A 43,351-nucleotide genomic window follows, 5' to 3' on the forward strand; every position below is an offset into this window, starting at 1 on the left:
CCAACGCCGCGGCCATCCTGATATCCATCGCTGCCACTCTCCCCGTCATGAACACACAGTCCACAACAATTCAGGTGTCAGCGATGTCCCGAGACATCAACTGTCAGCGATGTCCCGAAACAGGACAACGTGTGCGGTAGCGAGGCGTGCATCTGATCGACCGCGTGTCCATCGCATTCGCCGTGCGCGTAGGTGTCGGCGTACATGGTGGCGATCACTATCCTTGGCGTTGGCTGCAACAAGCTTCCTTGTGGCACATTGCCGTGTGCAGCGAGCCTCCTTGTTGTTGCCCTGGTGACAGTAAGCGTCCTTGTGTCCGGGGTGGATGCCGCAGTGAGCCTCCTTGTTGTGGGCCCGGACACTCACCACACTTCCCTCCCACAGCGAGGACGGTGCTGCCCTGTCTCGGACTTCGCTACCGCCAGATGGGGTTAAGGGCCGGATTCGGGCTTGAACGCCATGTGGCGGTAGCGCAGTGCGCGATGAAGGCGCACATAGGAGATCAGGTGCACAAGCGGAGATCAGGTGCACAAACGGAGATCAGGTGCACGGCGGGACGTCAGCCGGGGGATCCCGAACGACCTCGCCGCCAATATCCAAAAGCGTGTAGGTCGGGACGGTCCACGCCGCGCTCGGCAGCGGCGAATCGGCGCACCGCCCGGACCTCGGACGTCTCGCCCGCAACCCACACCTCGACCCGTCCGGACGGCCACGGCAGATCTCGGACGGCTGTCTCCAGCGCGCCCGTCGTTCCCGCCGGTACACCGTCGCGGTGCAGCCAGCGCAGCGACAGCTCTGCCGTGGTGGACAGAGGCTGTTCTTCGGCAGCGTCGGCTATCTCGATGAAGGCATGGACCGGAAACCCGGCCGGTGCCGTCTCCAGGAGCGCGGCGACCGCAGGAAGGCCGGTCTCGTCGCTCACCATCACCAGTGCATCACTGGCGAACGACGGAACGGCGTGTGGCCGAGGCCCAGTAAAGGTGATGGTGTCGCCCGGCTCGGCCTCGGAGGCCCAGCGGACGAACGGGCCGTCGCCGTGTAGCACCACGTCGATGTCCAGCACACCGGTGGATTCGTCGTAACGGCGGACGGTATAGGTGCGACTCGGTGGGCGGGCGCCGCTCGTCGCACCGAGTTCTACGTCGGCGGGTGGTGAGAGCCGGAGTACCTGGTTGGGGCAGCCGGGGTCGAACGGCAGGTGCGGGGTGTCGACCGCCGCGGTGAGTCGAAGCATGGCCGGAGTGACGCTGTTCCTGCCGATGACCCGCAGCAGACCGGCCGTGGGGTGCGGATCCGCCGTGCTTCCCGGCGCTTGGCTGGTCACCGTAGGGGTGCCTCGACGGACACGGTGGCACGTTTCGCGGCGGCGGCGGTTAGTTCGTCGATCGGGTACGACGTGGTGGCGCTGCCGCCGCGCACCGAGACCACGGCGGCTCCGTCGAACTCGAACGTCAGCGCCTCGCCGTACGAGCCATACCCCACACCACCGGAAATCTTCAGCGTCCGGTCGTCGACGACGGTCAGCGGTGTGAGCCCCTGCGTGGGGTCGTCGGACGTGGGCACCATCAGGTACAGCCGGCCACCCAACAGGGCGACGTCGGAAACCCGCCACAGGTTCGCGTAGCGGCCGGTGAACCGGCGCAGATCCACGCCGTTGGCTGGCGGCGGAGAACCACCGTCGGCCAGCGGCGCCCCCTCGACGGCCAAGTTGACCAGCCGGATCAGGGCGTTGGCGAGGGTGTCGGCCGGCCCGTCGATGGCATTGGTGAGCACGGAGACGGCCAGCCGGTCGGCCGGGTCGAAGTATGTCCGAGTGATGTGTCCGGGGTAGCCGCCGCCGTGGCCATAGACCCGACGGCCGCCGAACTCGAAGCGCGCCAACCCGAAGCCGTATTCGGACTGCCCTCCTTCCACCGTCCACTCGGCACGGCGCATCAGACGTTTGGACTCGTCGGTGAGTAGACGCTCGTCGCCATCGAAATGAGCGGCGGCGTAGCGGACGACGTCTTCCGCCGTGCTGTAGAACCCGGTGGCCGCGGCCAACGCCCGAGTGTCGACCTGGTCGATCGGCACCCGATGGTCGGCGTAGGCGAGTGAGCTGTAGCCGCGGGCGAAGTCGCCCGCGCGGGCGGGTTCGTATTCGGGGCCGGTGTCGGCCAGCCCGAGACGTGCGACGACGTGCTCGGTCACGTAGCTGTTGTAGCTTTGCCCGGAGGCCGCCGCCACGACGAGTCCCAGCAGCCCGTAGCCAATGTTGGAGTACTTGAAGCGTTCGTTGGCCGCGATGATGTCAGCGCGGTCCGTGGCGATCCTCTTGAGCTGTTCCTCATCCGGGAACGAGTGGTAGAGCTGCCAGAAGTCGCCGTCATGCCCGTCGCGCACCAGGCCACTGCCGTGGGCGAGCAGCTCACGCAGTGTCAGGCGGCCGGCGGCGCTGTCGTGGAGGAACGGCACCCACCGTTCGACCGCGTCGTCGAGGCGCAGCGCCCCTTGCTCGAGCAGTTGCAGCACTGCGGTGGCGGTGAACGTTTTTGAATGGGACGCGATACGGAACAGGTGGCCCCGGGTCAGTTCGGTGCCGGCTTCGATGTCAGCGTAACCGTAGGCGCTGGACAGCATGATCTCGTCGTCGTATAGGACGGCGGCTTGTACCCCCGGGATCCGGGCGTACCCCTGACGGAACCTCAGCCAGTAGTCGAAGTAGGAGACGGCGTCGGCGACGGCGGCACGGGTCAGCTCACTCACGGCGTTCCAGCTTAGGAGGTCGGCCGCCAGCGACGTCGCCGGGCTCGCCAGCGTGGCGTGATCAGTTCAGCGGGAAGGCAGCCGCGGGGTCGGCGACGACGGCCAGCGCGGCACCGACGTGCTCGACCTCGACGACCCGGATGCCGGGCGGCACCGGCCCGGGATCGGGAGGAACCAGCGCGGTGGTGAAGCCCATCCGCTCGGCTTCGGCCAGCCGGCGCTGCAGACCGGTGACCCCCCTGATCTCGCCGGCCAGGCCCACCTCGCCCAGTGTGACCATCCCCATGGGGGTCGGCTCTTGTGCCGCTGCGCTGGCGACCGCCATGAGCACGGCGAGGTCGGCGGCTGGTTCGACCAACCGCGCGCCTCCCACCGTCGACGTGTAGACGTCTCTGGTGCTGAGCACCACCCGTCCACGCCGTTCCAGCACGGCCAACACCATGGACACGCGGTTGGAGTCCAGCCCGCTGTTGGCCCGACGGGGCGTGTTGAGGGCCGACGGCGCCACCAGAGCCTGCACCTCACCCAGAAGTGGCCGCCGTCCCTCAACCGTCACGGTGATACATGTTCCAGGAACCGGCGCGGCATGGCGGGAAAGGAACAGGCCCGTAGGGTCGGGGAGGGACGTGATACCGGTGTCGGTGAGGTCGAAGCAGCCGACCTCGTCGGCTGGGCCGTAGCGGTTCTTGACCGTACGCACCGTGCGTAGCCGTGAATTCCGGTCGCCCTCGAAGTGCAGGACGACGTCCACCAGATGTTCGAGGACACGAGGCCCGGCGATGGAGCCGTCCTTGGTGACATGGCCGACCAGCACGGTAGCAACACCGCGTTCTTTGGCCACCCGGATCAGGGTGCTGGCGACCTCGCGCACCTGGGTGACCCCGCCCACCGGGCTATCCAGTGCCGGACTGGCTACCGTCTGCACCGAGTCCAATACGATCAGCGTCGGCTTGACCTCGTCGATGTGGGTCAGCACCGCGGACAGATCCGTCTCCGCCGTGAGGAAGAGCTGATCGGCCATCGCGCCGGTACGCTCGGCGCGCAGCCGCACCTGTGCCGTGGATTCCTCGCCCGTGACGTACAGCGCGCGGCCAGCGTCTTCGGCCCACCGGGCGGTGACGTCCAGTAGCAGCGTGGACTTACCAACCCCCGGCTCCCCGGCGAGCAGGATGACGGCACCCTGGACCAGGCCGCCACCGAGTGCGCGGTCGAACTCCTCGACCCCGGTGGGACGCGACCTGGCAACCTCGAGGCCAACGGCGACGATGGGCTGGGCCGTCCGGTTGACCGGACCGGCCTGGGTAGTACCAGCTCGAGGGGACGCGGCTTCGTCGACCGTGCCCCAGGCCTGGCACTCGCCGCAGCGGCCGACCCACTTCGAGGTGGTCCAGCCGCACTCGACACACCGGAAGGTCTGCGCTGCTTTCGCCATGAACAGAACCGTAGACCCTGGTACCGACAACACCGAGGACGGTCAGAACGTGCGCCAGAACAGGTTCACCGCGTAATCGACCGTTGTGCCGGGGTGTTCGGCGAGGATCACGTCGGCGGCATCGGGGGCGAACTCGATACGGACCACGGCCTCGAACGATGCCCGGTCCGGCTGCACCCAGGCGATGTCCAGCTGCCGGCGATGCCAGCCGTTTCGGGCCCAGAAGCGCTCCACCGCGGCAGCGTCGTACGACGGGAGCGCCCGGCGGAACCAGCCTCCGAACGTCGACCGGGTCGCGTCATTGTCGACGACGAATGCGGTTCCGCCGCGGCGCATCACCCTGGACAACTCGGTGAGGCCGGGTTCACATCCGGGCCCGAAGAAATACGCCCACCGCGCGTGCGCCACGTCGACCGACGACGACGGCAGCGGCAGCGACTGCGCGGTGCCGCGCAGCACGGTGACCGTCGGCCCGAGTTCAGCGGCCCGGCGCTGGGCGCGGCGCAGAAGCGGCGGGTGCGGCTCGACGCCGATCACCCGGGCGGCGGCCTCGGCGAAGCGCGACAGGTGAAACCCCGAACCGCAGCCGATGTCGAGGACGACCTGCTCGGACCAGTCGTGCACGCCGCGCATGGTCTGTTCGATCAGGCCGCCCGGGTCGACCCCGAGGTTCTCTATTTCATAGACATCGGGGTACTTCCAGATGTTCGGGCTGGGGATGACGTCGCGGCGCACCCAGCCACGATATAGCCCGCTCTGGCGCTCACCACCAGGGCCGACGACTACCGAGGTGGGGCAGTGGCGGCAGCTGTGGCGGGGTGGACCGTGAGGGGGAGTTGCGCGGCGAGAAACGCCTGGCAATGCTGGGCAAGTTCGTCATAGGCGGGGTCGCCGACGAGTTCGCGGAGTTCGGCCTCGTTGGAGACGTAGACCGGCTGCCCGCCGACATGGGCCCGCGGTGAATCAGTGCAGTACCAGTCCATGTCGTGGCCGCCAGGCCCCCAATCGCGGGCCTGGTACTCGCCGACGGTGATCTCCAGGTAGGTGCTGCCGTCGGCGCGGGTGACGTCGCGGTAGGTGCGGCGGATCGGCAGCTGCCAGCACACGTCCGGTTTGGCCCGCAATGGATGTATGCCCGCGCGTAAGGCGTACGTGTGCAGGGCACAACCTGCCCCACCGGCGAATCCGGGCCGGTTCATGAACACACATGCGCCGTCGACGGTGCGGGTCTTGTGTTCGCCGTCTTCGTCGGTCTCCACAACACCGCGGCGGAGCCCGTCGTCACGTAGCTGCCACACGTCGGCGCCGAGGCGGGTAGAGACCTCGCGGACCCGCCGTTCGTCGTCCTCGTCGGAGAAATGCGCGCCATGAGTGCAGCAGCCGTCGTCGGGCCGGGAAGCGTAGATTCCAGGGCATCCACGACCGAAGATGCAGGTCCATCGCGACGTCAGCCAGGTGAGGTCACAGCGCAGGATGTGGTCCGGATCGCTGGGGTCGGTGAACTCGACCCAGGTACGTGTATCGGCCGGTAGCCGTTCGGGTGTCGGGTCGGATGGCATCCGCTGGCCATGGTGCCGTGGTGTGTCCGGCGTCGGCCCGGCCAGATCTCGCTGCTCTGCACTCCCCACGGGACGAGCGTAGGCGCCAGCTCGGATAGCTCGCTATGCGGCTCCCGGAACCGGCCCGTCCGCAAGCTTTCGTGCGTGTGGAACCCGGGGCCCGGGCGGTCAGCAGGCAGGGCCCTACTCGTTGAATCGATCATCGACGCAGGGTGCTTCGTGGACGGCGCGCGACGAATCGAGCTTGGAGCCCGGTAACCTCGGATGATGCGCATCGGAGTTCTGGACGTGGGGTCCAACACCGTGCACCTCCTCCTCGTCGACGCTCATCCCGGGGCGAAGCCCCTACCGGCGTACAAGGAGAAGACGGAGCTTCGCCTCATCGAGTTGCTCGACGGCAACGGTGAGTTGAACGGGCACGGCGCCGAGCAACTGGTCGAGTGTTGTGTCAACGCGGTGGAGATCGCCGAAGACAAAGGCGCGACGTCGATGCTCGCGTTCGCTACCTCCGCACTACGCGACTCGCCGAACGGTGCGGCCCTCATCGACCGGGTCAACCGAGAGGCCGGCATCGACCTCAAGGTGCTCTCCGGCGAGGACGAGTCGAGGCTGACGTTTCTCGCGGTGCGGCGCTGGTACGGATGGTCGGCGGGGAGGCTGCTGTGCTTCGACATCGGCGGCGGCTCGCTTGAGCTTGCGGCCGGCATCGACGAGGATCCCGATGTCGCGGTTTCGTTGCCACTCGGAGCGGCCCGGTTAACCCGAGACTGGTTCACCACGGATCCACCATCCGAGGACGAGCTGCGTGCGCTCCGCCGTCACGTGCGCGCCGAGATCGCCGAGGTGGTGGGGAAAGTGAACCGGTTCGGCGCACCCGATCAGACGGTGGCGTCAAGCAAAACGTTCCGTTCTCTGGCCCGCGTCACCGGTGCGGCGCCGTCCGGAGAAGGGCCGTACGTACGCCGGACGCTGAACCGGGCAGAGCTGGCCGAATTGGTCGACCAACTTGGCCAGATGCCCGCGGCCGAGCGGGCGAAACTTCCCGGCGTCGCCAAGGGCCGGGCCGAACAGCTGCTGGCCGGGGCCGTCGTCGCGGACGCCGCCATGGACCTGTTCGACGTGGAGTCGATGGACATCTGCCCGTGGGCGCTCCGCGAGGGTTTGATCCTGCGCCGGCTCGATCAGCTCGAAGGTGTGGGCTCGGACTCGGCGGAACCGTCCAGCGGTTCATGAGCCGGCCCTCCACCGTTTGTGCTGACCTCCTACGCTTGGGGATGTGTCTCAGCTGCGGCAGAGTGTGTCGGGAGTGTTGAGCGTGCCCGACGCACCGGTGGGCCTATCCACCGCGTCCGTCTACCCTCAGGGCACCGAGGCGGCGTTCCAGATGGCGGCATCACTCGGCTATGACGGCGTCGAGCTGATGGTGTGGACCGATCCAGTCAGCCAGGACGTCGACGAGGTGGCCCGCCTCTCGCAGCGATACCACCTGCCCGTCCTCTCCATACATGCGCCGTGTCTACTCATCACCCAACGGGTGTGGTCACCAGACCCATGGGTCCGGTTGACCAGGTCGATCGAGGCGGCGCAGCAGTTGGGCTCGCCCACCGTCGTGATCCACCCGCCATTCCGTTGGCAACGCGACTATGCGCGTGGGTTCGATGAACGAGTTGCGGAGCTGGAGGACGAGAGCGGGGTGACGATCGCGGTGGAGAACATGTATCCGTGGCGGGCAGCCGGCCGCGATATCGCCGCGTATGCGCCGCACTGGGATCCGACGTCGGGCCCGTACCGCAATATCACCCTTGATCTCTCCCATGCCGCTGTCGCCGGCGCCGACTCGCTGACGATGGCCGAGGAGATCGGCGACCGGCTGGCCCACGTACACATGACCGACGGCACGTCGTCGTCGCGCGATGAACACCTGGTGCCGGGTCGTGGGAACCAGCCGTGCGCCGCGTTGTTGGAGTGGCTGGCCTGGAAGGAATGGTCGGGTGCGGTCATCCTCGAGGTGACCACCAGGCGCGCACGCAGCGTGGCTGAGCGTGAGGCGGATCTTGACGAAGCGCTCGCTTTCACCAGGTTGCACCTGGCCACTGCGGTGGAGACCGCCTTCGCCGTCGCCGCCGACGGCACCGCGGAGCAAGTGGCGCGCCGGAGGAAGCCGTGAAGGAACACCCGCGCCGCCGAGGCCGTCCACCGGGTGGCCAGAGCTCGCGTGGGGGCATTCTCGCCGCCGCCCGAGCGGAGTTCGAGGAGCAGGGGTACAACAACGCCACGGTCCGGGCGATCGCTCGCCGGGCCAACGTCGACCCGGCGATGATCCACCACTACTTCGGTACCAAGGAGAACCTGTTTCTGGCGGCCATGGACATCTCAGTCAGCCCGGATGAGCTGGTCGAGTCCCTGGCCGGTGGACCTCGTGAGGAGCTCGGTGAGCGTGCGGTGCGCACCTTCCTGCGCTTCTGGGGCGATCCCAGGACGCGTGGACCGCTCTTAGGGTTGCTCCGTTCGGCGATGACGAACGAGATGGCGGCGTTGCTGCTGCGTCAGTTCCTTGCCAGGGTGGTGTTGAGCCGTGTCCTGGTCGTGTTCGAGGACGTGCCGGATGGGCGGCTTCGGGCCGAAGCGCTGGCGGCACAGCTGGTGGGTATCGGCATTCTGCGTTTCGTCGTCAAGCTGGAACCCATCGCGTCGGCGTCCGACGAGGAGCTGATCGCACTAGTCGGGCCCGTGGTTCAGGGGTACCTACCCGAGCCGTGACTGAAGATCGGGCTACTTCTGCAGGCCGACCTTCTCCCGGGGGTCGGGCTGCAGTACGACGGTTCCGGCGGCACCTGGGCGTTCGTCGTCGGAACCGTCAGCGGTGGACGTCGCTGGCTGATCAGCCGACTCAGGTGGGGTTTCGGGCGGCCGGCGGGACTCCTTCAGCCGTTCCAGGCCGACGGCGATGGCGAGCCCGGCGAGAACCACGGCGCCACCGACGATCCCGTCGAGGATGTAGTGGTTGCCGGTGAGCACGATGGCGATGAACATCAGCACGGGCATGAGGACGCCGGAGATCTTGGCGAGCGTGGTGCGTCCGACGGTGACCCAGGCGATGGCTAGCAGCAGGATCCAGCCGAAGTGCAGGCTCGGCATGGCCGCGTACTCGTTGACCAGGGGTGAGGCGTTGAAGTCTCGGTAGGCCTCGGAGTTTTCCGCGACGGTGTCGGTGAAGCCGTGCTGGGGAAGGAACCTGGGCGGCGCCAGGGGGAACATCGCGAAGATCACCAAGGTGATGGAGCCGGAGGCCAGCAGCGCGTTGCGGAACAACGGATACCGGTCGGGGTGCCGGATCAACAGCCACAACAGGGTGCCGACCAACACGGGCCAGTAGCCGCCGATGTAGATGGCATTTATCACGTTGATGAGTGCGTCGTTGCCGACGATCCAGTCCTGCAGGTCGGGCTCGATGAAGAAGCCTAGAGACTTCTGGAACGAGATGACCCGTTCGGCGTTGTCATAAGCAAGATCGACACGGTCGTCCGTCATGCCTCTGACCAGGGAATACAGTAGGGCAGCGCTGAGGATCAGCACGACTTCGCGGACGCCTAACCGAACTCGCTGGCTCCGAGCCGCCCGGCTTACACGTTCGAGTACCCGGGCTCCCATGACATCCGGACCTCCCCTTGGTTTCGCTTACTTGCCAGCCGGCAAGTAAGGTAGATACTAGTACTTGTCGGCCGGGTGTATCTGCTTCGGCGACGAGAATTGTTGCGTGATTCGGGCCACAAGGCCGTAAAAGAGGCCGTAAAAGAGGCCGCAAAAGAGGGCGCAAAAGAGGGCGTGAAATGAGGATGCAGATGGGAGAGACCGCAAGAGACGTGCCGCCTAATACGGCGGAACGGATTCGCCAGGTCGCCCTCGACCTCTTCTCGCGCAACGGCTATGAGAAGACCTCGCTGAGAGAGATCGCCGAGGAACTCGGCATCACCAAGGCGGCGGTCTACTATCACTACCGCAGCAAGGTCGACATCCTCGACGACCTCCTCCGACCGGTGGCCGAAGCCGAAGAGCAGATCCTCGACGAGGCGGCGCAATTCGCTCTGGACACCATGGAGGGCCGGATGCGCCTCGTGGAGCGCTACCTCGACCTGGTCCTCGAACACCGCCAGCTGACCAGGTATGTCGTCAGCGACATCGTCGGCGCGAGCAACTCCGGGATGGTGCCCCGGCTGCAGCGCAACGACCGCCAGCTCAACTCGTTGTTGTCGCGGGCCGGCTTGTCGCTGGCCGACCAGGTTCGTACTCTGTCGGCCCTGGGTGCCGTGATGGCCGTCCTTAGCCTGGCCGAAGTGCCCGCCGACCAGTTGCGGCCGTTGGTCCGCCAGGCAGCGTGGGGGGCACTCGGACTCGACCGCCCACCGGCCGAAGAGCCGGTGCCGGAATCGCCCGCACGGCTCTGAGCCGACGGCGCCGATCACACCACCGTCAGCGGGCGCCGCTGCGCCACCGTGCCGTAGCCTGTCCTCGTCCCCGGTGAGGGGTATGGACGAAGGGAAGGTGCGGCTGCGTTGCCAGGATCGTTGTCCAGGTCGCTGCTGTTGCGAGCGGCCCGAAGCGTGCGTCTGCGGAGCACGGTGGAACGCGTGCCGGTCACGCGCAAGTTGGTGGCGAGGTATGTCGCGGGGACCGAGGAGCAGGACGCCACTCGAGTATCCGGTGAACTCGTCTCGGAAGGTATGACGGTCACCGTGGACTTCCTCGGCGAAGACACCCTCGACCGACAGCAGGCGGCCAGCGTGGCCGACTCGTACGTTTCCCTGCTCGACGCGCTGCATCAGTCCGGCCTCTCGTCGGCCGTCGAGGTATCCCTGAAGCTGTCGGCCCTCGGCCAAGCGCTCCCAGCGGACGGAGAGGCGATCGCGTTGGAGCACGCACGCAAGGTGTGTGACGCCGCGCGCCGCGCCGGCACCACGGTCACGTTGGACATGGAAGACCACACCACCACCGATTCCACGCTGGGTATCCTCCAGCAACTCCGCTTAGATTTCCCTGAGACCGGCGCCGTGTTGCAGGCCTACCTCCGGCGCACCGAAGCAGACTGTCGTGATCTCGCCTACGAGGGCTCGCGGGTGCGGCTGTGCAAGGGTGCCTACAACGAGCCGCCGGGTGTGGCCTACACCGATCCGCGCGAGGTGGATCGCGCCTACGTCCGGTGCGCCAAGATCCTGCTCGCCGGCCCGGGGTATCCCATGCTCGCCACTCACGACCCACGGCTGGTCGAGATCACCGGGTCCCTCGCCGCCAAGTACCGGCGCGAGCAGGGCAGCTACGAATACCAAATGCTCTATGGCGTGCGGCCGGAGGAACAGCGCCGACTCGTCCGCGCCGGCGAGCGCATGCGGGTGTATGTGCCTTACGGTGAAGATTGGTACGGCTATCTGGTCCGGCGGCTGGCTGAGCGCCCGGCCAACATGTTGCTATTCGTTCGATCGGTGGCGAGCAAACGATGACTGTTGCGATTCTCGGAGCCGGGGTCATGGGTGAAGCCCTGCTGTCCGGCCTGGTCCGAGCCGGCAAGCGGGTCGACGAGCTGTTGGTGACCGAGCGCCGGCCGGAACGGGTCAAGGAGCTGACCGAGCGCTACGGCGTAGAGGCGGTCGACAACCCGACGGCGGTCAAACGCGCGGACACGGTCATCGTCGTCGTCAAGCCGCAGGACATGGGTGCGTTGCTGGACGAGGTCGCCGCCTCGGTGCGGCCCGGCCACCTGATCGTGAGCCTCGCGGCCGGCATCACGACGGCGTTCATCGAGTCCCGGCTACCCGAGGGTACCGCCGTCGTACGCGTCATGCCGAACACTCCGGCGCTGGTAGACGAGGGGATGGCGGCAATCTCACCGGGCTCGCATTGCGACGATGCTCATCTTCGCGAGGTCGAGACTCTGTTGCGATCCACGGGGCGGGTGATGCGCGTTCCGGAGCGGCAGTTGGACGTCGTCACGGCCATCTCCGGTTCCGGCCCGGCCTACGTCTTCTACGTGTGCGAGGCCATGATCGAGGCCGGTGTTCACATGGGCCTTCCGCGGAGCACCGCCACGGAGCTCGTTGTGCAGACCTTGGTCGGGTCGGCCAAACTCTTGCGGGAGACGGGTGAACACCCGACGGTTCTGCGTGAGGGGGTCACCTCGCCGGGTGGCACCACGGCCGCGGCGTTGCGTCTGCTGGAGGAGGGGCGGGTGCGAGCCGATTTCCTGGGAGCCATCGAGGCTGCTCGCGACCGCTCCCGCGCTCTGTCGTCGGGCAACGTCTGAGACCAGCTGCGAGGAAGCAACCGCTGAACCGGTCCGGGGCGACCTCCCAGCGGGCGAGGGACGTGCTCTAGGGTCGACCTCTATGGCGGGGCGAACGAACCAGGGCGGCACCACCCTGCACGTGGCGTGGGATGATGCCCTGATCGGGTATGACTTCGGACGAGACCACCCGATGAACCCTCTGCGCCTAGCCCTCACCATCCGGCTGGCACGTGAGATGGGGGTGTTGGACGGTGCGGGTGTCCAGGTGGTCGCGCCACCGTTGGCCAGCGACGAGCTTCTGGCCACCGTGCATACGGCCGACTTCATCGAGGCGGTGCGCGCGGCAAGTGTCGATCCCACCCAGACCGATCTAGGCCACGGACTCGGCACCGACGATGTCCCGTGTTTCGCGGGCATGCACGATGTCAGCGCCCGGATCGTCGGTGGCACGGTGGCGGCGGCCCGGGCGGTGTGGGCTGGTGCCGTCACTCACGGGGTCAACGTCGCCGGCGGCCTGCATCATGCGATGCCCGCGGCAGCGTCCGGCTTCTGCGTGTACAACGACGTCGCGGTCGGCATCCAGGCGATGCTCGACGCCGGGGCCGAGCGGGTGGCGTATGTGGACGTCGATGTCCACCACGGCGACGGCGTGCAAGCGGTCTTCTATGACGACCCACGCGTGCTCACCATCAGCCTGCATGAGTCGCCCCGCACACTTTTCCCTGGTACCGGATTTCCGGACGAGACCGGCGGGCCAGCCGCCGAGGGGGGCGCGGTCAACGTCGCGCTGCCACCGGGCACCGGTGACGCCGGCTGGTTGCGCGCCTTCCACGCCGTGGTTCCGCAGGTCCTGCGCAGTTGGCAGCCGCAGGTGCTGGTCTCGCAGCACGGCTGCGACAGCCACGCCGACGATCCGTTGGCGCACCTGGCACTGACCGTCGATGGGCAGCGAGCCTCGTACGTCGCCCTGCACGCCTTGGCCGCCGAGTTGTGTGACCATCGCTGGCTGGCCACCGGTGGTGGAGGATACGCGCTTGTCGACGTCGTGCCGCGAGCGTGGACACATCTGCTGGCCATCGCCGCGGGAGCACCGATCCCCCCGGAGACCCCGGTGCCCGCCGGGTGGCGCGAGTTCGTCCGGACCCGGCTGCTGACGGTCGGTCCAGCCCGGATGACCGACGGGGCCGACGGTGAGTACGTACCGTGGGAGAACGGGTACGACCCCGCGGACGCACTGGACCGCGCCATCATGGCCACCAGGTCGGCTGTCTTCCCCTGGCACGGCCTCGATCCGCACTATTAACAACCCGCGCGGGTTGTTAAGGGCTCCGATCGAGTGCCGCGATGCTGAGTGCGACGGGGGCTGGAGTCATCACGAAAAGGATCAGTTTGGCTACTCCCCTTTCCCATCCGTCACATCAGCCACTACCATCGTTAACACGCTGCCGAAGTCGATGCGCGAGAGCCGCGCCGCCGGCACCGTGGTGGAGGAGCGATGACGACGAGCGGACCGGAAACACCCGATGGGCGGCCGCTGGGCGAGGTGCGGTTCCTGACGGTCGCCGAAGTCGCGACCGCCATGCGTGTGTCGAAGATGACGGTCTACCGTCTGGTCCATGCCGGCACGCTGCCGGCCGTCCAGGTGGGTCGGTCGTTCCGAATACCCGAGAGTGCTGTCCATGAATACCTGGACAAGTCCTATGTGCAGGGTATGGAGGCTGGCTGAGCGGCTTCGGGTACGGCTACCGAGGCCACCGCGCGGGCAAGCTTCGCGGCGCCGGGTATGATCGAGAGTGCGGCGCTTGGACCCGCGCGTGCACGTGCATGCTCGGGGTCCGGGTACCCTATCTAGGCATCGCGTTCACCGATGAACCTTAGGTCGGCACGCGACACCCATCGTCAGTCCAAGTCAGTCCAAATCGAGTGAGGTTGCCCTGTGGGCTCTGTGGTCAAGAAGCGACGCAAGCGGATGGCGAAGAAGAAGCACCGCAAGCTCCTGCGCCGTACCCGCGTGCAGCGGCGTCGCCAGGGCAAGTAGGGCGATGACGCCGGCTCCGGTCCGGCCGGCGCCGTGACAATACCCTGACAGCAGCAGGGGGAGGTAGGGCACACGGTGGCCAGGATCGTGATGGTGGTCGGCGTGGCACGTTATCTCGGAGCGCGCCTAGCCCGATTGCTGTCGGAGGACCCGACTGTCGGTCGGGTCATCGGCGTCGACGTCGTTCCACCCACCGAAGACATCGGCGCGGCTGAGTTCGCCGAAGCCGATATCACTACATCGGCGGTCAACCGGGTCATCGCTCGGTACGGGCCGGACACCGTCGTGCACATGAACATCCTGGCGACCCGCTCCGACGCGGGTGGGCGGGCGCCGCAAAAAGAGATCAACGTCATCGGGACGATGCAACTCCTGGCCGCCTGCCAGCGTTCCGACACGGTCAGCAAACTGATCGTCAAGTCGTCCACAGCGGTGTATGGCGCACATCCGGCCGCACCTGCACTGTTCGCCGAAGACATGGTGCAAGGGGCGTTGACCCGGCGGGGCTACGAGAAAGACGCCGGTGAGGTCGAGGCCTACGTGCGGGGGTTCTCGCGCCGGCGGCCCGATGTCGCGGTGACCATTCTTCGCCTGGCCAACGTCATCGGTCCCACCATCCGGACCGCGCTGTCGGAGTACTTCGCGCTCCCGATCGTTCCGGTCGTACTGGGCCGAGACCCCCGGTTTCAACTCGTCCACGAGGACGACTGCCTAGACGTGCTGCGGCTGGCCACGGTCGAAGACCATCCGGGCATCTTCAACGTGGCGGGCGACGGTTTCATGGTGGTCAGCCAGGCGGTACGGCGGGCCGGTCGGATACCGATGCCCGTGCCCAGCCTGGGGGCTCCGTTCGTCGGTGGGTTGCTGCGCCGGACGGGGATCGCGGATCTCGACTCGGTCCAGGTCCGGTTCCTGACGTACGGCCGCGGTGTCGACACCACCCGGATGAGCCACGAACTCGGCTTCACCCCCCGATACGGAACCGTCGACGCGTTCGACGCCTTCGCGCAGGCGAGGGCGCAGGGTGGTCTCCTCGACCGCGAGCGGGTGACCGCCGTCGAAGGTATGTTGCAGTCGCTGATCAGCCGGAACGGAACCAGGTAACGAGCATGTCCTACCCAGGTATCGCCGGAGCCGTGGAGCGATTGCAGCAAGCCCTCGCCTTCACGCGGCGCCGGCTGACCGGAGATTTCACCGTCGACGCCTTCGGGTTCGACGAAGAACTCACCGAGCAGGTGTTGTTGCCGCTGCTACGGCCGCTCTACAGCACCTGGTTCCGCACCGAGGTGCGCGGCATCGAGAACATCCCGGACTCCGGTGCCGCGCTCGTCGTCGCCAACCATTCCGGGACCATCCCGGTCGACTCGTTGATGACCCAGCTGGCCATCCACGACGAACACCCGGCACATCGGCACCTACGTACTCTCGCGGCGACCCTCGTGTTCCAACTTCCGGTCATCTCCGACCTGGCCCGGCGTAGTGGTTCGACCCTCGCATGCACCGACGACGTCGCCACCCTGCTGAGCCGGGGTGAGTTGGTGGGGGTCTGGCCGGAGGGATTCAAAGGGGTCGGCAAGCCGTTCTCCGAGCGATACAAGCTGCAGCGTTTCGGTAGAGGCGGCTTCGTGGCCGCTGCCCTGCGCGCGGGTGTTCCGATCATCCCGTGTTCCATCGTCGGGGCCGAGGAGATCTATCCGCTAGTCGCCAACGCCGACTTCCTGGCCCGGCTGCTCCGCCTGCCGTATGTGCCGATCACGCCCACCTTTCCATGGCTCGGCCCGCTTGGATTGGTCCCGTTGCCGTCGAAGTGGATGATCGAGTTCGGCGAGCCGATCGCCACCGACGGCTACGGCGACGGCGCGGCGGACGATCCCATGGTCATCTTCGACCTCACCGACCATGTTCGCGATGTGGTGCAGGGAACGTTGAACACCCTGCGGGACACGCGCGGTCACCCCTTCCTCTGACCCAGAACACCCGGGGATCAGCGGCGGTTGCGAGCCGCGACGACACCGGCGACGGTGCCCGCGGTAGCCCCGGCCGCGGCGGCTACACCCAGGGTGGTGTTGCGCCGACGCCCCCGGTAGTCACGGATCCGCCAGCCGTGCTGTTTCGCGTGCCTTCGCAGCCGTCGATCGGGATTCACCGCACACGGGTGACCCACCAGCGACAGCATAGGAATGTCGTTGGCCGAGTCGCTGTAGGCCGAGCAGCGGCCAAGCTCCAGACTCTCTCGTTCGGCCAACGCCTCCACCGCGGCCGCCTTGGCCTCGCCGTGCAGAAGATCACCAACCAGGCGGCCGGTGTAGTAGCCGGCTACGTGTTCGGCGACGGTACCGAGCGCGCCGGTGAGGCCCAGACGTTTCGCGATGATGGTCGCGATTTCGGCGGGCGCCGCGGTGACCAGCCATACCCGCTGGCCCTGGTCCACGTGTAGGTGGGCGATCGCCTGAGTGCCAGGCCAGATCTTGCTGGCCATACGTTCCTCGAAGATCTCTTCACCGATGGTGGCCAGCTCGGAGACCGAGCGGCCGGCGATGAACGACAGCGCGGTGCTGCGTGCCTCCTGCATATGGCCGGAATGTTCGGCGCCGGAGGCAAACCGCACCTGTTGGTAGGCGAAGCGCACTAGATCGCTGGTGCGGAAGAAATCTCGCGCGTAGAGGCCACGAGCCAGGTAGAACAGCGACGCGCCGCGCAGCATGGTGTTGTCCAGGTCGAAGAACGCCGCCGCGCGGGAATCGGGTGGCAGGTCGACGCCCGCTGTCTCCTCGGCCGTCTGGGCGGCCGCCTGACCCACATATTTGTACCGGGCCCGGCGCACGGTCATCATCTGGCGCACGGTCATCAAGAGTAGTGTGAAAGCCGCCTTGCGAGGAGGGTGATGTGCGGTTCATCAAACGCTGGCGTGGCCGCGGACAACCGGCCGGCGACGACACCATCGGCGCCGTTGGCTTCGGTGAATCCCCGCAGTGGCCGGATCACCTACCGGATGTCGGGGCCGCAACGAGGGTTCTCATGCTGGGGCGGCCCGGCTGCCACCTGTGTGACGATGCTCGCATCGTCATCGACCGGGTGTGTGCGGAGTTCGGTGTCGGATGGGAGGAACACAGCATCGACGGTGAACCGGAGTTGCGGCGTCGGTATGGTGACCAAGTGCCGGTGACGTTCGTCGACGGTGCCCAGCACGACTACTGGCGCGTGGACGAAGACCGCCTGCGCATGGCCCTGCGGCGGGATCGTCGAGCCGCGAGTGGTGGTGGCGAGGGCCCGTAGGTGCTGGCGGCTCGGGGTGGTGTGAGACCGTTCGGTGCTGGCTCGGGGCCCGTGGCGCCCCGGGAGAGCTGCTGTTGTAGCGGCGTCTCATAATCCACAACTGCCAAGATCGCAACTTTGTGCGTCGCTTCACAAGTGGCCTAGGGTTGGGTCATAGTACGTTCCACCGGTTTCGGGGACGACACCCACCCCGGCATGTCGTGTCCGGTTCCGGCCGACCGGGGGAGACCCGTGACCCGTCCACGTCGCACGTTGCCGCAGCCAGCCCGGCCGCCGGTGCCCCGAGGGGTACCCGAGGCCACGGTGGCGCGGCTCCCGCTTTACTTGCGGGCGCTCACCAGTTTGGCCGAGCGCGACGTCACCACGGTGTCGTCGGAAGAACTCGCGGAGACCGCCGGCGTCAACTCCGCCAAGCTACGCAAAGACCTGTCCTACCTGGGGTCGTACGGCACGCGGGGCGTCGGTTACGAGGTCGAGTTCCTTCGCCATCAGATCTCCCGCGAAATCGGGCTCACCCAGGATTGGGCCGTTGTCATCGTCGGCATCGGTAACCTCGGCCACGCGCTGGCCAACTACGGGGGTTTCGCGTCCCGCGGATTCCGCATCGCCGCGCTCATCGACGCCGACCCCCAGCGCACCGGTGAAGAGGTGGCCGGGCTCAAGGTCCGGCACGGGGACGAGCTGGAGAAGGTCGTCACCGAACTCAACATCGCCATCGGGGTGATCGCTACCCCCGCTCGAGCCGCCCAGTCGGTCTGCGACCGGCTAGTCGCCGCGGGCATCACCAGCATCCTCAACTTCGCACCCGCGGTTGTGCAGGTGCCCGAGGGGGTCGACTTGCGCAAGGTAGATCTGTCGACGGAACTACAGATCCTGGCGTATCACGAACAGCGGAAGAACGGGTCCGCGCTGGCCCTCACGGCTGAGCAAGCCGTGGAACTGGCCAAGGCGGTGCGTGGATGAGCCTTCTGGTCGTAGGCCTCTCGCATCGAAGCGCGCCGGTCGAGGTGCTCGAAGATGTCGCGCTGGACCGGGACTCCGTCGCCAAGGTTCTGGACGAGGTGCATACCGCCGAGCACCTGTCCGAGGCCGTCGTCATCGCCACGTGTAACCGTCTGGAGCTGTATGCCGACGTCGCCACCTTCCACGGAGGTGTGGAGGAGGCGGGTCGGTTCCTGGCGGCACACTCCGGGGTGCCGCTGGAGCTGCTGACCCCTTACCTCTACGTGCACTATGCCGACCGCGCGGTGTCGCACCTGTTCCATGTGGCCAGCGGGTTGGACTCCATGGTGGTCGGTGAGGCCCAGATCCTTGGACAGGTGCGCGAAGCATTCCGATTCGCGCAGACCTCGGGTATCACCGGGCGGGTTTTGACGGAGCTGTTCCAGGCGGCCCTGCGAGTGGGCAAGCGGGCCCACGCCGAAACCAACATCGATGCGGCCGGACGGTCACTCGTCACGGTCGGGCTGGCCACGTTGGCCCCGGCGATTGCCTCGGAAGGATGGGCGATCAACCAGGTGGGCGGGGCGTCGTGGCGAGACCTCGTCGCTGGTTTCCGCGCCGTTGTGGTGGGCGCGGGTTCGATGTCAGCGCTGGCCGCGACCACCCTTGCGCAGGCCGGAGTGGACGTGATCGTCGCGAACCGCACGTTGGATCACGCCCGCAGACTGGCCGACTCGGTGGGCGGTTCGGCGGTGCCCATGAGCGAAGTTCCGAGCATTCTGAATGACGTCGACCTCCTGGTGTCCTGCACCGGTGCGGCTGGTGTCGTGGTGCCCTACGACATGGTCGAGGCCGCCGTGGACGCCCGCTCTGGGCGGCCGCTGGGCATCCTCGATCTCGCGCTCCCGCACGATGTCGACACGATGGTCGCGCACCTGCCGGGTGTTGTCTTGGCCGACCTCTCCGCGCTGGCCGAGGCGCAGGACGCCGATGGCGGAGCGGTCACCCACGACGTCGAGGCCGTCCGGTCCATCGTCATCGAAGAAGTCGAAGCGTATTCGGCGGCCCGACGGGTAGACCGGGTGGCGCCCACGGTAGTGGCGTTGCGCTCGATGGCCGCAGAAGTGGTCGAAGCCGAATTGTTGCGGCTGGACGGCAGACTGCCCGACCTCGACGACCGCTCCCGCCTCGAGGTGACCGCCACGGTGCGCCGCGTCGTCGACAAACTCCTACATGCACCCACGGTTCGGGTCAAAGAACTGGCAGCGCAGCCGGACGGTGCGTCGTATGAGGACGCGTTGCGGGAGCTGTTCTCCCTCGACTTGAGATCCATCGACGCCGTCGCCAAACCAGACGCGGCGCAGCGTCAGAGCCGGGGTGAGCAGTCATGAGCACAACGCTGCGGCTCGGTACCAGAGGTAGCCGGCTGGCCATGGCTCAGTCGAGAAGGGTGGCGGATGCGATCACCGCTGCCACCGGACAGCCAGTCAGCCTCGTGGAGATCACCACCTACGGCGATGTCTCCGATGAACCCCTGGCCACGATCGGTGGTACGGGCGTTTTCGTCAGCGCGTTGCGGGAGTCGCTGCTCGCCGGCGACGTCGACCTAGCTGTGCACTCGCTGAAAGACTTGCCTACCAGCCCGGCCGACGGCCTTACACTTGCCGCCGTGCCACTACGCGCTGACCCGCGCGACGTGCTCTGCGCAAGAGACGGCTTGACACTGGGCGAGCTGCCGCCGGGGTCCAAGGTGGGTACGGGTTCGCCGCGGCGGGCCGCTCAGCTGCGGGCGCTCGGCTTGGACCTCGACGTCGTCCCGGTGCGGGGCAACGTCGACACTCGGCTGTCCAAGGTGTCAGATGGCTTGCTCGACGGTGTGGTCTTGGCGCATGCCGGCTTGGACCGGCTGAGCCGGCTGGACGCCGTCACCGAGATCCTCGACCCGATCCAGGTCTTGCCCGCACCCGGGCAGGGCGCACTGGCGGTGGAGTGCCGACGGGACGACGCCGCGCTGATCAAGCAGCTGGCCCAACTGGACGATCCCATGACGAGGGCCGCGGTCTCCGCCGAGCGAGTAGTGCTGGCCGAGCTGGAAGCCGGGTGCAGCGCGCCGGTTGCGGCGTACGCTGTGGTCGCAGAGGCTGACATGCAAGGTGAGGAGCACATGGACCCGCCCCCTGCCGGGGTGGCGGGCGAGCCGGTGGGTGGCACCGGCCCCATGGAGCTGTATATGGAGCTGTATATAAGGGGCGCCGTGGTCAGTGACGATGGCGCCGTGACTATCCGCAAGTCCGTCACCGGTCCGGTCGGGCAGGCCGAGCAGCTTGGGCGTGCTCTCGCCCACGAGATGCTCGACGATGGGGCCGGGACAGTCATCGGTGCCGAGATGCCGGCATCGAAGAAGGAGAACGTCTCGTGACCACTCCGCGCAACGCGCGTCAGCGCATCGAACAAGGTGGCGTCGCCTTCGTCGGCGCCGGTCCCGGTGATCCGGGGCTGCTTACCCTCCGGGCGGTCGAAGCTCTCGGCGAAGCCGATGTCGTCGTCCTCGACGAAACCGTCCATCACCGCATGTTGGAGCACGCCCCCGACCTCGTCGAGGTGGTGGACGTGAGCGTCGATGACACCGGTGTGGCCCTCACCGCCGCGGCCCGAGGCCGCCGGGTCGTGCAGGCCGCGAAGTCCGGCCGGCGAGTCGTCCGCCTACTGGAGGGCGATCCGTTCAGCCATGTCACCGGTGCCGACGAGGCGCTGGCCTGCGTCAAGGCCGGTATCCCGTTCGAGGTGGTAGCCGGCGTGGCTACGGGTACCGCGGTGCCCATGCACGCGGGTGTGCCGCTCGTGGCCGGACGGCGCCGCACCAGCCAGCTTTTCGATGTCAACGGCAAGATCGACGTGCAGTCTTGTACCGCCGACACCCTCGTTTTCACCGGGGTCGACGAGCAACTCGGTGACCTCGTCCAGAGCATCATCGATGCTGACCGGGTGCCGAGCACGCCGGTTGCGGTGGTGACGCGGGGCAGCACGGTCGAGCAGCAGACCATCGTATCGACGCTGGACCAAGTGGTGTCCACGGTGAAGGTGGCGAAGCTGGAAGGCCCCTATGTCGTGATCGTCGGCGACGCGATCGACAACCGCGACGCATTGTCGTGGTTCGAGACGAAGCCGTTGTTCGGATGGCGGGTGCTGGTGCCGCGGACGAAGGAACAGGCGGCTTCGCTGTCCACGGCGCTGCGCCGGTCCGGGGCGGTGCCTGAAGAGGTTCCCACCATCTCGGTCGAACCACCCCGGAACCCACAGCAGATCGACAAGGCCGTCCGCGGCATGGTCGAGGGCCGGTACGAGTGGATCGCGTTCACGTCGTACAACGCTTTGCGTGCGGTGAAGGAGAAGCTGGTCGGTTATGGTCTGGACGCCAGGGCGTTGTCCGGACTGAAGGTCGCCGCGGTGGGTGAGAAAACCGCGCAAGCGCTGCGTGACTGGGGTATCGAACCCGACCTGGTGCCGTCCGGCGAGCAGTCGGCCGTGGGTCTACTGGCCGACTGGCCGCCCTACGACGAGGTCCTCGACCCGATCAACCGGGTGTTCCTGCCGCGGGCCGACATCGCCACCGAGACTCTGGCCGCTGGCCTGATCGACATGGGGTGGGAGGTCGACGACGTCACGGCATACCGCACGGTGCGGGCCGCGCCGCCGCCGGCGAAGACCCGTGAGTCGATCAAAACGGGCAAGTTCGACGCCGTGTTGTTCACGTCGTCGTCCACGGTGCGCAACCTCGTCGGCATCGCAGGCAAGCCGCACGCCAACACCGTCATCGCGTGTATCGGTCCGGCGACGGCGAAGACGGCTGAGGAGCATGGCCTGCGGGTCGACGTGATGGCGCCCGAGCCGTCCGTCGAGTTGCTAGCCGTCGCGTTGGCCGAGTTCGGTGCTGCTCGGCGGCTAGCCCTGCTGGAGGCTGGTGAGCCGCTGTTCAAACCGTCGCAGCGGCGGCGTGCGTCGGCGCGGCGGAAGAACGCCCAGTAGCTCACTGATGTCACCTGATCTCCGATATGTCACCTGATCGTTTCACCGGCGGCGATCAGGTGAGGCAGCGGCGCCGAACGGTCGAGTTGTGTCATCTGGTTTGATCTCAGATAGTGGAAAGATAAGGATCAGGTGACGGTCCGGCAGGCTGACGGGCGACTTCGTCATCTGATCGACACAGGGCGCACCCGGCCCGTCCGGCCATTCCTGAAGGAGAAAGCCGTGCCGTTTCCCGCCGAACGACCCCGGCGGCTACGCCGCACGCCTGCTATGCGGCGCTTGGTCAGCGAGACGACACTCGAGCCACGCCACCTCGTGCTGCCGCTGTTCATCCGCGAGGGAGCCACCGAGCCGAGGCCGGTGCCGTCCATGCCGGGGGTCGTCCAGCACACGTCGGAGACGGTACGCAAGGTTGTCGTCGAGGCGGTGGAAGCCGGCGTCGGTGGGCTGATGTTGTTCGCCATCCCGGAACGCAAGGATGCCTCCGGCAGTGCCGCCTACGATCCGGACGGCGCGCTGAACACGGCGATCCGCGAAGTGGTCGGTGAAGTCGGGGCGGCCACGGTGGTCATGGCCGACCTATGTCTCGATGAGTTCACCGATCACGGCCATTGCGGCGTGCTGGCCGCTGACGGCACGGTCGACAACGACGCCACCCTTGACGCCTACCGGCGTATGGCGGTGGCACAAGCCGAAGCCGGTGTACACGTAGTCGGCCCCAGCGGCATGATGGATGGTCAGGTCGGGGCGGTGCGAGAGGCCCTGGACGGAGCCGGCTTCGCCGACGTTGCCGTCCTCGCTTATGCCGCCAAATACGCGTCGGCGTTCTTTGGACCGTTCCGTGATGCGGTCGAGTCGTCGCTGACTGGTGACCGTCGTACGTATCAGCAGGACCCGGCCAACGCGGTCGAGGCGCTCCGCGAGATCCGGCTCGATGTGGACGAAGGCGCTGACATGATCATGGTCAAGCCGGCGATGTCCTATCTTGACGTGGTGACCCGCGCCAAAGACCTGGTCGACGTTCCGGTGGCGGCTTACCAGGTGTCGGGTGAGTACGCGATGATCGAGGCGGCGGCCGCGAACGGTTGGATCGATCGGGACCGGGCCGTACTCGAATCGCTGACGTCGATCCGGCGCGCGGGCGCGGACATCGTGTTGACGTACTGGGCGGTTGAGGCGGCGCAGCGCCTCAGCCGGGGCTGATCGCGCGGTTGCCGGACCGAGTACTGGGGTCGGGCGCCCGTGTTGTGGACCGAGCTTGCTCTGGTGACGGGGTTTCTCTCATCGAGATAGACAATCGGGATAAATCGCTTAAAGCGGACATTTGGCTCTGGCTCTTTGGGTGTCGTCTGTACCTGGCAGGGGCGGATCTGATAGCGTCCCGGCGGATCTCTAGTATCAAAGCTGTGCCGTTGCACAACTGAAGATGACACCCGGGAGATAGAACAAGTGAGACAAACACACCGCCGATGGCTGACGGCCGCGGTGGCGAGCACAGGCGCCGGAGCACTGGCGTTCGGTGCGGTCACCCTGCCCGCAGGAGCCGACGAGAACGACGTATCTATTCAGCCCGACAAAACCATCGAGGCGACCCTCGCCACTGTCGTGGAGCCTGGGTCGAGTGGCCCCGAAGCTCTCGACCAACTGACCGACGCCGGACTGGCGGCGGTTGCGTCCCGGGCCGGCATGACCGCCCAGGAACTGAAGGATTTGCTGGCCGCTGACTTGGCCATCGTCTCCTCGACCGGTCACGTCGCCATTGTTGACCAGTGGAAGAACGTGCCCGACGTGGTCGACACCGACTTCACGCCGGGTTCGGTGCCGGGGAGCCCGGAAGAGGGTTCCCGCCCAGGGGCGAAGCACACCATCTACATCGACTTCGGCCCCACCACTATCGAGGGCACCCTCTGGAACTCCGAGTTCGGAGTCGATGCGTTCCAGGTCAGCGAGTACCAGGTCAGCGACGCCGTCAAGGCCGAGGTCTGGGAGCGCATCGCCCAGGACTACGCGCCCTTCGACGTCAACGTCACCCTGACCGACCCGGGTGCCGACCTGTGGCGCTCCGGGCCCGACGATGACGAGTACGGTTCCCACCTGCTGATCGTCGGCGACAACAACGACATGGCTGAGCTCGGCCTCCAAGGCGGCGTCGCCTGGCTGAACGGGTTCGGTAGCGAGTTCTTCAGCCCCGCGCTGGTCTCGGCCGAAGGTGTCAACCACAACCCGAAGGCCATCGCGGACGCCGGTAGCCACGAGGTCGGCCACAACCTGGGCCTCAACCACCACGGCCACGTCGACAGCGACCTCACCGATGGCGACACCACCTACTACGTCCCCAGCGAGGGGCTGTGGGGCCCGATCATGGGTGCGCCGTACAACGTGCCGATCGGTACCTGGTCCACCGGTGACTACGCCGGCGCGGACAACGACCAGGACGACATCGCGGTCATGACTGACCAGAGCGCTCCGGTCGAGTGGTTCGCCGGCCTGTTCGACCAGAACGGTGACCCGTGGGAAGGCGGGGTCTGCCGTTACATCGACGGTGACCTGGACAACGACTTCGAAACCACGCCGCCCGGCTCGGGGCAGAACTTCTACGAGCCGACCGAGGCCAATCAGTGTGCCTTCGAGGAGAGCGACCACCCGGGCGCGCCGCTGACGGCGGAGTTCGAGTTCGTGGGTCGCACCGCGCTGATCTCCGACCCGCACGGTGACAGCACCGGTGACGCCACCTCGCTGGACAACGCGGACGGCACGTTCGCCGACGAGGGTGTCATCATCGACCGGGACGACACCGACGTGTTCAGCGTCGTCACCATTGGTGGACCGTTCGTCGCCATCGCGGAGCCGGCCAGCGAGGTCGGGGCCACCCTCGACATCAAGCTGTCGCTGCTGGACTCCGATGGCGAGGTCATCGAAGAGGCTGAAGAAGAGACCACCGACGTCAACGGCGAACTGGCCGCTGGTATGGGTGCCTCTATCACCACCGACCTCGACGCCGGCGTGTACTACCTCGCCGTCGAGGGCCGTGGCGAGGGCGACCCGAGCCAGAGCACGGTTGACGTGAGCGCGGGTTACACCGACTACGGCAGCCTCGGCTACTACACCCTCACCGGTGCGGCCGAGCCGCTGGACGTCGACCCCGTCGTTATCACCGCGCCGGAGGATGGCGCCGAGGTGGACCTCGGTGAGCTGGACGTCACCGGTACCGCTGAGCCCGGTGCCGAGGTGTCGCTGACCCTCAACGACGACGCCGCGGCCGATGCCACCGCCGACGACGAAGGCAACTGGAGCACCAGCGTCGACGTCAACTACGGCGAGTCGACCATCACCGCCACTCAGTCGGTCGAGGGTCTGGACGTGCCGGGATCGGACTCCGTGACCGTGAGTGTCGCGGTGCCCGCACCCGAGATCGCCCAGCCGTCGGATGGCGACACCGCCAGGATCGCCACACCCACCTTCAGTGGTACTGGGATTCCTGGGGCGACCGTCACGCTGATGATCGTCTGCGAGGACGACTTCTCGCTGACCGCCGACGCTGACGACGCCGTGGATGCCGATGGCGAGTGGTCCTTCACCCCGGAGGAGTCGCTGCCGAACGGCGACTGCACCGTGGTGGCGACTCAGACCATCAACAACGTCAGCTCGCCGAGCACCGACGAGGTGAACTTCACCGTCGACGTGCGTGACGACGAGGGCGACGAGGACGGTGACGAAGACGGCACCGAGGATGGTGACGAGGACGGCACCGAAGATGGCGACGAGGACGGCGACGACCTGCCGGACACCGGTGCGGGTAACCTCACCGGCCTGGCGATCGGCGCCCTGCTGCTGGTCGTCGGTGGTGCGCTCTTCGCGCGCACTCGCCGGGCCCAGGCCCTGAGCTAGTCAGGCTTCAGCATTGAAGACCTGACCGGTTCGACGGACCGCTCAGAAGAGGGGCGTGGAGACGCGGATATCGCGTCGCCACGCCCCTCTTTTCCGTTGCTCGGGCACGATAGGGGAACTGATGGGCGGCGCGGACCGTCCCACGAAGGAAGCGGATCGTCTGCGGAGCGCTGCCTGGAAGCCGGTGGGGACCACGAGTTGGACACATCACAACTGGAGGAAGACATGGAGCCGCGAGACAGGCCGGCCACCCTGGGCGAGATCGGCCTGAAAGTCTTGCCGGAGCCGATGAACGGTGTTGAGGCGATCGAGGCGTTGGGCGACAAGCTGGATCTGGTTGCGCGGCGCAACGGTATGACGCCGGAGAAGTTGCGGGCCACCATGGAGCGGGACCGCTCGTTGTGGATCTCCCCGCGGGGGTTCATCGTCTACCGGGACCCTGCGCCGCCAGCGCCGACCGATTCTCCGAGCCCTCCCACCCCATGATCATGAACACTTTGCCGTGTCATGACACGGCAAAGTGTTCATGATCATGGGGATGGTCGGGGAGTGGTCCGGCGGCGGCGCTGTTCGGCTGGGTCGGGCACCGGAGCCGCGGCCAGGAGGCGTTGTGTGTACTCCTGTTGGGGCCGGGTGAGCACGTCGTCTCGCCGCCCCTGCTCGACCAGCACCCCTTGATGCATCACGGCGATCTCGTTGGCCAGCAACTCGACGACGGCGAGGTCGTGGCTGACGAACAGGCACGAGAAGCCGAGGCGGGCCTGGAGGTCGAGGAGGAGGTCCAGCACCCGCGCCTGCACCGATACGTCGAGCGCGCTGGTGGGTTCGTCCGCGACGAGCAGCACCGGGTCAAGCGCGATCGCCCGTGCGATACCGATACGCTGGCGCTGCCCGCCGGAGAGTTCGTGGGGAAACCGGCGGCGCCACGACGCCGGAAGCTCGACGCTCTCCAGCAGCTCACTGACGCGGCGTTCCAGCTGTGCTCGACCGGCTCGGCTGCCCTGCAAGCGGATCGGCTCGGCGATGCTGTCACCGACGGTGAGCCGGGGATTCAGCGACGACGCCGGGTCTTGGAACACCATGCCGATGCGCCGGCGGACGTCGCGCAGCTGTCGGCGGGAGGCGCGGGTGATGTCCGTGCCGTCGACGACGACGCGTCCCGTGGTCGCCCGCAGCAACCCCACCGCGCATCGCCCGAGTGTTGTCTTGCCGGAACCGGACTCGCCGACCAGCCCGGTGATCTGTCCGCGGGGGATCGTTAAGGTGACGTCGTCGACCGCGCGGAACGCACCGCGCCCGAGCCGTCCCGGGTATTCGATCACGACGTTGTGTAGTTCGAGGGCGTTCGATGCCCCGGCCGGTTCCGCGGGGCGAGGGCCCGTGGTGGCGGGGGCGGCGTCTGGCGCGGTCGTGGACTCGAGTAGCCGCCCAGACTGGGGCCGGTGGCCCAGGTGAGGGACGGCGGCGAGGAGCTGCTGGGTGTAAGGGTGCTGGGGGTTGGCGAACAGGGCGTCGACGGGGGCTTGCTCGACGATCTCGCCCCGGCGCATCACCACGACTCGGTCGGCGATGTCGGCGACCACCCCCATGTCGTGGGTGATCAGCACTATGGCCGACGTGAGCCGGTGCCGGAGGTCGCGCAACAGGTCGAGGATCTCGGCCTGGACGGTGACGTCGAGCGCTGTTGTGGGTTCGTCGGCGATCAGTACGGTGGGGTCGCAGGAAATGGCCATCGCGATGACGGCCCGTTGACGCTGACCACCGGAGAGCTGGTGGGGGTAGTAGCTAAACCGTTCGGCCGGGTCGGGTAGGCCGACGACGTCGAGCAGTTCGACGGCACGGGCACGGGCGGCGGACCGGGACAGTGACGTGTGCAGGCGGAGTGCTTCGACGATCTGCGAGCCAATGGTCAGAACCGGGTTGAGCGCCGTCATCGGCTCCTGGAACACCATGGCGACGTCTTTGCCGCGCAGCCGTCGTAGCCGGGCCTTGTCCGGAGTGGTGACGTCGTCGCCGCCGACCTCGATCCGGCCGGTGCGCCGTGCCGTGGCCGGCAGCAGGCCGAGGACGGCGGTGGCGCTGATGCTCTTGCCGGAGCCGGATTCACCGACGACGGCGAGAATCTCGCCGGGCTGAACGCTGAACGTGACCTCATGGGCCGCGTCGACTCTGCCGTCACCGGACGGGAAGCTGACGGTCAGCGCGTGTAGGGCCAGGGCCGGCGTGGTCATGTCGCGGCCTTTCTGTCGCCGTTGTCCAGGTGGGGTGACTCGACGTGGGTGTAGGCGCGTTTGATGGTGGCCAGCTCGAGCCCGATCTCGGTGCGTCGCAGGCCGGGAAGGTTGGCCAGCACCTGCGTGATGAAGCGGTGCAGGTCGGGTTGGTCACGAAGCACGACCTCGCAGGTGAGGTCGCTGTACCCGGCGGTAGCCGCGACGTATCTGACTTCTGGGCGGGCGGCGAGTATGCGGGCGGCTTCGTCGAGGTGCCGCAGGTCCATGCCGAGCCAGCACATGACCTCAACGCCGTAGCCGAGCAGTTCCGGCCGGACGATGGTGGTGAAGCGGACCCTGCCGTCGGCGACAAGGGCGTTGAGCCGTCGTTTTGCCATGGACTCGCTGATGTTGAGCCGGCCGGCGATCGAGGCGAAACTCAGCCTGGCGTCTTCGGCCAGGAGGGCCACGAGTGCTTCGTCGCGCTCGTCCAGGGAGTCCGGCTCGTGCTCGACGATCTCGCCACGATCGTGGGTGAGTGCGGCGGTGGTGTCGTCGTCGAGAGTGCCGTGTGACCACACGTGGGCAACTTTGTAGTGGGCGATGACGCTCTCGGTGACGGTGGAGCTGATCCCCGGCACCTGCTCTACCTCGTTGAAAAGGATGTGGGCGAGCTGCCGCTGGGACGGCACGATGAGTTCGAGGACGACGTCGAACGAACCGGTGACGAGGGACAGGAACCGGACGTCGGGGCGTTTGGCCAGCTCGGCGGCGACCTGGGTGACCAGGCCGGCCTGGCATTTCACCTGGAGCATCACGGGGTGGCCGTAGCCGCAGCGCAGCGGGTCGGTCGAGGCAACCACCCGGACCACACCAGAGGCGAACATGCGCTGAGCGCGTCGGGCGACGGTGGAGTCCGATGTGCCGACGGCGCGAGCGATCTGCTGCCACGTGGCCCGGCCATGGATCTGCATGGCCGCGACGATCTGGCGGTCTAGTGGGTCGAGCGCGGGGGAGTGTTCGGTCATGGCCATCCTGTTCTGCGTCGTCGGAACGAGCTTAGCGGACGTTAGATGCAGGAATCCATCTTGTAATCTCGATCAAGCGTCTATCTCAGTCATATAGCTTGCCAACAATGCAGATTTCTGGCACCGTAGCAAATCCAACAGTAGGTATCCGGTCCGGATACCAGCTTTTTGCCACACCGCGCAGCCGTTCCAGGAGGTCTTCCGTGCTCGAGCCAGCCCCGCGTTATGACGGGTACCGGTCGTACAGCTACCTGCGGGAGGGCGTCGACTACAAGTCGTTCGACCTCGCTCAGGAGATTGGCCGGGTGCCCGAGTACACCGGACTCGGGTTGACCGACACCCAGCGGGAACGCGTATCCCGGCTGCTGTCCGAGAGCCTGGTGATCTCCACTCACGAGCACCCGAGCCGGTTCCCACAGCAGATCGACGAAACGATCGACTACAACCGGCACGGCCGACACCGCACCGGATACGAAGGATTGGCGCGATCCGGGCTCACTGTCGTGTTCGACAACTTCATGGACGGTACCGCCTGTGTCACGAGCCACGCGGGCTGGAAATGGACCGACATCATCGCAGACCTCGGCATGCGGTTCAGTGACCTCGCCCAGCAGGACTTCGTCGTCAAAGCAGAGACGGTGGCCGACATCAGGCACGCCCAAGAGACTGGCCGTATCGCCCTAGTGGCCGGCTTGGAGGCGGCGACCCCGATCGAAAACGAACTCGACCGGATCGACATCCTCTACGGGTTCGGTGTGCGCCAGATGGGCATCGCCTACAGCGAGGCGAACACGCTGGGCAGCGGGCTGAAAGAGCGTCGCGACGGTGGCTTGACGGCATTCGGCCGGCGGGCCGTCGAACGGATGAACGCACTCGGCATCATCATCGACGTCTCTCACTCCGGTGATGTGACGTCGCAAGAGGTGATCGAGCATTCCACGAAGCCGATCATCATCACCCACGCCGGTGCACGCGGGGTATGGGACACCAACCGGATGAAGCCGGACCACGTCATCAAAGCCTGTGCCGAACGCGGCGGCGTCATAGGTCTGGAGGCGGCACCACACACCACCCTCTCGGCGGCGCACCCCAAACACAACCTCGAGTCGGTCATGGACCACTTCGTCTACTGTGTCGACCTGGTGGGCATCGAACACGTCGCGTTCGGACCGGACACGCTGTTCGGTGACCACGTCGGCCTGCACCGCCTGTTCGCTGGCCACTTGTCGATCGGCGAGGCCCACGGCTCGGCAGAGTACGAAGAGGTCGAGTATGTCGACGGCCTGGAGAACCCGGCCGAGTGCTTCTGGAACATCGTCGGCTGGTTGGTCACGCACGACTACTCCGATGACGAAATTCGCGCCGTCATCGGTGGCAACGCGATGCGAGTGATCGAGGAGGCTTGGAACAGATGACACGCAGCAGGATCACCCGGGCGGGCTGGCGGGGCGCGGCGGTAGCCGTGTCCGTGGCAGCCATGATGGCCGCCTGCAGTCCTTCCAACCCGGACGCAAGCGACGACGCGTCGGGTCCGGACGGCGGTGCCGCCGATGCCGATGGCGACGACGATTCCGGCCGGCCCGCGGGGGAGGCCGGCGGGGACATCCGTATCGGTACCACCGCCGACGTCGTCAACTTCAACCCGCTGGTGGGCAACAGCCGGACGGATAGTTGGGTGACCAACCTGATGTACCCGGCGATGATGACCATCAACGCCGACGCCGAGAAGGTGCCCGCGTTGGCCACCGACTGGGGTTACGACGACGACGGCCTCGGGGCCTGGATCGAGATCCGGGACGACATGACGTGGACCGACGGCACGCCACTCACCGCGGCCGACGTCGCCTTCACCATCGAGGCGATCAAAGAAGAGAGCCTCGGCACGGTCGCCGGAATGATCGGCGCGCTCGACGGCGCCGAAGCCGTCTCGGACACGAGGGTGGAGTTCACCCTGAACCGTCCGGACGGCGCGTTCATCAACAGTGTCGGCTTCTGGATGCCGATCGTGCCGGCCCACGTCTTCGGTGAGGTGGACTCGGTCGCGGAGTTCGCCAACGACGAGGAGTGGGTGTCGGCCGGCCCGTTCGTCCTCACCCAGGTTGATCGCGGGCAGCGGTACATCCTCGAAGCCGTGGAGGACTACCCGCTCGCGGAGGGCGGACGGGCCAACCTCGACCGTGTTGTCTTCCGGGTGTACCCGGACGTCAACACCCAGGTCCTCGCGTTGCGCTCCGGTGAGTTGGACTTGATCGCCAACGCGTTGCCGCCGTCGATGGTCAACGAGGTCGCAGGTGACGACTCGTTGCAGACCTACCAGGTGCCGTCGCTCGGCTGGGCACACATGCAATACAACATGCGCCGCGAGCCGCTCGACCAGGTCGAGGTGCGCCGCGCCCTGGCCCATGCGGTCGACTATGAGGCGATCCGCCAGGTGGTGCTCGGTGGTAACGCCGTGTCGGCGAACTCGAGTGTGCTCACCCCGACCTACCCACAGTGGGCGGAGGAAGACGCCGAGGAGTACACCTACGATCCGGACCTCTCCCGTAGCCTGCTGGAGGACGCCGGTTTCACCGACTCCAACGGTAACGGCATGTTCGACGACCTCAGCTTCGAGATGGTCTACGACAGCGGCGATCCGATCATCGCGACCTGGGCGGAGCTGGTCCGGGACCAAAGCGCGGAAGCGGGTATCGAGATCCGGCTCGCCGGTCTCGAACGCAACACATACATGGATCGCACGGTGAACCGCGATTTCGACATCTACGCTGGCTCGTGGGCCATCATCGACGAACCGCAGTCGAACTTCACGTTGCTGTTCCACGAAGACGGCTTCATCAACTACGCCGGTGTCGACGACGCGGAGATCAACCGCCTGATGGAGGAGTCCGCCACGGCGCTCACCGTCGACGAGGCACGGGAACCGCTGCATGAGATCGCCAGGATCGTCCGAGACGAGGTGTACGACAACGTGATGTACGTCGAACAGTTCACCTTCGCCGGCGCGGCCGGCTGGACCGGTCTCGACGCGAAGCCGAGCGAGCTGTTGTCCGTGGTCAACCCGCAGTCTCTGGCGTCGGCCCAGGCGCCCGAGTGACGCTGCTCGACCCGTCCGTCACCACCTCGAAGAGGACCTAGACACACGATGGCGCTCCTGCGGTTCGGCTCGCTGCGGCTGCTACGCGGCGTCTTCACCCTCTGGTTCGCGGTCACCGTCACGTTCTTTCTGGTCCGCCTGCTGCCGGGAGACCCGGCACTGGCGGTGGCCAGCCCGACGATGACCGCGGACCAGCGGGAGAAGATGCTGACCGACTTCGGCCTCGATCAGCCGCTGTTCCTGCAATACCTGAGCTACCTCCAGCAGTTGTTGCAGGGCAATCTCGGGATCTCGTTCCGGCAGAACCAGCCGGTGCTCGACATCCTGATGGAGCGGTTGCCGTGGACGTTGCTGCTCACCGGAACCGCCTTGATCGCGACGCTGATCATCGGGCTGCCGCTCGGAGTGCTGGCCGCCACCCACAAGGGCGGTGCGATCGATCGTGCCGTCCAGGTGGGTGGCGTGGTCGGGCAGTCGTTGTTCGTGCCGACCGTGGGCATCGCGCTGCTCTACATCTTCGGTCTTGGCCTCGGGTGGTTCCCGATCGGTGGGGCGATGGCGTCGGACGTCTATGGTTGGGACGCGTACGTGAGTATCGCTCGCCACCTCGTCCTGCCGTGCCTGAGCCTCGTGTTGTTGCAGATCGGGGCGTACGTGTTGACGCTGCGGACGAATCTCATCGACGCACTCGGCGAGGACTACTGCAACGTCGCCCGGGCCAAGGGCTCCCCGGAGCGGACCGTGGTGTGGAAACACGCTCTGCGTAATGCCTTGCTGCCGACGACGACCCTCGTCGGCCTACAGGTCGGGTTCCTCGTGGGTGGAGCCGTGTTGACCGAGACGATCTTCGCCTACCCCGGGATCGGGCGGGCGATCTACGAGTCGGTCGGCCAGCTCGACTTCCCGGTGATGCAGGGGGCGTTCGTGTTGCTCGCCGCGACCGTCGTGATCGCCAACTTCATCACCGACCTGGCCTACGGATTCCTCGACCCCAGGGTGAGGGTGCAATGACACCGGGAACGAGACAGGACGCGCCGGGCGGAGAGCCGGGAGGCGACGTCGACCGTACGGGAGTGCCCACCGGAGGTGGCGACCCCGGGCTCATCGACCTGCCGGAGGGGGATGCCGGTGTGGCGCCACGGGTCCGAACGTGGCGGGCCTTCCGGCGCAACCCGTTGGGTGTCGTGTCGATTGCCATCTTGGGTGTCCTGATGATCGTCGCGGTCGCAGCTCCGCTGATCGCCGAGTACCCGAGCGGGTACGGCACCGAGGTGCTCGCGCCACCGTCGGGCGAGCACTGGTTCGGCACCGACAATCTCGGCCGAGACATCTTCGCCCAAGTGGTGTGGGGCACCCGGACGAGCATGATCGTCGGGTTGGGTGCGGCGGCCCTCGCGATCATATTGGGCGTGGCCGTGGGGGTCAGCGCGGCGTACTTCAAACGCCTGGACACCCCGCTGGGGATGCTCGTCGATCTCATGCTGTCGCTGCCGGTGCTGCCATTGATGATCCTCGTGGCGGCGCTGGCCGGGCCGAGTGTGTCGACCTTGGTGGTCGTCATCGCCGCGTTCTCGTGGCCGGAGGTTGCCCGGGTGGTGCGGTCGCAGGCGATGCCCGTCGTCACGCTCTCCTTCGTCGACGCCGCGCACGTCGTTGGAGCCCCGAACCGATGGATCATGATCCGGCACGTCCTTCCGGCGGTCTCACCGGTGATCACGGTATCGGTGGTGCTGACCGCGTCGAAGGCGGTACTGAGTGAGGCCGGCCTGTCGTTCCTCGGCCTGGGCGATCCGAGCAGTTGGTCGTGGGGGGCGATCCTCCACAACGCACAACGCACCGGTGCCTTGAGCTCGGCGTGGTGGACGGCCGTCTTCCCATCGGTGGCGATCCTGCTGCTGGTCGTGGCCGCGACGTTATGTGCACTGGCCTACAACGACGCCCGCAACCCCCGGACCCGGCAGGACTCCAGGTGACCACGCCGAACCGGACCGACCCCACCAGCAACCGATCATGACCTCGACGAAGGATGCGATCTGGCCGTGACGTTCTCGCAACGCCTGTTACCCGACTTCTACCGCCGGCTGCACGATCACCTGCGGTCCCGGCTCGACGCAGCCGGGCTGGACGCGATCGTGGTCGACGACTGGCGCGACGTCGCCTACCTGACGGGGTTCTTTCACCATCCCAACGAGCGCCCGGCCGCGGTCTGGCTGGGCCGCGACCGGTGTGTGTTGCTGGTGCCCGAACTCGAACGCGAACACGCCATGGCACAGGGGTCCGTCGTCGACGACCTGGTGGCTTTCGACGAATACCCCGGTCTGGCCAGCCCGTTCGAGACGCTGGCCCGGGCGGTACCAGTCGGCGGGCGGTGGGGACACACTCCGTCGTTGGCCACGGGGCGGCTGCACGAGTTCGGCACGGTGTTCGGTGGAGTCAGCTGGGAGATGACGGGCATCGTCGATGATCTTCGGCTGATCAAAGAGCCCGAGGAGATCGAGCTGCACCGTCGAGCCGCAGAGCTGGGTGATGTGATGCTGCGGGCCGGCGTGGAGCTCGTGACAGACGCCGTGGCCGACGGAGAACTCCCCACCGAGGCGGAGTTGGCCGACGACGTGATCCGGGCGGGTAGCCGGTGGATGTACGCCGAGCACAGCGACGTCGTCGTGGTTCCCATGCTGACCGGGGGCCTCGTCTATGGCGGTGAGAACTCCGCCTACCCGCACGGGCTGCCGTCGTCGTATCGGCTCCGCCCCGGAGACACCTTCATCCTGTCGCTCGGCGGGGCTGTCGGCGGGCGATACGCGGAAAGCGAGCGAACGTTCTTCCTCGGTGAGCCCACCCGTGAGCAGATCGACTATTTCCTCGCCGATCACCACGCCCAGCAGGTCGGCACCCAGGCGATCAAGCCGGGTGCGCGGTGCAACGACGTGAACCGAGCCTGTCTGGACATCATCCGGAAGGCTGGGTATGCCGCCAATATCCGGCATCGGCAAGGACATGGGATCGGCCTGAACTTCCATGAGCCGCCGTGGCTGGAGGACGGCGACACCACGGTGTTGCGGTCCGGGATGGTGGTGTCGAGTGAACCCGGCGTTTATGTGCCGGGCCATGCGGGTTACCGGATCTCCGACACCGTACTTGTCACCGACGACGGCCCAGAGCGGCTGACGACCTATCCGCGGGATCTCGACGACGTCGTCATCGACCTCCCATGATCATGAACACTTTGCCGTGTGATCACACGGCAAAGTGTTCATGATCATGGGGAGTAGGAGGAGAGCAGAATGATCGTGAACATCAACGGAAACCCGCTCGACGTGGAGTTGCTCGGCGACGACCCGGACGCCCCACTATTGATCGCCCACCACGGAGCACCCGGGATTGGGTCGAAGCGGGAGCCGGCGGCCGCGTTCGGACATCTCAGCGATGTCTTCCGGGTCCTGGTGTTCGACGCCCGCGGCAGCGGCAAGAGCGGCGACACACCACCGTTCACCCACGAGCAATGGGTGGCCGACATCGACGCGCTTCGGGAGTGGGCGGGCGCGGAGCGGTTCGTGATGGCCGGCGGCTCCTACGGTGGGTTCCTCTCGATGGAGTACGCGATCACTCATCCGGATCGGCTGCTGGCGATGGTGCTGCGGGACACCGCGGCTGATCAGTCGCACGACGATCTGGCCATGGCCAACGCCCGCGCGTCGGCCCGGGTGGAGATCGATGAGGAGAAACTGGCCCGGATCATGGAAGGCAGGGTCCGCGACGACGACGACTTCCGCGACTGCTGGGCGGCGATCCTGCCGTTGTACGACTACGACTTCGATCCGGCGACGTTGCCCGAGCGGATCGCGTCGGTCGACTACCACTACGCGACGCACAACTACGCCTTCTCGGTGAACCGTCGTACCTACGATGTGAAGCCGGGCCTGCCCAAGGTCAGCTGCCCGACGCTCGTGACCGTGGGGCGCGCCGACTGGATCACGCCGGTGGAGTGCAGCGAGACCATAGCGGAGCTGATCCCGGACGCCGAGTTGGTGATCTTCGAGAAGTCGGGCCACTCGCCGCCGCTGGAGGAGCCGGAGCGGTTCCAGAGCGTCGTGCGCGACTTCCTGACCCGCCACGTGTTATCCCCCGCCCTCCCATGATCATTGGCTTTTGACCACCGAAATCGGTGGTCAAAAGCCAATGATCATGGGAGGTGGGTGGTGAGTTTGGGGGCTGGCGGGTTACGGTGCCTCGGGAAAGGCATCCGACGGTGATCGGAGAAACGCCGTGCCCCACGAGCGCGAACAGTGGGCCACCCGCGCTGGATTCATCCTGGCGGCGATCGGCTCCGCCATCGGTCTGGGCAACATCTGGCGATTCCCCTACGTCGCCTACGAGCACGGTGGCGGCGCATTCCTGCTGCCCTACCTGATCGCGCTGCTCACGGCCGGCATACCGCTGCTGATCTTGGAGTACACCATCGGTCGGCGGTCCCGCCGCTCGCCGCCCTACGCCTACCGGGCCCTGGCGCGCCCGGCCGAGACGATCGGCTGGTGGCAGGTAGCGATCTGCTTCGTCATCGCCACCTACTACGCGGTGATCATCGCATGGGCGGTCCGCTATACCGGGTTCTCCTTCGGCCAGGACTGGCAGCCGGATCCAGAGGCCTTCCTGATCCAGGACTTCCTCCAGCGTGCGGACGAGCCCGGGATGGTCTCCTCCTACGTGGCGGGTGTCGCATGGCCGCTCATCGCGGTGTGGGCGGTAACCCTAGGTGTCCTCGCACTCGGTATCCGGCGCGGGATCGAGCGGGCCAACAAGATCTTCATCCCGCTGCTGGCGCTGCTCTTCGGGATTCTCGTGGTGCAGGCGCTCACTCTGGAAGGTGCGTCCCTTGGCCTGGACGCGTTCTTCACTCCGGACTGGGACGCCATCACCCGCGGCAGCGTATGGGTGGCTGCCTACGGCCAGATCTTCTTCTCGTTGTCGGTCGGCTTCGGGATCATGATCACTTATGCGTCGTATCTGGGCCGACGCGCCGACCTCACCGGCTCGGCCATGGTGGCCGGCTTCGCCAACAGCTCGTTCGAGATCCTCGCCGGCATCGGGGTGTTCGCCGCCCTCGGCTTCATGGCTACGGCGGCCGGCGTTGGTGTCGGAGACGTGCTCGGTGAGGGCGGCATTGGCCTGGCGTTCATCGCGTTCCCGCAGATCATCTCCAGCATGCCGGCGGCCGGCAGCCTGTTCGGAGTGCTGTTCTTCGGTGCACTCGTCATCGCCGGAGTGTCGTCGCTGATCAGCATCGTCCAGGTGGTCATCTCCGCGGTACAGGACCGCACCGGCTGGCCGCGAGTCCCCTCCGTCCTCGTGGTGGGCGGCGCCATCGCCCTGGCGTCGATTCTGTTGTTCCCCACCACGGAGGGGCTGTACATCCTCGACGCGGCTGATCACTTCGTCAACCAGTACGGCATCGCGATGGCGGCCTTGGTCGCGGTCATCGTCATCGCCTGGGTCTTGCGACGGCTGCCAACGTTGCGAGACCACGCGAACGAGACCTCCGCGGTGCGCCTGGACCGGTGGTGGCTGATCACCCTGGGCCTGATCACGCCACTAGTGCTCGGCTGGATGATGGTCGACAGCGTGCGTGAGGAACTTGCCGCCCGGTACGAGGGCTACCCTCTGGGATTCCTGCTCATAGCGGGCTGGGGAGTAGCAGCCGGGGTGTTGGTCGTCGGGGTTGTGCTCGCCGCGTTGCCCTCGCGTCGCGTCGAGCGGTTGACCAGCGTCGTGGAGTCGGAAGGGAGGCGCTGATGTCCGGCGAGGCCATCGTGATGCTCGTGGTGTCCGTACTTGTCGTCTGGGGTGGCTTGATCACCGGCATCGTGGTCTTGCGTCGGCATCCCGACGAGCCCGACGACGGCGTACAGCGCCGCGGCCACCTGGACGAGGACACCGACGTCGCCGACCAATGATCCGGGCCGGCCAGCATGTGTGCTGCGGACGGTGCTCAACGAGAGTCACCCGGCTACGCGTCCGGTGGGTGGGCGACGGTGTCGAGTTCGGCGGGGTAGCGGGTGTCGTTCCAGTACTCGCCGTGCCCGGCGATCTCGCCGTCGAGGGTGGGTGGGTCCAGGAGGCGGACATCGACGTCAGGGCCGCCGGTGGACTCGTCGGCTGGGTCGTGTAGTACCCAGGACCCGATCGGGTCGGTCTCGCGGTAGAGGTTGCGCCAGCGGCCGCCGACGATCGCCGACACCGAGCGGAGTACGGATTCGTCGAGATACGCCGGAAAGTGCCGGGCGTAGAGACGGCGCAGAGGTGACCCGTGGGTGATCAGCCCCACGCGCGCGGCGACGTTCCGCGGTAGCTGCATGATGGTGGCCGCGGCCAGCACCGAACCTTGGGAATGCCCGGAGAGGATCACCCGTGAGTTGGGTTCCGCCGTGAGCGCGGTGACCCGGTCGACGAGTTCGGGTACGGCACGTTCACCGTAGGACGGCGGCGCCAGGGGATGTGCGACCCTGGGCCAGAAGCTCCCGACGTCCCACAGGATGCCGACGACGCGGCGCAACGCCGGATTCCGCGCCGTACTCCACACCAGCCCCACGAGGCCGATGGCGAACGCTCCCATCATCCACGTGCCAAAGGTGGTCAGCGTCGACAGCGGAGGCCGCTCGACGAGTTGCCAGTTGTCTGCCCCGGAGGCATAGACCCCTATCCCGGTCAGTAGCACCAACCCGGCCGCCAGCACCACTCGGCCGATGAAACGTCCCGAACCGTCGGTGAGCGACGCGGCGACGGTGACGATGGCGATCCGCCGGGCGGCGTCCTCGTCGGCGGCCATGCCCGTGGTTGGGCTCGGTGAGGAGGGCTGGCCGGGGTCACCTGCCGCGGTCTGCTGGGTGCGGTACTCGTCAGCCACTTGTGTCGTCGTGGCGCCGATTCGGCGGACCGCGCTGACGGCAATGCCGGCCGCGATCACAACGACCGCAACGACGATCACCGCGCCGGCCGCCCCCGCCCATGCGTACGACGGTGGCAGCACCAGCGGCAGGTCGGTGGACCACGCGCTCTGCTGGACCGCGAAGGGGAGCGCGTCGTCGTCGATGATGCGGTCGAGCGCCGTGCGAACAGTGCTGGCCGTGTCCACGCTGATCACGGGTTGTCCGAGAAGGTCGGTGACCCGGTAGATCAGGCCCGCCGAGAAACCACCGGCCACGAGGAACGCGATGGTAGAAACCGCAGGCGCCCCGAGGCCGCGCATGGTGACCCGGAACCCGTCGCGGCCCTGCCGCCACGGGAGCTGTGCCGCGACGGCGCCGGCGAGCAACAGGATAAGCAGCATGGCGGCCCCGAAGGCGAGTAGCACCGCGGACCGTACCCCGGGGAGATCAGTGGCCGGTTCCCAGGTCCCGTGGTCCCAGACCGAGAACACCACGGCAACCAGGAAGAGTCCGAGAGAGATCCGCCGGGCATTAACGGCGACGGTGGTGTGGTGCGCGGACCGCCCGGCGATTCCTTCGGTGGCGACGAGTACCGCGGCGCCCGCCACCAGCGCCAAGGCGACGGCGCACACGACGAGACCGGCCACTCGCGCCGCTCCCGATGCCGCCAACGTACTGGCCGGCCACGCCACGGCTGCCGCGATCAGCGCCGTGGCGGCGGTGACATGGGCGGTGCGTAGCGCCGACATGCCTGGGTTGCCGCGCCAGAAGCTAGGCCGTGACATCGGATGCTCACCCTCGGCGGCGACGGACACGTCGGGTTCCGGTTCGGTGCGTCGCCGCGTCCGGCGGCCGAGCAGGCCGATCCCGAACACCACCGCGACCGGTACGAGCGCGGTGAGGGCTACTCGTGCGCCTGGCTCAGCGGCCCATCCGTCGGCCAGTACCGTCGTGAGGGGTGACGACGTGGCACACCGCCAGGTTCCGCCGCATTGCCACCCTGCTACATCCATGGCCATCTGCACGGCTGCCAGCACCATCATGAGGGTGAGCGAGAGCCCGAACAGGCGCAGCAGCACCGCCGACGCCCGGCCGGCGGCGGTGCGGACCCTTCCGGCGGCCGCCGGAAGGGCGGGCAGCATCCAGTGGGCGAGATTGGCGAGCATGAACGGCAGCAGCATCAGCCAGGCGGCCCGGGCGAACGATCCGGACGTCAAGTGTCCCCAGCTGTAGGCCTCTAGCCGACGTCCATTGGTGTTGAGGTCGGCTGATAGTCCGCCTGGGTACCAGCGGCGATAGAAACCTGATTTGTCGTCGCCGGCCACCCGTTTGAGGAGAGGATGGCTGAGTACGGCTTCAGGTGGCGTGCCGCTGACGCCGTGGATGCGCAACTCGGTGTGCCCGGCCAGGCCGGTGTCTAGGCTCTTATCGGGCCCCGCGTCCACGCTTGTGTGTGGGGATCCGGTGTTGTGTTCCGCGGCCATGCGGTCCACCCCCTGCGCAGCCTTGGAGATCATGGTAGTTGCCTGTGCCACCCCTGGGTGATCGAAATCAACATTGGGGCGCTATGGCGACCCGATCCCGGCAATGATCACGGCAGGTGGGTGCGCAGAAGTTCGGGTGATTTCGTTGGTTGAGACCGATTTGTTAGTTTGGAGCGACTCGCTAACTTGACTCATTCCAGATAAGACTGCGAGGATCGCACCATGGCCACCGATGCACCAGCGACCCCGGGGGAACTGGCGCCGGAAGACCGGCTACGGGCGGCCGGCCTACGGGTCACCGCGCCACGCCTGGGCGTGCTCACGGCATTGGAGCGCGAGCCGCATGCCGATGCCGACACCGTCGCCCGCCACGTGCGGGCCGCGCTCGGCGCCGTCTCGACACAGGCGGTCTACGACGTGCTTCATGCGCTCACCGAGGCCGGACTGCTGCGTCGGATCGAACCGGCCGGCTCGGCAGCGCGGTACGAGACCCGCGTCGGTGACAACCACCACCACCTCGTCTGCCGGTCCTGCGGCGTCGTCGTCGACGTCGAGTGCTCCGGGGACGCAGTCCCTTGTCTGACCCCAGAACCCGCCCACGGCTTCGTCGTCGACGAGGCCGAGGTGACCTTCTGGGGTCTCTGCCCCACCTGTACCAGCGAATCCAAGGAGAACGCGTGAGCAACAACCCACCCACCACCACCAACTCCGGCGCCCCCGTCGCCAGCGACGCTCACTCCCTCACCGTCGGGCAGAACGGCCCCATCGTCCTGCATGACCATTACCTGGTCGAAAAGTTGGCGCAGTTCAACCGGGAGCGGGTGCCCGAGCGGGTTGTGCACGCCAAAGGCGGGGGCGCCTTCGGCGTACTCGAAGTCACCGAAGACGTCAGCCAGTTCACCAAGGCGGCGCTCTTCCAGCCCGGAGCACGCACCGAAGCGCTGGCGCGGTTCTCCTCCGTCGCCGGCGAACAGGGCAGCCCCGACACCTGGCGTGATCCGCGCGGGTTCGCCTTGAAGTTCTACACCAGTGAGGGCAACTACGACCTCGTCGGCAACAACACGCCGGTCTTCTTCATCCGGGACACCATCAAGTTCCCCGACTTCATCAGGTCGCAGAAGCGGCTGCCGGCCACCAACCTGCGCGATCACGACATGCAGTGGGACTTCTGGACGCTCTCCCCGGAAAGCGCGCACCAGGTCACCTGGCTCATGGGCGACCGCGGCCTGCCACGTAGCTGGCGCAACATGGACGGTTTCGGCTCACACACCTACCAGTGGATCAACGCCGCCGGCGAGCGGTTCTGGGTGAAGTACCACTTCCGGACCGACCAGGGCCACGAATTTCTCACCCAGGCCGACGCCGACCAGATCGCAGGCGAGGACGCCGACTACCACATTCGCGATCTATACACCGCCATCGAGCGCGGCGACGCCCCCACGTGGACCGTACACGTCCAGGTGATGCCGTACGCCGACGCCGCGAACTACCGCTTCAACCCGTTCGACCTCACCAAAGTGTGGCCGAAGGGCGACTACCCGCTGATCAAGGTCGGCACGCTGCGGCTGGACCGCAACCCGGAGAACTACTTCGCCCAGATCGAGCAGGCGGCGTTCGAGCCGAGCAACTTCGTGCCCGGCATCGCAGCCAGCCCGGACAAGATGCTGCTCGGCCGGATCTTCTCCTACGCCGACGCGCACCGCTACCGGATCGGCACCAACTACGCCCAGCTCCCCGTCAACGCGCCGAAGGCCGAAGTCAACTCGTACTCGAAGGACGGCGCCATGCGGTACTCGTGGGCCTCGCCCGACCGCCCCGTCTACGCCCCGAACAGTGTCGGCGGACCGGAGGCCGACCCGTCGCTCGTGGGCGACGCCGGATGGGAATCCGACGGCGAACTCGTACGTGCGGCGGCCAGCCTGCATGCCGATGACGACGACTTCGGCCAGGCCGGCACCCTGGTCCGCGAGGTCCTCGACGACGCCGCCCGGGATCGACTGGTCGGCAACATCGCCGGGCACGTCAGCAAGGTCACCCGCGACGACCTACGGCAGAAGGTGTTCGCCTACTGGCGCAGCGTCGACGAGAACCTGGGCAAGCGCGTGGAAGAGGCGGTCTAAGCAAAATCGGTGTCCGCCGCCCCCCTGTTGTGCACCTGATCTCCGTTTTGACGCCTGATCGTTCTCGTCAGGGCGATCAGGTGTACGAACGGCGGGCGGCGGCGCGGTGTGGTGCATCTGATCGGGTCTCAGAGTGTGGATGCGTGACGATCAGATGCGTCGCAAACGTGTGCGGTAGCTGTGGTGTCTCGGGACATCGCTGACGGGTGTGTCTCGGGACATCGCTGACGGTTTGAGTGTGTCATGTGGGTTGGGGTTCGCGGTGGCCGCGTAGGTCGTAGCGGGGTTGGGCGCTGGGTTGGTAGC

The 43,351-nt window shown here is 66.9% G+C and carries 38 protein-coding genes and 1 pseudogene; 29 read left to right on the forward strand and 10 right to left on the reverse strand.

Annotation, left to right across the window (positions count from 1 at the left end; translation table 11 throughout):
* Positions 1-559 precede the first annotated feature (559 nt).
* The 5 genes from G8760_RS28665 to G8760_RS28685 form a co-directional block, all read right to left on the reverse strand.
* Positions 560-1,324 (reverse strand): siderophore-interacting protein, encoded by a 765-nt coding sequence (locus tag G8760_RS28665; RefSeq protein ID WP_166356235.1) that lies wholly within the window; start codon positions 1,322-1,324, stop codon positions 560-562.
* Positions 1,321-2,745, reverse strand: a complete 1,425-nt coding sequence (locus G8760_RS28670) for a serine hydrolase domain-containing protein (protein WP_166356236.1) — start codon at positions 2,743-2,745, stop codon at positions 1,321-1,323. The genes G8760_RS28665 and G8760_RS28670 overlap by 4 nt, the downstream gene beginning before the upstream one ends.
* A gap of 61 nt (positions 2,746-2,806) precedes the next feature.
* The gene (radA, locus tag G8760_RS28675; protein ID WP_166356237.1) at positions 2,807-4,177 is read right to left on the reverse strand and encodes a DNA repair protein RadA; all 1,371 of its coding nucleotides are present in this window, start codon (positions 4,175-4,177) and stop codon (positions 2,807-2,809) included.
* A gap of 42 nt (positions 4,178-4,219) precedes the next feature.
* Positions 4,220-4,912 carry a class I SAM-dependent methyltransferase gene (locus tag G8760_RS28680; RefSeq protein WP_207782837.1) on the reverse strand — a complete coding sequence of 231 codons (693 nt, stop codon included), beginning with the start codon at positions 4,910-4,912 and terminating at the stop codon, positions 4,220-4,222.
* Positions 4,913-4,959: 47 nt separating this feature from the next.
* Positions 4,960-5,805 carry a DUF3109 family protein gene (locus G8760_RS28685; protein ID WP_246222721.1) on the reverse strand — a complete coding sequence of 282 codons (846 nt, stop codon included), beginning with the start codon at positions 5,803-5,805 and terminating at the stop codon, positions 4,960-4,962.
* 198 nt (positions 5,806-6,003) lie between these two features.
* Here G8760_RS28685 and G8760_RS28690 point away from each other — a divergent pair, with 198 nt between their 5' ends.
* The 3 genes from G8760_RS28690 to G8760_RS28700 all read left to right on the forward strand — a co-directional run bounded on the left by G8760_RS28690 (position 6,004) and on the right by G8760_RS28700 (position 8,496).
* Entirely contained in the window at positions 6,004-6,969 is a 966-nt protein-coding gene (locus tag G8760_RS28690; RefSeq protein ID WP_166356238.1) for a Ppx/GppA family phosphatase, read from the forward strand.
* 73 nt (positions 6,970-7,042) lie between these two features.
* Positions 7,043-7,903: a TIM barrel protein gene (locus tag G8760_RS28695; protein ID WP_166356267.1), complete on the forward strand. Its 861-nt coding sequence runs from the start codon at positions 7,043-7,045 to the stop codon at positions 7,901-7,903.
* Complete coding sequence (locus G8760_RS28700) at positions 7,900-8,496, forward strand: TetR/AcrR family transcriptional regulator (RefSeq protein WP_166356239.1); 597 nt, start codon at positions 7,900-7,902, stop codon at positions 8,494-8,496. Before G8760_RS28695 ends, G8760_RS28700 begins: the two co-directional genes overlap by 4 nt.
* 12 nt (positions 8,497-8,508) lie before the next feature.
* Here G8760_RS28700 and G8760_RS28705 read toward each other — a convergent pair whose 3' ends face one another.
* Entirely contained in the window at positions 8,509-9,267 is a 759-nt protein-coding gene (locus tag G8760_RS28705; RefSeq protein WP_166356240.1) for a phosphatase PAP2 family protein, read from the reverse strand.
* A gap of 311 nt (positions 9,268-9,578) precedes the next feature.
* Between G8760_RS28705 and G8760_RS28710 the strand changes: the two genes are divergently transcribed.
* The 8 genes and pseudogenes from G8760_RS28710 (at position 9,579) to G8760_RS28745 (ending at position 16,018) form a co-directional block, all read left to right on the forward strand.
* A complete protein-coding gene (locus G8760_RS28710; RefSeq protein WP_166356241.1) occupies positions 9,579-10,181 on the forward strand; it encodes a TetR/AcrR family transcriptional regulator in 603 nt (200 codons plus the stop codon).
* Positions 10,182-10,301: 120 nt separating this feature from the next.
* Entirely contained in the window at positions 10,302-11,231 is a 930-nt protein-coding gene (locus G8760_RS28715) for a proline dehydrogenase family protein (RefSeq protein ID WP_166356268.1), read from the forward strand.
* A complete protein-coding gene (proC, locus tag G8760_RS28720; RefSeq protein WP_166356242.1) occupies positions 11,228-12,031 on the forward strand; it encodes a pyrroline-5-carboxylate reductase in 804 nt (267 codons plus the stop codon). The genes G8760_RS28715 and proC overlap by 4 nt, the downstream gene beginning before the upstream one ends.
* A gap of 82 nt (positions 12,032-12,113) precedes the next feature.
* Positions 12,114-13,316 carry an acetoin utilization protein AcuC gene (locus G8760_RS28725; RefSeq protein WP_166356243.1) on the forward strand — a complete coding sequence of 401 codons (1,203 nt, stop codon included), beginning with the start codon at positions 12,114-12,116 and terminating at the stop codon, positions 13,314-13,316.
* Positions 13,317-13,508: 192 nt separating this feature from the next.
* Positions 13,509-13,739 carry a helix-turn-helix domain-containing protein gene (locus G8760_RS28730; RefSeq protein WP_166356244.1) on the forward strand — a complete coding sequence of 77 codons (231 nt, stop codon included), beginning with the start codon at positions 13,509-13,511 and terminating at the stop codon, positions 13,737-13,739.
* 210 nt (positions 13,740-13,949) lie between these two features.
* Complete coding sequence (locus G8760_RS28735) at positions 13,950-14,051, forward strand: 30S ribosomal protein bS22 (RefSeq protein ID WP_013020966.1); 102 nt, start codon at positions 13,950-13,952, stop codon at positions 14,049-14,051.
* Positions 14,052-14,141: 90 nt separating this feature from the next.
* A pseudogene (locus tag G8760_RS31045) lies at positions 14,142-14,759 on the forward strand (NAD-dependent epimerase/dehydratase family protein); the annotation flags it as partial.
* 266 nt (positions 14,760-15,025) lie between these two features.
* Positions 15,026-16,018, forward strand: a complete 993-nt coding sequence (locus G8760_RS28745) for a lysophospholipid acyltransferase family protein (RefSeq protein WP_343074471.1) — start codon at positions 15,026-15,028, stop codon at positions 16,016-16,018.
* 17 nt (positions 16,019-16,035) lie between these two features.
* On the opposite strand, the gene G8760_RS28750 is transcribed toward G8760_RS28745, so the two are convergent.
* Positions 16,036-16,899, reverse strand: a complete 864-nt coding sequence (locus tag G8760_RS28750; protein WP_207782839.1) for an HAD family hydrolase — start codon at positions 16,897-16,899, stop codon at positions 16,036-16,038.
* 38 nt (positions 16,900-16,937) lie between these two features.
* Here G8760_RS28750 and G8760_RS28755 point away from each other — a divergent pair, with 38 nt between their 5' ends.
* The 8 genes from G8760_RS28755 to G8760_RS28790 all read left to right on the forward strand — a co-directional run bounded on the left by G8760_RS28755 (position 16,938) and on the right by G8760_RS28790 (position 26,669).
* Positions 16,938-17,327, forward strand: coding sequence for a glutaredoxin family protein (locus G8760_RS28755; RefSeq protein WP_211199025.1), 390 nt, complete (start codon positions 16,938-16,940; stop codon positions 17,325-17,327).
* A 195-nt stretch (positions 17,328-17,522) separates the two neighbouring features.
* Entirely contained in the window at positions 17,523-18,290 is a 768-nt protein-coding gene (locus G8760_RS28760) for a redox-sensing transcriptional repressor Rex (RefSeq protein WP_166356246.1), read from the forward strand.
* Positions 18,287-19,660 (forward strand): glutamyl-tRNA reductase, encoded by a 1,374-nt coding sequence (locus G8760_RS28765; RefSeq protein ID WP_166356247.1) that lies wholly within the window; start codon positions 18,287-18,289, stop codon positions 19,658-19,660. Before G8760_RS28760 ends, G8760_RS28765 begins: the two co-directional genes overlap by 4 nt.
* Positions 19,657-20,688 (forward strand): hydroxymethylbilane synthase, encoded by a 1,032-nt coding sequence (hemC, locus tag G8760_RS28770; protein WP_166356248.1) that lies wholly within the window; start codon positions 19,657-19,659, stop codon positions 20,686-20,688. Before G8760_RS28765 ends, hemC begins: the two co-directional genes overlap by 4 nt.
* Positions 20,685-22,295 (forward strand): bifunctional uroporphyrinogen-III C-methyltransferase/uroporphyrinogen-III synthase, encoded by a 1,611-nt coding sequence (locus G8760_RS28775; RefSeq protein ID WP_166356249.1) that lies wholly within the window; start codon positions 20,685-20,687, stop codon positions 22,293-22,295. Before hemC ends, G8760_RS28775 begins: the two co-directional genes overlap by 4 nt.
* Positions 22,296-22,517: 222 nt before the next feature.
* Positions 22,518-23,498: a porphobilinogen synthase gene (gene hemB, locus G8760_RS28780; protein WP_166356250.1), complete on the forward strand. Its 981-nt coding sequence runs from the start codon at positions 22,518-22,520 to the stop codon at positions 23,496-23,498.
* Positions 23,499-23,744: 246 nt separating this feature from the next.
* A complete protein-coding gene (locus G8760_RS28785) occupies positions 23,745-26,183 on the forward strand; it encodes an Ig-like domain-containing protein (protein ID WP_207782840.1) in 2,439 nt (812 codons plus the stop codon).
* 225 nt (positions 26,184-26,408) lie between these two features.
* Complete coding sequence (locus G8760_RS28790) at positions 26,409-26,669, forward strand: hypothetical protein (RefSeq protein ID WP_166356252.1); 261 nt, start codon at positions 26,409-26,411, stop codon at positions 26,667-26,669.
* A 44-nt stretch (positions 26,670-26,713) separates the two neighbouring features.
* Here G8760_RS28790 and G8760_RS28795 read toward each other — a convergent pair whose 3' ends face one another.
* Together G8760_RS28795 and G8760_RS28800 are read right to left on the reverse strand one after the other, a co-directional pair.
* Entirely contained in the window at positions 26,714-28,414 is a 1,701-nt protein-coding gene (locus G8760_RS28795) for an ABC transporter ATP-binding protein (protein WP_166356253.1), read from the reverse strand.
* Positions 28,411-29,424 carry an Lrp/AsnC family transcriptional regulator gene (locus tag G8760_RS28800; protein WP_166356254.1) on the reverse strand — a complete coding sequence of 338 codons (1,014 nt, stop codon included), beginning with the start codon at positions 29,422-29,424 and terminating at the stop codon, positions 28,411-28,413. The genes G8760_RS28795 and G8760_RS28800 overlap by 4 nt, the downstream gene beginning before the upstream one ends.
* Positions 29,425-29,627: 203 nt before the next feature.
* Between G8760_RS28800 and G8760_RS28805 the strand changes: the two genes are divergently transcribed.
* From G8760_RS28805 to G8760_RS28840, 8 genes are all read left to right on the forward strand, one after another.
* The gene (locus tag G8760_RS28805; protein WP_166356255.1) at positions 29,628-30,839 is read left to right on the forward strand and encodes a dipeptidase; all 1,212 of its coding nucleotides are present in this window, start codon (positions 29,628-29,630) and stop codon (positions 30,837-30,839) included.
* Positions 30,836-32,518 (forward strand): ABC transporter substrate-binding protein, encoded by a 1,683-nt coding sequence (locus G8760_RS28810; protein ID WP_166356256.1) that lies wholly within the window; start codon positions 30,836-30,838, stop codon positions 32,516-32,518. Before G8760_RS28805 ends, G8760_RS28810 begins: the two co-directional genes overlap by 4 nt.
* Positions 32,519-32,566: 48 nt before the next feature.
* Positions 32,567-33,529, forward strand: a complete 963-nt coding sequence (locus tag G8760_RS28815) for an ABC transporter permease (protein WP_166356257.1) — start codon at positions 32,567-32,569, stop codon at positions 33,527-33,529.
* Positions 33,526-34,491, forward strand: a complete 966-nt coding sequence (locus G8760_RS28820; protein ID WP_166356258.1) for an ABC transporter permease — start codon at positions 33,526-33,528, stop codon at positions 34,489-34,491. Before G8760_RS28815 ends, G8760_RS28820 begins: the two co-directional genes overlap by 4 nt.
* A gap of 66 nt (positions 34,492-34,557) precedes the next feature.
* Entirely contained in the window at positions 34,558-35,733 is a 1,176-nt protein-coding gene (locus G8760_RS28825; RefSeq protein WP_207782841.1) for a M24 family metallopeptidase, read from the forward strand.
* Positions 35,734-35,802: 69 nt separating this feature from the next.
* On the forward strand, positions 35,803-36,657 hold the full coding sequence (locus tag G8760_RS28830; RefSeq protein ID WP_166356259.1) for an alpha/beta fold hydrolase: 855 nt from the start codon (positions 35,803-35,805) through the stop codon (positions 36,655-36,657).
* A 127-nt stretch (positions 36,658-36,784) separates the two neighbouring features.
* Positions 36,785-38,308 (forward strand): sodium-dependent transporter, encoded by a 1,524-nt coding sequence (locus G8760_RS28835; RefSeq protein WP_166356260.1) that lies wholly within the window; start codon positions 36,785-36,787, stop codon positions 38,306-38,308.
* Positions 38,308-38,469, forward strand: a complete 162-nt coding sequence (locus G8760_RS28840) for a methionine/alanine import family NSS transporter small subunit (protein WP_166356261.1) — start codon at positions 38,308-38,310, stop codon at positions 38,467-38,469. Before G8760_RS28835 ends, G8760_RS28840 begins: the two co-directional genes overlap by 1 nt.
* Before the next feature lie 53 nt (positions 38,470-38,522).
* Here G8760_RS28840 and G8760_RS28845 read toward each other — a convergent pair whose 3' ends face one another.
* The gene (locus tag G8760_RS28845) at positions 38,523-40,976 is read right to left on the reverse strand and encodes a hypothetical protein (RefSeq protein ID WP_166356262.1); all 2,454 of its coding nucleotides are present in this window, start codon (positions 40,974-40,976) and stop codon (positions 38,523-38,525) included.
* Positions 40,977-41,147: 171 nt separating this feature from the next.
* Here G8760_RS28845 and G8760_RS28850 point away from each other — a divergent pair, with 171 nt between their 5' ends.
* Positions 41,148-41,606, forward strand: coding sequence for a Fur family transcriptional regulator (locus G8760_RS28850; RefSeq protein WP_166356263.1), 459 nt, complete (start codon positions 41,148-41,150; stop codon positions 41,604-41,606).
* On the forward strand, positions 41,603-43,045 hold the full coding sequence (locus G8760_RS28855; RefSeq protein WP_166356264.1) for a catalase: 1,443 nt from the start codon (positions 41,603-41,605) through the stop codon (positions 43,043-43,045). The genes G8760_RS28850 and G8760_RS28855 overlap by 4 nt, the downstream gene beginning before the upstream one ends.
* Positions 43,046-43,351 lie beyond the last annotated feature (306 nt).

This window comes from Phytoactinopolyspora limicola (assembly GCF_011320225.1).
Classification (GTDB): domain Bacteria; phylum Actinomycetota; class Actinomycetes; order Jiangellales; family Jiangellaceae; genus Phytoactinopolyspora; species Phytoactinopolyspora limicola.

What these genes read in the sequence shown, in the direction of transcription:
- radA (WP_166356237.1), bottom strand. Translation starts at nt 4,177, where the DNA reads ATGGCGAAAGCAGCGCAGACCTTCCGGTGTGTCGAGTGCGGCTGGACC.
- G8760_RS28690 (WP_166356238.1), top strand. Translation starts at nt 6,004, where the DNA reads ATGCGCATCGGAGTTCTGGACGTGGGGTCCAACACCGTGCACCTCCTC.
- G8760_RS28705 (WP_166356240.1), bottom strand. Translation starts at nt 9,267, where the DNA reads ATGACGGACGACCGTGTCGATCTTGCTTATGACAACGCCGAACGGGTC.
- G8760_RS28710 (WP_166356241.1), top strand. Translation starts at nt 9,579, where the DNA reads ATGGGAGAGACCGCAAGAGACGTGCCGCCTAATACGGCGGAACGGATT.
- proC (WP_166356242.1), top strand. Translation starts at nt 11,228, where the DNA reads ATGACTGTTGCGATTCTCGGAGCCGGGGTCATGGGTGAAGCCCTGCTG.
- G8760_RS28725 (WP_166356243.1), top strand. Translation starts at nt 12,114, where the DNA reads ATGGCGGGGCGAACGAACCAGGGCGGCACCACCCTGCACGTGGCGTGG.
- G8760_RS28730 (WP_166356244.1), top strand. Translation starts at nt 13,509, where the DNA reads ATGACGACGAGCGGACCGGAAACACCCGATGGGCGGCCGCTGGGCGAG.
- G8760_RS28750 (WP_207782839.1), bottom strand. Translation starts at nt 16,899, where the DNA reads ATGACCGTGCGCCAGATGATGACCGTGCGCCGGGCCCGGTACAAATAT.
- G8760_RS28760 (WP_166356246.1), top strand. Translation starts at nt 17,523, where the DNA reads ATGTCGTGTCCGGTTCCGGCCGACCGGGGGAGACCCGTGACCCGTCCA.
- G8760_RS28765 (WP_166356247.1), top strand. Translation starts at nt 18,287, where the DNA reads ATGAGCCTTCTGGTCGTAGGCCTCTCGCATCGAAGCGCGCCGGTCGAG.
- hemC (WP_166356248.1), top strand. Translation starts at nt 19,657, where the DNA reads ATGAGCACAACGCTGCGGCTCGGTACCAGAGGTAGCCGGCTGGCCATG.
- G8760_RS28790 (WP_166356252.1), top strand. Translation starts at nt 26,409, where the DNA reads ATGGAGCCGCGAGACAGGCCGGCCACCCTGGGCGAGATCGGCCTGAAA.
- G8760_RS28795 (WP_166356253.1), bottom strand. Translation starts at nt 28,414, where the DNA reads ATGACCACGCCGGCCCTGGCCCTACACGCGCTGACCGTCAGCTTCCCG.
- G8760_RS28800 (WP_166356254.1), bottom strand. Translation starts at nt 29,424, where the DNA reads ATGACCGAACACTCCCCCGCGCTCGACCCACTAGACCGCCAGATCGTC.
- G8760_RS28810 (WP_166356256.1), top strand. Translation starts at nt 30,836, where the DNA reads ATGACACGCAGCAGGATCACCCGGGCGGGCTGGCGGGGCGCGGCGGTA.
- G8760_RS28815 (WP_166356257.1), top strand. Translation starts at nt 32,567, where the DNA reads ATGGCGCTCCTGCGGTTCGGCTCGCTGCGGCTGCTACGCGGCGTCTTC.
- G8760_RS28820 (WP_166356258.1), top strand. Translation starts at nt 33,526, where the DNA reads ATGACACCGGGAACGAGACAGGACGCGCCGGGCGGAGAGCCGGGAGGC.
- G8760_RS28830 (WP_166356259.1), top strand. Translation starts at nt 35,803, where the DNA reads ATGATCGTGAACATCAACGGAAACCCGCTCGACGTGGAGTTGCTCGGC.
- G8760_RS28840 (WP_166356261.1), top strand. Translation starts at nt 38,308, where the DNA reads ATGTCCGGCGAGGCCATCGTGATGCTCGTGGTGTCCGTACTTGTCGTC.
- G8760_RS28850 (WP_166356263.1), top strand. Translation starts at nt 41,148, where the DNA reads ATGGCCACCGATGCACCAGCGACCCCGGGGGAACTGGCGCCGGAAGAC.